Below are 56262 nucleotides of genomic sequence, written 5' to 3'. Positions count from 1 at the left end.
GGGCTGTTCTTCGCCTTCTCCACATTCGTGATGCAGGCGCTGGCGCTGCGTCCGCCGGCCGAGGGGATGGCGGCGATGGTGTCGATCAACCGCGTCATCCTGCGATCGCTGTTCATGCCGGTATTCTTCGGCACGGCGATCCTGGGCATCGCGTTGGCGATCTACGCGCTGATCGTGCCGATGCCGGCATCGCCCTGGCTGATCGCCGCGGCGCTCGTCTACCTGCTCGCCAATATCGTGGTGACGATGGTGTGGAACGTGCCGCTCAACACCGCGATCGACCGCGCCGATCCGGCGGCGGACAATAGCGCGCTATGGGCGCATTATGTCGATCGCTGGACAAGGTGGAACCATGTCCGCACCATTGCCTGCCTCGCCGCCGCGGGCTTGTTCATCGTCGCGCTGATAGACTAGAGGCCGGCCTTCCCTGACTGGAAGTGCCCGTGACGCTCTACACCCGCTTTGCCGCCCATCTGAACGCCGCGCTCGATGCGCTGACCGCGAACGGCACGCTGCCCGAGGGGCTCGATCGCCGCAACGTGACGGTGGAGCCGCCGCGCGACGCCGGCCATGGCGACCTCGCGACCAACGCGGCGATGGTGCTGGCCAAGCCCGCCGGCACCAATCCGCGCGCGCTCGCCGAGGCGATCAAGGCCGAGCTGGAGAAGGTGGGCGAGATCACGGCCATTGCCGTCGCGGGGCCGGGCTTCATCAACCTGACGCTCAGCGACGACGCCTGGCGCGGCGAGATCGCGACGATCGCGGAAGCCGGCGGCGATTACGGCCGCTCGGCGAGCGGCAGGGGCGTGCGGGTCAATGTCGAATATGTCTCGGCCAACCCGACGGGGCCGATGCACATGGGCCATTGCCGCGGCGCCGTGGTGGGCGATGCGCTGGCCAACCTGCTCGAATTCGCCGGGCACGAGGTGACGCGCGAATATTATGTCAACGATGCGGGCGGGCAGGTCGATGTGCTCGCGCGGTCGGCGCACCTGCGCTACCGCGAGGCGCTGGGCGAGGATATCGGCGATATCCCGGAAGGGCTGTACCCGGGGGATTATCTCAAGCCGGTCGGACGCGCGATCGCCGAAGAGTTCGGCGATCGCTATGCCGCCAAGCCCGAAGCCGACTGGCTGGCGCTGTTCCGCGAGATCGCGGTCGCGTCCATGCTGGAGCTGATCAAGGAAGACCTCGCGCTGCTCGGCATCCATCACGATCTTTTCGCCTCGGAAGCCGCGGTGCAGGCGGCGAACAAGCCCGAGGCGGCCGAGGAATGGCTGCGCGCGCGCGATCTGGTCTATGACGGCGTGCTCGAAGCCCCCAAGGGCGAGACGCCCGAGGATTGGGAACCGGTGGTGCTGCCGCTGTTCCGCTCGACCAAATTCGGCGACGATTCCGACCGGCCGATCCGCAAGTCCACCGGCGAATGGACCTATTTCGGCGCGGACATGGCCTATCACTACCAGAAGGCCGAAAGCGCCGACCAGCTGATCGACATCTGGGGCGCGGACCATGCCGGCACGGTCAAGCGCATCCAGGCGGCGGTGGCGGCGCTGACCGAGGGGCGGACGCGCTTCGACGTCAAGCTGATCCAGATGGTGCGGCTGCTGCGCGGCGGCGAGCCGGTCAAGATGTCCAAGCGCGCGGGCAATTTCGTCACGCTGGCGGACGTCGTGCGCGAAGTGGGCAAGGACGTGGTCCGTTTCACCATGCTGACGCGCAAGGCCGATGCGCAGATGGATTTCGACTTCGCCAAGGTGGTGGAGGCGTCGAAGGACAATCCGGTCTTTTACGTCCAGTACGCCCATGCGCGCATCCGCTCGCTCAACCGGCGCGCGGCGGAGGCGGGAATCGTGGTTGACGCGCCGGCCGATCTGTCCCTGCTCGGGACAGCCGATCTGGCGCTGGCCAAGCTCGCCGCCCAGTTTCCGCGCACCGTGGAGGGCGCGGTGCAGGCGCGCGAGCCGCACAGGATCGCCTTTTATCTCTATGACTTGGCTGCCGCTTTCCATGCGCTGTGGAACATGGGCAATGATGATCCTGCGCGGCGTTTCCTGCTGACCGACGACCATGACGTGACGCGCGCACGCCTGTTCTTGGCCAACGCCGTCGCGCAGGTTATCCGTAACGGCCTGGCCGTCATGGGGGTGACGGCGGTCGAGGAGATGCAGTGATGACCGATATGGGCCGCGACGAGATGGAGTTGCGCGACGAGGATCGGCTGCCATGGCTCGAACCCGCAGAGGAGATCGAGGAGGAGGAGGGCATCTCCCCGGCCAAGCTGGTGGCGTTCGTCATCGCCGGGCTGGTCGCGATCGGCGTCGTCATCGGCGGCATCTACTGGTGGCAGGGGCGTCAGGCCGGGCTCGCCGGCGGCCAGGGCGAGCTGATCGCCGCGCAGGAGGGCGACTATAAGGTCAAGCCGGACCAGCCGGGCGGCATGACCGTCGACGGCAAGGGCGACACGCAGTTCGCCACCTCGGCGGGCGAGGCGCCCAAGGGCGCGATCGATCTCGACGCGCTGCCCGAGGCGCCGGTGGAGCGCGGCGCGGCGGCGCCGGCCGCGCAGCCCAAGGCGCCGCCCGCTCAGGCCAAGGCGGAGGCGGTGGCCAAGGTGCCGGAATCGGGCGGCCGGCTCGCCGCCAAGGCGCCGACCGCGCAGCCGGGCGCGCCCGCGCGCACGCCGGCGGGCGGGGTGCTGGTCCAGCTCGGCGCGTTCAGCTCGGAAGCCGCCGCGAACAAGGCGTGGGACCGGCTGTCGAAGCGTTTCGCCTTCCTCACGCCGCTGACCAAGGCGGTGGAATCGACCAAGGTGGCGGGCGCCACCCTCTATCGCCTGCGCGCCGCCGCGGGATCGAGCGAGCAGGCGCGCGAAGTCTGCGGCAAGCTGAAGGTCGGCGGCGAGAACTGCATGGTGGTGGGGTGATCTAAATTCCTCCCTCGCGAAGCGGGGGAGGGGGACCACGCGTAGCGTGGTGGAGGGGGAAAGCCGCGCGCGACACCGTTTACGGCGAGCCCCCTCCACCACCGCTCTCCGAGCGGCGGTCCCCCTCCCCGTGCCGGGGAGGATTGTTTGCGGCACGGCCTGCGCTAAAACCCGGACATGACCCCCGCCATTTTCGGCCTGTCCGGCCCCGCGATCACCCCCGACGAACGCGCTTTCTTCACCGAGGCCGATCCGGCGGGCTATATCCTGTTCGGCCGCAACGTCTCCGACCGGGATCAGATGCGCGCGCTGACCGACGACCTTCGGTCGCTCCACGGGCGTGATGACCTGCCGATCCTGATCGACCAGGAGGGTGGCCGCGTTGCGCGGATGAAGGCGCCGGTCTGGCCCGAATTCCCGCCGGGGCCGCGCTTCGACGCGCTCTACGAGATATCGCCGATGGCGGCGATCGAGGCGGCGCGGACCAATGCGCGCGCGATCGCGCACATCCTGGCCGAGGTCGGCGTGACGGTCGATTGCCTGCCGCTGCTCGACGTGGCGACGCCCTCGACGCACGCGATCATCGGCGATCGCGCGCTGGGCAGGGAGCCCATGCGCGTCGCGGCGATGGGTCGGGCGATCCTGGACGGCTTGCGCAGGGGCGGGGTGGTCGGCGTGGTCAAGCATATGCCGGGGCATGGCCGGGCGCTGGTCGACAGCCATATGGAGATGCCCCATGTCGATGCGAGCGCGGAGGAGCTGGAGAGTGATCTCGCCCCCTTCGTCGCGCTCAACCGGGCGCCCATGGGGATGACCGCGCACCTGCTCTACCGCGCGTGGGACGCGGACAATCCCGGAACGCTCTCGCCGGCCGTGGTGCAGGATATCATCCGCGGGCGGATCGGCTTCGACGGCCTCTTGATGACCGACGATATCGACATGAAGGCGCTGTCGGGCTCGGCCGGCGAGAAGGCGGTGCGCGCCCTCGCCGCCGGGGTGGACGTGGTGCTCGATTGCTGGGGGCGGATGGACGAGATGCAGGACATCGTCCGTCGCTGCCCGCCGATGACCGGTCGGGCGCGCGAACGGCTCGACCGGGCGATGGCGACGATCGCCGACGGCCGCGAGGAGGCGGATTTCGCCGAGCTCGTCGCCAGGCGCGATGCATTGCTGGCGGCGGCGTGAGCGACGCCGACGCCCTGACGATCGATATCGAGGGGTGGGAGGGGCCGCTCGACCTGCTGCTGGCGCTGGCGCGCACGCAGAAGGTCGATCTGCGCGAGATCTCGATCCTCGCGCTGGTCGAGCAGTATCTCGGCTATATCCAGGAGGCGCGGTCGCTCAAGCTGGAGATCGCCGCCGATTATCTCGTCATGGCGGCGTGGCTCGCCTATCTCAAGTCCGGCCTGCTGCTGCCGCGCGATCCCGAGGTCGAGCCCAGCCCTGAGGAACTGGCGCTGCGCCTGCAGCTCCGCCTCGAACGCCTCAACGCGATGCGCGAGGCGGGGGCGCGGCTGATGGCGCGCGACCGGATCGGCCGCGACGTCTTCCTGCGCGGCGCGCCGGAGGGCCTCCGCACCCTGCGCAAAGCACATTGGCAAGCCGAAATCTACGACCTAATAGCCGCCTATGGCCGCGTCTCGGCGCGCACGCGGCCGGTGATGCATGTCGTGGCGAGCCGCGAGGTGATGACGCTGGAGGCGGCGATCGAGCGCGTGTCGCGGCTGGTCGGCAGCGCGATCGAGTGGACCGCGATTCAAGCGTTCCTGCCCGAAGGCGCGACACCGCAGCTGCGCAAATCGGCGCTTGCGTCGAGCTTCCTCGCCGTGCTGGAGTTGGCGCGGCAGGGGCGGGTGGAGCTCAAGCAGAAATCGCCCTTCGCGCCGCTCTACCTGAAGGTCGCGTCGTGAACCCGGCCGACGAACTGGCGCGCGCGGTGGAGGCGGTGCTGTTCGCCGCCTCAGAGCCGCTGACGGTACACGATATCGCCGCACATGTCGGCGAGGGCTTCGACGTTCGCGCGGTGCTCGAACGGCTGGAGGCCGAATATGCGGGGCGGGGCGTGGTGCTGGTGCGGCGCGGCGAGCGCTGGCATTTCGAGACAGCGGCCGACCTGGCGCACGTCCTGCGCCGCGAGCGCGAGGAAGCGAGGAAGCTGAGCCGCGCGGGAATCGAGACCCTTGCGATCATCGCCTATCACGAGCCGGTCAGCCGCGCCGAGATCGAGGCGATCCGCGGGGTGCAGATCTCCAAGGGGACGCTCGACGTGCTGATGGAGGCGGGGTGGGTGCGGCCCGCCGGGCGCCGCGAATCGCCGGGGCGCCCGCTGACCTATGCGACCACGCCGGAATTCCTCGCGCATTTCGGCCTCGCCAGCCGCCGCGACCTGCCCGGCATCGACGATCTGCGCGCCGCCGGGCTGCTCGATCCGGTCGATCTCGCTTTTGAGGAACTGGCGGTGGAATCTGCCGGCGAGAACGCCTAGATAGGGCGCGCGTACAGGAGATTCTTCGAAATGGGCGGTTTGAGCATCTGGCATTGGCTGATCGTCGGGATCATCGTGCTGCTCTTGTTCGGCAAGGGCCGCTTTTCCGACATGATGGGCGATGTCGCCAAGGGCATCAAAAGCTTCAAGAAGGGCATGACCGAGGAGGACGAGGCGGCGCAGAAGCCGGCCCCTCGCATCGAGGCGCAGGAGGCCGCCCGCCCGGCCAGCGAGACCGTGATCACCCCCGTGGCGGAAGAGCAGAAGACCCCCCGCTAAGCTCCGCGCCGGAGCGCATCGATGCTCGATTTCAACATTTCAGAGATGGCCATCGTCGCGCTGGTCGCGCTGCTGGTCATCGGCCCCAAGGACCTGCCCAAGGCGATGCGCGTGGTCGGCCACTGGGTCGGCCGCGCGCGCGGTGTCGCGCGTCAGTTCCGCCAAGGCTTCGACAATATGGTTCGCGAGGCCGAGCTCGAGGAAATGGAAAAGAAATGGGCGGCGGAAAATGAGCGGATCATGCGCGAGCACCCGATGCCCGCGCCCGAGCATCCGATGGTGGCGACCGCCGATGATGGCGAAGCCGCCGACGTTGCCGCCGAGCGCGCTTCCGACGAGGCGGATCAGGGCGGTCCGCCGCCGCAGATGACGCCGCGGCCGTGACCGAAGACGCCGAGATCGACCAGAGCAAGGCGCCGCTGCTCGATCATCTGATCGAGCTTCGCCGGCGGCTGCTCTATAGCATATTAGCGCTGGCGGCATGCTTCGGCGTCTGCTTCTATTTCGCCCAGCCGATCTTCGGTTTCCTGGCGCAGCCGCTGCTGGCGGCGGGGCAAGGCAAGCTGATCTACACGCAGATTTTCGAGGCCTTCTTCGTGCAGGTGAAGGTCGCCTTCTTCGCGGCGCTGATGCTCGCTTTCCCGATCATCGCCAACCAATTGTGGCAGTTCGTCGCCCCCGGTCTCTACCGGCGCGAACGGCGGGCGCTGCTGCCCTTCCTGCTGGCGACGCCGCTGCTGTTCACTCTGGGCGCGGCGCTCGCCTATTATATCGCGATCCCCACCGCGCTTAAATTCCTGCTGAGTTTTCAGGGGGATATCGGCGGGGTGCAGCAGGAGGCGATGCCGGCGATCGGCAATTATCTGTCGTTCGTCATGCAATTCCTGTTCGGTTTCGGGGTCAGCTTCCTGCTGCCGGTGCTGCTGATGCTGCTCGAACGCGCCGGCATCGTCACCAGGCGGCAGCTCATTTCCGGACGGCGCTACGCTATCGTCGGGGCGTTCGCGATCGCGGCGGTGCTGACCCCGCCCGATATCGGATCGCAGTTCCTCCTCGCGATCCCGCTGGTGCTGCTCTACGAATTGTCGATCATCGGCATCTGGTTCACCGAGCGTAAGCGTAAGCGGGAGGTCGCGAAGGAGGCATGAGCGGCATCGTCGTGACCGCGGCGAACGCGATGCGCGCGCGCGACCAGGCCGACGACCCGTTTCCGCCGCGCGCCGGTTGCGCGGTCGAGCCGCTGATCGAAGCGGCGGAGATGTTTCCCGAGCTCGAACGGCTGGCGCTGGAGGCGACCGAGCATGTCTGGCTGGCCTTTCGCATCTTCGATCCCGCCACAAGGCTCCATTCGGGCGAGGCGAAGGCGCTGGGGCTCGCCGACTGGGGCGAACTGATCGGGCATATCGCCGGCAAGGGCGTCGCCGTCAGGATCATGCTCGCCGATTTCGAGCCGGTGATGGCCGATTATCTCCACGCCGGATCGTGGCGCGCCTTCCGCCGGCTGAAAGCGCTGCAGGAGGCCGAGGACGGCCGCGTGCAGGTGATGGTCATCGAGCATGCCGGCGAGATCGGCTGGGCCTGGCGGCAACTGCTGCGTCTGCCGCTGAGGAGCAAGACCAGGAGGGTGATCGCCGCAGTGCTGGCGGAGGAGGGCGCGATCGATGCGCGGCCGGGGCTGTGGCGCAACGTCAGATGGGAAGGGGCGAAGGCGCTGGGCTGGAAGGCGTCGGCGCCGCCGCGGCTTTGGCCCGCGACGTTCCATCACAAGTTCGCGCTGTTCGACGGGCGGACCGCGATCGTCGGTGGGATCGACGTCAACAACCGGCGATACGACGATGCCGATCACGATCAGCGTGCCGATCAGACCTGGCACGACATCTCCTGCCGGCTGACCGGACCCGTCGTGGCCGATGCGGCGCGGCACTATGCCCGGCTGTGGAACAGCGAGGCGCCGCGCGCCAAGGAGATCGCCGAATATTGGAGCGAGGGCGCGCCTGAGGCCATCGCCCTGGGTGAGATCGGACCGCTCGCCGAACCCGACACGGATCTGGCCGAAACCGGATCGGCGACCGCGCAACTGCTGCGGACGCGATCCTGCCGCAATGATTCCGCGTTCGCATTCGGTCCGCACGCCAATGTTCGCGAACTGAAGGCGGCGCATGCGCTGCTGTTCGGCTCGGCGCGAAAGCGGCTGTATGTCGAAGCGCAGTTCTTTCGTTCGAATGACGCCGCGCGCTGGCTGGCAGCCGCGCTCAAGGCCAGTCCGGCGCTGGAGGTGATCATCCTGATCGCCAACACGCCTGAGGAAATCGCTTTCGAGGGTCAGGGCAGCAACCCGGCGCACCGGCACGGCGAATATCTGCAGGCGCGCGCGCTGAAGCGTGTCGTAAAGGCCGGTGGCGCGGAGCGGGTGGGGCTGTTCACGCTCGCGCGCGATGCGAGGGCCAAGGGCAAGGAGCGCGAATTCGCCGAGGATCGCGGAACCGCATTCGGATCCGGCCTGATCCATATCCATTCAAAGCTGGTGATCGCCGACGACGATGCCGTGCTGCTGTCGTCCGCCAACATCAACGGGCGCAGCTTCGAATGGGACACCGAGCTGGGCGTGCTGTGGCAGCAGCCGGGCGAGGCGATCGCGCGATTCCGCGGCGAGCTGTGGCAGGCGCTGAGCCAAGGCGAACTCGATGAAAAGGCGAGCCTCGCCGATTGGCAAAAGCTCGCCTTTTCGAATGCCCGGCGCGATCCCGAAGACCGCGCCGGCTTTGTCATTCCCTACCAGATCGGCCGGGCGCGCCGCTTTGGCCGTCCGGCCTGGTTTGTGCCCGACGATCTGGTCTAAAGATCAATCGGCGGCGTCGGAGACGGTTTCGCCGACCGACTGCACGTCTTCGCCCGCGCCTTCGACGGTGTTGCAGGCGGATACGAGGATGGCGGCCGAAATCATGGCGACGCCCAGAAACTTGCGAAGCATATCAATTTCTCCCGAGTACTCGCGCAAATGCGCAAAGGGTGCGACGCGCGAACGGAAGATTCGTTCCGTCTGCGCACCGTCTTTTGGCAGGGGCTACCAGCGAAACAAATTGGGCCCGGAGAGCCGCCTGGGGGGATGGCGGTTCGTCCGGGCCCGTGTTCTGGACAGCGAGAGCGGGGGGGCAAAAGGTCGCTGTCCGAAAGTCAAAACGGCGATCTCGATCAGCGGTTCCACCGGCGCGATAAAAAAATCATGTTTGATTCATTTTTTGTCAGTCGCGCGCGACATAGCCGATTTCCACCGCGAAACGTCCCCGCTCCGGATCCTGCGAGAGCGGTGACCGTAGTTGGCGGCCCAGACCCTCGATCACGCGGGCGACGCTGCCGGCCATGTGTTTCGTCAGGCGGCTATTCGCTTGAAGCGCGGGGGATCGAACGGCCAGTTCGGCGCGCCCGGGCAGATCGACCGATCGGAGCGTGATCGCCAGCGTAGCCGATGGATCGACCTGCATCGCCAGCTCGATCAGCTCGGTGACGAGGAACGACACCGCGACCGCCGTATCCTGCGTGACGTAAAGCGATTCGAGCTCAAGCATGATCTGCATCCGCGCCGATCCCTCAGGCGCGGTCGCGCGGATGTTCGAGGCAAGCTCGCCCAGCACCGACCGCAGGTTCAGCCCGCGATTGACCTCCTGTTCGGCGAAATAGTTGCGGTGGACCACCGAAAGCGCATCGACCCGACGCTGGATCGAGGCGTAGGCGCGCACCGCCTCCGCACCCTTTGCGCCGCGCGCATGCAGATTGATCAGGCTGGAGATGACCTGCAGGTTGTTCTTGACGCGGTGGTGCACCTCGCGCGTCAGCCGCGTCTGGTGTTCGAGGCCGCGCGCCAGATCGGCTTCATGGTCGGCGACGATCGCGGTGATGCGGCGGAAGGTTTCGCCGAGTTCCTGGAGCTCGACCGCGGGCGTGCGCGAATCGGGGGGCGGGGTGAAGCTTTCGCCGGGGCGGTAGGCGACCAGCTCGCGCCGCAGCCGCTTCAGCGGGGCGAGAAGCAACCGGTCGGTCACCAGCCACGCAATCGCCGCGGCGGCGAACCACATCAGCAGCGGCGCGATCAGCGCGACGATCTCGGGGGCGGTCAGCGGCACGCGGCTGAGGCTCATCTCCGCATTCAGATCCCCCACGCCGAGCGGGACCGAAATATGCTCCTCGCGCGAGAAGGGCCCGAACTGCGCGGTGTCGCGCAAGGCCAGGCGGCTTTCGCCGGATACCACGGAAAGCCGATAGCCGGGCATCATGCCCGTGGGGCGCCCGACACTGGCAAGCAGCACGAGCGGAAAATACGCCTTGGCGACGACCGAACGGTCGTCCGACCGCACAGCCAAGAGCAGACCTTCGTTGGGAACGATGCGGCTGACGATGTCGCCCGACGCGCCGGCCTCGCCCGGAAAACTGGGTGCGAAACGTTCGCCGCAGAGCGCGGTCTGGCCGCGATGGCCGATCGAGAAGCGGGCATCGCGGCTGGTCTGCACCGCAAGGATGCTGCGCACCCGATCGCAGCTCTCCGCATTGCCGGGATCGGCCGCGAGCACATTGGCGGCAGTGCGCAGCGCGCCCATGTCGCCGACCAACTCGATCGAGAGGGCGCGCGCGCTTTCGGTAGCGGCGACGCGGAGCAGCGCGCGGCGTTCGACATCGGCGGTGCGGGTGGATTGCAGCGTCGCGATCAGCGCGATCATCCCCAGCGGCAGCAGCGCCAGCACGAGGATGAGGAACATCTTGAGCCCGGTGGCGAGCCGGGCGGGATCACGCAGGGTGCGCGGATCGGTCATAGCGGGGTCGGCGCGCGCCACGGCGCCGCGATCAGCCCAGCTTGGAGAGCAGGTCGAGCATCTCCGGCGGGACCGATTCGTCTACCGTTTTCTGATACACGGAGCGCAGCGCAGCCCCCATGTCCTGATCCTTGGAATGGACTTTCTTGCCGGCGGTCTTGCGGGTCATTTCAGTTTTTTGATTCTTTTCCGAACTCAACGCACTTCCCCCTGGACCCCCGATACAGCCTTACCTTGCGCTCCGAACTCCGGCCAATCCGGCCCTTCTGGGTGGGGCGATAATGGCCGAGGGTGGTGATGGAAACAAAAAACCGCGTCGTTTGTTCCATCCATCATGCGTCCTTCGGGCGCCGGGGGACGTGTGCCGCAGCGCGGGTTGCTTTCACCGACCACCGGACCCAAAAGGCCGCAATGTTTCGGAGGAGTAATTACCCGTCATGTCGTTAGGCCAGCAGCTTGCCCCCCATTTGCCCTTCCTCCGCCGCTATGGCCGCGCGCTGACCGGCAGCCAGACCCATGGCGACGCCTATGTTCGCGCTACGCTGGAGGCGATCGTCGCAGCGCCCGACGAGTTCCCGCGCGACGTCGATCCGCGGCTGGCGCTTTACCGCATGTTCCAGGGCATCTGGAACTCGACGAACCTGGACCAGGGCGGTGACGAGGGTGGAGGAGACGATGCCGAGTCGATCGCGCGCGCGCGTCTCGCCCGGATGACGCCGATGTCGCGTCAGGCGCTGCTGTTGACCGCGATGGAGGGCTTCACGCCCGAGGACACCGCCTATCTGATCGAGACCGACGCGGACGAGGTCGACGAGCTTGTCGCCGAGGCGCTCCGCGAGATCGAGAACCAGACCCGCGCGCGGGTGCTGATCATCGAGGACGAGCCGATCATCGCGATGGATATCGAGACCATCGTCCGCGATCTGGGCCATGAGGTGACCGGCGTCGCGGTGACGCGCGACGAGGCGGTGGCGCTGGCGATGGAGGACCGGCCGGGCCTGGTGCTCGCCGACATCCAGCTGGCCGACGACAGCTCGGGCATCGACGCGGTGAAGGATATTTTGGGTGAGTTCCGAGTGCCCGTGATCTTTATCACGGCGTTCCCCGAGCGGCTGCTGACCGGCGAGCGGCCCGAGCCGACCTTCCTGATCACCAAGCCGTTCCAGCGCTCCACCGTGAAGGCGGCGATCGCCCAGGCGCTGTTCTTCGACGAAACCACGGTCCCCGCCGCGTGAGGACACACCCCAGACGGGAGACGAACGATGCATGACGAAAATGGCGAGACCCATGTCTCCACCGACGAGGCGCGGGCAGGCGCGACGCCGCACATGACCCGCTATATCCTCGGCATATCGCTGGTCGCGATCATCGTGCTCTTCGCGATCGTGCTGATGATCTGACGAGCGGCATCTGCATTTCATTTCAACGTCTGGCCAAATGCGACCGGCGCACCTATCTTCGCGATCGGTGCCGCCGGTACGGGCCCTGTATTCTTGACGGAGCGTATGACCGACAGCCAACCCACCCGGATTGACGACGACGAGGATGACGAGGCGGCGCGCGAGGAGATCCCGCACACCCCGCTTTCCGACGACGAGTTCAAGGCGCAGCTGGCGCTGGTCATCCCGCATCTGCGCGCATTCGGTCGTTCGCTGTCGGGCAGCCGCGACCTGGCCGACGATCTGGTGCAGGAAACGCTGCTCAAGGCCTGGGCGGCGCGGCTGCGCTTCCAGGCCGGGACCAACATGCGCGCCTGGACCTTCATCATCCTGCGCAACCTCTATCTGAGCCAGATGCGCCGATCGCGCTTCAAGGGCGAATGGGACGATCTGGTCGCGGAGCGGCTGCTCGCCGCGCCGGCCAGCCAGGACCGTCACGTCGAGCTGGGCGACATGCAGCGCGCGCTGCTCCACCTGCCGCAATCGCAACGCGAAGCGCTGATCCTGGTGGGCGCGGGCGGCTTCGCCTATGAGGAGGCGGCCGAGATTTGCGGGGTCGCGGTCGGCACGATCAAGAGCCGCGTCGCGCGCGGGCGCACGGCGCTGGAAGCGATCATGGCGGGGAATGAGCTCTCCGCGCGATCCGACCAGGCGGCGCAGGACAAATCCGCGCTCGACACGATCATGGACGAGGTCGAGGAACTCAGCCGTCCGCGCTGAGCGTCAGGCGGTGGCGCGGAGCCTTTCGAGCATGCGCTGCATGTCGCAAGGCAGGTCTTCGAGCGCGCGGAACGTGTCGCGCAACGCGTTGCCGACGCCAGCACTGGGCTGGGGCGAATCGACCATCATGCGCGTGGCGCGCCGGGCATTCGAGTTCGGCTCAGAAGACATCATAGGTTACAACGCCTTGTGAGACCGATGGTTGCTGCAGTTCGTCGCGTCTGGCGGCCATGTGGCATAACCGCGTCATGACTCCGGCCCTTGATGATTCGCGGCGCGCAGCGATGGCGGATGCGCTGCAACGCGCGGAACGGCACGCGCCCTTTCTGGCCAACCTCATCGGGCGAGAGGCGGATCTCGCCGCCGAGCTCGCCGCGCGGGGACCCGACATCGCCGCGTTGCTGGCGCCTTTCGAGGGCGAGGTCGCGCGCACCCTGCGGGTCCGGCGCAGGCGGCTGGCGCTGGCGCTGGCGATCGGCGATCTCGCCGGGCTGCTCGACTTCGAGACGGTGACGCAGGCGCTGTCCGATTTCGCCGATGCGGCGCTCGACACCGCGATCCGCACCGCCATCGCAGAGCGCTATCCCGACGCCGAGCCGAGCGGGTTCGTCGCGATCGCCCTGGGCAAGCATGGCAGCCGCGAACTCAATTATTCGTCGGATATCGATCCGATCTTCCTGTTCGATCCCCAGACGCTGCCGCGCCGCGAACGGGAGGAGCCGGCGGAGGCGGCGGTACGGATCGGCAAGCGGGTGGTCGAGCTGCTGCAGGCGCGCGACGGCGACGGCTATGTGCTGCGGGTCGATCTGCGGCTGCGGCCGTCCCCCGAGGCGACGCCGATCGCGCTGCCGATCGGCGCGGCGATCGCCTATTATGAATCGCAGGCGCTGCCGTGGGAGCGCGCCGCCTTCGTCCGTTCGCGCGCGGCGGCGGGGGATATCGCGCTGGGCGAGCATTTTCTGGCGACGGTGCAGCCCTTCATCTGGCGGCGCGCGCTCGATTTCGGCGCGATCGGCGAAATCCGGGGCATTTCGAGGCGCATCCGCGCGCACCACGCGCAAGGCCAGGCGCTGGGGCCGGGCTACGACCTGAAGCGCGGACGCGGCGGCATCCGCGAGGTCGAGTTCTTCACCCAGATCCACCAGCTGATCCATGGCGGCCGCGAGCAAGGGCTGCGCGTGCCGGCGACGCTCGACGCGCTGGCGGCGCTCAGCGCGGCCGGCCGGATCGACGGCGCGGACGCCGCCGCATTGGCCGACGCGTACCGCGTTCACCGGACGATCGAGCACCGGCTGCAGATGGTCGATGACCGCCAGACGCACAGTCTGCCCGAGCAAGCGGAGCGGATCGACAATGTCGCGCGGCTGCACGGGATCGACGACGGCGCGGCGCTGATCGGGCTGCTCCGCCCGCATGCCGAGCGCGTCGGCGCGATCTACGATTCGCTCGACGAGCAAGCGGAGCCGCGGCTTTCAGGCGACGCCGACGCGCTGGAGACGATGCTGGCGGGCGCTGGGTTCGAAGACCCGTCAGCCGCGCGGGCGCGGATCGAGAGCTGGCGACAGGGCCGTGCGCCGGCGCTCAGGAGCCCTGCCGCGCAGGAGGCGCTGGAGGCGATGCTGCCGCGGCTGCTGGCGGCCCTGGGCGCGGGGCCGGCGCCCAATGCCGCGCTCAACCGGCTCGACGACATGCTCCGGCGGCTGCCCAGCGCGATCAACTTCTTCCGGCTGATCGAGGCGCGCCCGGCGCTCGCCCGGCTGCTCGGCGAGGTGCTGGCGCACGCGCCGACGCTGGCCGATGCGCTCGGGCGGCGGAGCGAGCTGCTCGACGGCCTGATCGACGCCACCGCGCTCGAAGGCGTCGGCGATGTCTCGCAACTGGCGGCGGAGATGCAAGGACCTGGCGATTACCAGGCGCTGCTCGATCACGTTCGCCGGACGGTGAACGAGAAGCGTTTCGCCCTGGGCGTGCAGATCGTCGCGGGGGCGAGCGATCCGCTCGACGTGTCGGCGGGCTATTCGCGCGTCGCCGAAGCGGCGATCGAGGTGCTGGCGAGCGCGACCGTCGCCGAGTTCGTCGGCGCGCACGGCCGCGTCCCGGACAGCGAGCTGGCGATCATCGCGCTGGGGCGGCTGGGCGGCGGCGCGCTGACGCACGCCTCGGATCTCGACCTGGTCTATGTCTTCACCGGCGATCATGGCGCGACGTCCGATGGGGCCAAGCCGCTCGGCGCGGTGCATTACTATAACCGGCTGGCGCAGCGCGTTTCGGGCGCGCTGTCGGTGCCGACCGCGGCGGGGCCGCTCTACGAGATCGATACGCGGCTGAGGCCCTCCGGCGCGCAAGGGCCGCTGGCGGTCAGCCTCGACGCGTTCGCGCTCTATCAGCGCGAAAGCGCCTGGACGTGGGAGCATATGGCGCTGACGCGCGCGCGGCCGGTGTTCGGATCGGCGGCGGCGCGCGGCGCGATCCAGGCGATCATCGACGAGGTGCTGCTGCAGCCGCGCGACAATGTCCGCGCCGATGCCGCCGAAATGCGCGCCGAGATGATGAAGCACAAGCCGCCGCGCGGCGATTTCGACGCCAAGCTGCTGCTCGGCGGGCTGGTCGACCTGGAGTTCGCGGTGCACGTCACGCAACTCGAGCGGCTGACCGGGTTCGATCCCGATCTGGCGCGCGCGATCGATGCGCTGGTCGCCCAGGATGCGCTGCCGGCGGCGATGCGCCCGGCGCACGATTTCCTGACGCGGCTGCTCGTCACGCTGCGGCTGGTCGCGCCCGACGCCGAGGCGCCGCCGCCCGCGACGGCGGCGCTGGTCGCGCGCGCGTGCGGGCTGGCCGACTGGGATGCGCTGGTTGCGCGGCTCGACGCGACGCGGCAAGCGGTGAGCGCCTGCTGGCACGCATTGCAACCGGAGAACGAAGATGCCGCTGAGTGAAGGAGACCGTCTGCCCGCGCTGATGCTGACCGGAGCCGATGGCGAGACGATCGACCTGGCCAAGCTCCGCGGCAAGCCGCTGGTGCTGTATTTCTATCCCAAGGCCGACACGCCGGGCTGCACGCGCGAGGCGCAGGATTTCAGCGAGCTCGCGCCCGCATTCGCCAAGGCGGGCGCGGCGGTGATCGGCGTGTCGCGGGACGAGCCGAAGAAGCTCGCCAAGTTCAGCGGCAAGTACGACTTGACCGCGCGGCTGGCGAGCGACGCCGGCGAGCTGAGCGACGCCTTCGGCTTCTGGGGCGAAAAGAGCATGTATGGCCGCACCTTCATGGGCATGGAGCGGGCGACGGTGCTGGTCGATGCCGATGGCCGGATCGCGCGCATCTGGCGCAAGGTGAAGGTGCCCGGCCACGCCCAATCGGTGCTGGACGCCGTAGCGTCGCAATGATTCGAATCGGGCGGATTTCCTTAAGGTTCCGTTACTTTTCGCCAGGCCTCAACGACTCAACGCATCGTCCCCCCGGTCCAACGCGCGAACGGCCCGCGCGACTTGCCTATTGTGCCAAAGCGTAACATTCCACGCTCGACAGCGCGGAGGGGCATCCAAGCTGCAAATAACCCTAGAAGAATCCACGTCGTCAGGGCGGCGCGGATATCGTCGTGTCGCCGGGGATTTGATGACTATTGCTCTGTTCCGCCGCAGCCTGCCCTTGACCGCACAGCTGCAATCCCTTTTTCGGGCGCGCGACTTCTTTTTTCATGATGGCAAGATGCAGCGCCATGTGCGCTTTTCGGTGAAGGCGCAGATCGCCACCGCGGTCCTGCTGCTCGCGATGCTGCTGCTGGCATCCGCCTCCGCCACCCAGGCAGCCGGGCGCGCGCTGGCGCTGACCGGCCTCACCGACGCCCCGGTTTCCGCAGAGGCGCAGGTCGCGCAGCTCGAAGCGAAGCTCGCCGCGATGGAGGGCAAGGTGGCGACGATCAGCCACGCCGCCAAGGCGCACGCGCTGCGCGTCGAGCGCCGTCAGCAGTTCATCGCTTCGGTGGTGAGCGGCAAGGGCGATCCCGAGAAGCTCGCCGCGCTGATCGAGCCGGTCGAGACCGCCGCGGTCGCGAAGCCGGTCGTCGCGCCGCTGGTCCGCCTCGAAGCGCGCCAGGAGAAGCTGGCGATGGCGGCGGCCGAGAAGCTCGAGGCCCGCTACGCCCGGACCGCCGCGGTGCTCAAGCGCGTCGGGATGAAGCCCGCGCGCTTCGTCGCCGGCACCGCGATGGGCGGCCCGTTCGAGGCGGCGCCCGAGCGCGAGGAGATGGACGACGAGATGACCGAGGCCGACACCGGCTTCCGCGCGCTGTTCAAGAGCTGGAAGAAGCTCGACATGCTGCAGGAAGGCGCCGTGGCCATCCCGTCGCTGAAGCCCGTCGAGAACCTCACCCTGACCAGCAGCTTCGGCGTTCGTTCCGACCCGTTCCGCGGCACCCGCGCGATGCATGCCGGGCTGGACATTCCCGGCCCCGTCGGCACGCCGATCTATGCGACCGCCGACGGCGTGGTCGCCCGTTCGGGCCGCTACGGCGCCTATGGCAATCTGATCGAGATCAACCACGGCAAGGGCATCCAGACCCGCTACGGCCATCTTTCGCGCATCCTGGTCGGCTCCAACGTCAAGGTGAAGCGCGGGCAGCTGATCGGCCATATGGGCTCGACCGGGCGTTCGACCGGCCCGCACCTCCATTACGAGGTCCGCGTCGACGGGCGTGCGATCAACCCGATGCCGTTCCTGCAGACGACCGACTATCTGCTCGCGGTGCAGAACAAGGGCAGCCTGACCAAGGTCGCCCAGGGCGGGCCGGCCAACTAAGCGATTTCGGAGGGGAGATTGCGGGGGCGTCCGGCTTGCCGGTGACCCCCGCAGCAACTATCTCCCCCTCATGGCGAGCGTTTCCGACATCGACCTCACCCCCGCCGCCGCGGCGCGCGTCGCGGCGATCGCCGGCAAGCAGGGCAAGCCGGCGATCCTGAGGCTGTCGGTCGATGGCGGCGGCTGTTCGGGGTTCCAGTACCGGTTCGGCTTTGCCGATGGCGTGGACGAAGGCGATATCGTCGCCGAGCGCGACGGGGTGCGGCTGGTGGTCGATCCGGTGAGCCTGGACCTGGTCCGCGGCGCCGAGGTGGATTTCGTCGAATCGCTGGGCGGCGCGGCGTTCAAGGTGCAGAACCCCAACGCCTCGGCCGGCTGCGGCTGCGGTTCCAGCTTCGCCGTCTGACGCCCGCCCGTGAAGATCGCCAGCTACAACGTCAACGGCATCAAGGCGCGGCTGCCGCGGCTGCTCGAATATCTTGCCGAGGAACAGCCGGACATCGTCTGCCTGCAGGAGCTCAAAAGCTCCGACGAGACCTTTCCCGAGAGCGATATCCGCGCGGCCGGCTACGGCGCGGTGTGGCACGGGCAGAAGGGGTTCAACGGCGTCGCGGTGCTGGCCAGGGGCGCCGATCCGATCGAGCGCCAGCGCGGCCTCCTGGGCGAGCCCGAGGACGAGCATAGCCGCTACCTCGAAGCAGAGGTGGACGGGCTGGTCGTCGCCTCGATCTACCTGCCCAACGGCAATCCGCAGCCGGGGCCCAAGTTCGACTACAAGCTGCGCTGGCTCGACCGGCTGGCGGCGCGCGGGCGCGAACTGCTCGCCGAGGAACGCGCGGTGGTGCTGGCGGGGGACTATAACGTCATTCCCAATGACGACGACGTGTTCTCGATCCGGGCGATGGCGACCGACGCGCTGATGCAGCCAGAAAGCCGCGAGGGATATCGCCGTCTGTTGGCGCAGGGCTGGACCGATTCGCTCAGGACGCGCTTCCCCCAGGGCGGGATGTGGACCTTCTGGGACTATCAGGCGGGCGCCTGGCAGCGCGACGCGGGCTTCCGCATCGACCATCTGCTGCTGAGCCCGATCGCCGCCGACCGGCTGGCCGATGCCGGCGTCGACAAGGCGCACCGGGCGAAGGAGAAGGCGAGCGACCACGCGCCCACCTGGGTGCGCCTGCGCTAACCTGCGACGAACTGGGTCTCGCTGGTCCTGCGATCGGTCCGAAAGATCGGGCTGGCTTCGCCGGACAATGCGCGGGCCATGTCGGCGCGCAGCGTCCGGTCGGCCGGCATCGCCTTGTAGAAGGCCCAGGCGACATCCTCGCGCTCGGTCGAGGTCATCAGCGCATAGCCCAGCGTGCCTGCCGGCTCGCCGCCATCGGCCGATGCGACCAGTTCCTGCATGTCGATGGTCGAAAGCAGATAGGCGACCGGCGCCCCGGCGTCTTCCGCATGCGCGCGGCGCGGCACCATCCCGTCGCCGTCATCGCCCGTCAGCATGTAGCGCGCCGAGCCGACCGCAAAGCCGCCGCGCCGGCAGGCGCTCGGGCGGTCGATCACCGCTTCGCGCGTGATCTTCGCGAGCTTGGGCGACATCGCCATGGCGACGAGCAGGTCCGCCTGCGCGCCGTCGGTGGCGTGGGGCCGCTCGGCGGTCACATCCTCGCGGCCATTGGCGCAAGCGCCGGACGAGGTGTCGGGCCGCGGGCCGGGGGACGCGACCAGCCATGCGGCGAGCACCGTGAAGAGCGTCTGAAGCGTCGTCACTCCGGGCTTCTCCCAATTACGCGGGTACGAGGCCGATTCTTTCAGCCGGCGTGCGATAAATCAACAGCTTATCTGTTCAGTCCTTCAGCGCGTCGATCACCTTCCTCACGTCCTGGCTGCGGCCGCGCGGCAGGATCAGGATGTCGCTGCCGCTGGCGATGACGATGAGGTCGCTCACCCCGACCATCGCCACGCGCACGCCGTCCGCGCGGACCAGGCTGTTCTCGACATCGATCAGCACGGCGTCGCCGCGGGACGAATTGCCCTGCGGATCGCACGCCGAGAGCGCATGCAGCGCATCCCAGCTGCCGATGTCGCTCCAGCCCATGCTGACCGGCACGACCGCGACGCGATCGGCCTTCTCCATCACCGCATAATCGATGGAGTTTGACGGAGACGCGGCGAAGGCCTGCGCGTCGGGACGCACCTGCACGCCGTTACGCTCGGCCTTCGCCATCGCTTCCTGCGCGGCGGCGAGCATGTCCGGCGCGTGGACCGACAATGCGCCGAGGAAGATATCGGCGCGGAACAGGAAGATGCCGCCGTTCCAGGCATGGTCGCCGCTCGCCAGCATCGCCTCGGCGGCCTCACGGGGGGGCTTCTCGACGAAGCGGTCGACGCGGTGCACGCCCTCGCCGAGCGCCTCGCCGACCTTGATATAGCCGTAGCCCGTCTCGGGCGCGTCGGGCGTGATGCCGAAGGTGACCAGCCAACCCTGCTCGACCAGCGGCAGCGCGGCGGCGATGGCGTCGCCGAAAGCGCTCGCATCGGCGATCGCGTGATCCGACGGCATCACCAGCAAGGGCGCATGGGGATCGTCCGCCGCCAAGGCGGCGAGCGCGATGGCGGGCGCGGTATTGCGCGCGACGGGCTCCAGGATGATCGCGGCGGGCTCGATCCCGATCTGAGCGAACTGTTCCTCGACCATCGCGGCATGCGCGGCGCCGGCGACGACGATGGGCGCGGCGAAGCGGGCGTCTCGCGTGCGTTCGGCGGTCAGCTGCAGCATCGTCGCATCGGCGGTCAGGGCGAGGAACTGCTTGGGACGATCGCTGCGCGACATCGGCCAAAGCCGCGTCCCCGATCCGCCCGAGAGGATGACGGGGATGATGGCGGACGTCGTCATGAAGTCTCCGGAAACTATGGTGGCTTGCCCGGCACAATGCCTGAGATGGACACCCGTCTCCTTATCCTAAGCGGCGTTCAGCAAATTTTTGTCAATTTTTGCGACACCTCTCCACCGTGTCGGATTTCCTTACACTTTTCAGGTCTGCCGGGCGATGATCAGGCTGTTCAAACATTATGTGCCGCATGCGGTGCTGCTGCTTGGGCTGTTCGACTTCGTCCTGCTGATCGCCGCGGCGGAGCTGGGCTGGACGATCCGCCAACATCAGCTGGGCTCGATCGTCGAGAGCGTGACGACGCGGCTGCCGCAGCTGCTGGTGTTCGCCTTCGCGCTGCAGACGACGATGGTCGCGGTCGGCGTCTATGGCAGCGAGGCGTTGCAATCCCTGCGTTTCGCCGCGGCGCGGCTGACGGTGGGCGTGGCGATCGGCATCATCGCGCTGTCCGCGATCTTCTTCCTCGTGCCGTCGCTCAGCCTGTGGCGCTCCAACCTGCTCTACGCGATGGCGCTTGCGATCGTGCTGCTGATGGTGCTGCGCATCCTGCTGGGCAAGACGCTGGGCGGGCAGGCGTTCAAGCGCCGCGTGGTCGTGCTGGGCGCAGGCCCGCGCGCGGCGCGGGTCAAGGCGCTTTCGAAGCGCCCCGGCGCCGGGTTCGTCTGCGTCGGCTATGTCTCGATGTCTGAGGCCGCGCGGGTGATCCCCGAGGCGATCGCGCGCGATGCGATCTATAACCTTGCCGAGCATGTCGTGCTTCTGAACGCGAGCGAGGTGGTGCTGGCGCTGGAGGAACGCCGCAATTCGCTGCCGCTCCAGGATCTGCTCAGGATCAAGACGACCGGCGTCCACGTCAACGAGATCTCGACATTCCTCGAACGCGAGACGGGGCGGGTCGACCTGGACAGCGTCAACCCGTCATGGCTGATCTTCTCCGACGGGTTCTCGTCCGGCCGGATGCTGTCGAGCGCCGCCAAGCGGCTGTTCGACGTGCTGGCGAGCCTGGCGCTGCTGACGCTCACCTTGCCGCTGATCCTGCTGACCGCGCTGCTGGTGAAGCTGGAAAGCCGGGGGCCGGCCTTCTACCGCCAGCGCCGCGTCGGGCTGTACGGCCAGGGGTTCGACATCCTGAAGCTCAGATCGATGCGGCAGGATGCGGAGGCGGCGGGCCAGGCGGTGTGGGCGGAGAAGGACGACCCGCGCATCACCCGGATCGGCCGCATCATCAGGAAGCTTCGTATCGACGAACTGCCGCAGGCGTGGAGCGTGCTGAAGGGGGAAATGAGCTTCGTCGGCCCGCGTCCCGAGCGGCCGCAATTCGTCGAGGACCTGGAGCAGGTGCTGCCCTATTATGCCGAGCGGCACATGGTGAAGCCCGGCATCACCGGCTGGGCGCAAATCAACTATCCTTACGGCGCCTCGGTCGATGATTCGCGGCAGAAGCTGGAATACGACCTTTACTACGCCAAGAACTACACGCCCTTTCTCGACGTGCTGATCCTGCTGCAGACGCTGCGCGTGGTGCTGTGGCCGGAAGGGGCGCGGTGAGGCGGTGATGGCGTTCCTCGGCCTGTGGAGCCATGCGGTCGCCGCGCTGCTGTTCGCCGCGCTGGCGCTGTGGCAGGTGCGTTCGCCCAAGGGCGGCGCACGCAAGATCGCGCTGATCGCGGCGCTCGCGGCGAGCGCGCTGTGGGCGCTGGCGATGGCCGGCACCGATTCGGCGAGCGACGCGTCCGCCGTGGCCGAGAGCGTGCGGAATCTGGGTTTCCTCGGGTTCATGTACGCGCTACTGCACCAAGGCGGGCGTGAGCGGCGCAGTGTCGCGTTGGCGACGGTGTACGGCGTGGTGGCGCTGGTCGCGCTTGCCACGATCATGTTCACGATCCTGACGCCGCCGGGCAATGACGCACATCCCGCGGCGATCGGCGGCTATGCGTTGCGCATGATGGTGGCGACGGGCGCGCTGGTGCTGGTCCACAACCTCTACAGCGCGGCGGGCCCCGATACGGGACCGGGCTTTCGCGTCGCGATCCACGCGATCGCCGCGATGTGGCTGTACGACCTCAATCTCTACGCCATCGCCTATCTGGGAAGCGGCTGGCCGGAGGATGTCGCGGCGCTGCGCGGCCTGGTCGCGGTAGGCGTGGCGGCGATGCTCGGGCTGGGATTGCACCAGTCGGGCGCCTGGACGCTGCAGCTGTCGCGCACCATGACCTTCCGCACGCTCAGCCTGGCGGCGATCGGCCTCTACCTGATCGCGATGGTGCTGGTGACCAGCGGCATCGCGCTGATCGGCGGCGATCACGCGCGGCTTGCGCAGGCGGCGTTCGTGTTCGGCACCAGCGCCGCGGCGCTCGCCCTGCCGAGCGCACGGGCGCGGGCGTGGATCAAGGTCAAGCTCGCCAAGCACCTGTTCCAGCACCGCTACGACTACCGCGCCGAGTGGCTGCGCTTCACCGACACGCTGGGCAAGCCGGGCGAGGACACGGCGCCGCTCGCCGAGCGCGTGGTCAAGGCGGTGGCCGACATCACCGATTCGCCGGAGGGGCTGCTGTTCGTGCCGGAGGGCGAGGGGCTGGCGGCGGCGGCACGGTGGAACTGGCCGGCGGAGGACACCCCGCCGGGCGATCTCGGCGCCGGACTGGTCGCCTATCTGGCGAGCGGGCACATCGTCGAGCTCGATGCCGCACGGCGCGAGGGCGAGGACACCGCCACCCACGCGCTGCTGCCGCAATGGCTGATCGACGACGTGCGCGCATGGGTGCTGGTGCCGCTGGTCCATTTCGACCGGGTCGCGGGCGCGGTGGTGCTCGGCCGCCCGCCGCTCGACCGCGCGCTCGACTGGGAGGATTTCGACCTGCTGCGCGTCGCCGGACGACAGGTGGCGAGCTATCTCGCCGAAAGCCAGGGCCAGCAGGCGCTGGACGACGCGCGCCGCTTCGACGAATTCAACCGCCGCTTCGCCTTCATCATGCACGATATCAAGAACCTGGTCAGCCAATTGAGCCTGGTCGCGCGCAATGCCGAACGCCATGCGGACAATCCCGAGTTCCGCGCAGATATGGTGGCGACGCTCAAGGACTCGGCGGACCGGATGAACGCGCTGCTGGCGCGCCTGGCGCAGCATAACAGCGCGCGCAGCGAGGCGCCGCGGCCGGTGCCCGCGGACGAGGTCGTCGCCGGGCTGGTGGCGACCAAGCGCCTGCTGCATCCGGTGTCCGTCGGCCGAACCGCGGGCGCTTTGGTGCTGGCCGATCCGCAGCGGCTGGAGACGCTGCTCGGCCATCTGGTCCAGAACGCGATCGACGCCAGCGCGCCCGAGGCGCCGGTCAGGATCGACGTGAGGGTCGAAGGTCATGAGGTCGCCATCGACGTGATCGACCATGGCTGCGGCATGTCGCCCGCCTTCGTGCGCGAGAAGCTGTTCACCGCCTTCGCCTCGACCAAGCCGGGCGGCTTCGGCGTCGGCGCCTATGAGGCGCGCCAGCTCGTCCGCGCGATGGGCGGACGCATGTCGGTGGCCAGCCGCGAGGGCGAGGGCAGCCGCTTCACCGTGATCCTGCCCCTGGCCCAGGAAACTCGAGAAAAGGCCGCCTGACGATGCACATGGCCCCAGTCACCAAGCCCAAGCTGCTCATCGTCGAGGACGATGTCGGCCTGCAGCGCCAGTTGCGCTGGGCCTATGACGGCTATGAGGTGATCACCGCGACCGACCGGGCGGGCGCGATCGATGCGCTTCGCGCCGAAGAGCCGGCGGTGGTGACGCTCGATCTGGGCCTGCCGCCCGATCCCGACGGCACGGCGGAGGGCTTCGCCACATTGGAGGCGATCCGCGCGTTGAAGCCCGACACCAAGGTGATCGTCGCCTCCGGCCACGGCGCGCATGAGAGCGCGCTGCGCGCCATCGCGGGCGGTGCCTATGACTTCTACCAGAAGCCGGTCGATATCGATGCGCTGGGGCTGATCGTCGCGCGCGCCTTCCATGTCCATGCGCTGGAGGCGGAGAACCGCCGGCTGGCCGAGCGCGCGCCCGAGGGCGCGGTGCTGGGCGGGCTCGTCACCGCCAGTCCCGAGATGCTCAAGGTCACGCGGACGATCGAGCGCGTCGCCTCGGCCAATGTCTCGGTGCTGCTGCTCGGCGCGTCGGGCACGGGCAAGGAGCTGCTGGCGCGGGGGCTGCACGCGGCCAGTCCGCGCGCGAAGGGGGCGTTCGTCGCGATCAACTGCGCGGCGATCCCCGAGAACCTGCTCGAAGCCGAGCTGTTCGGCCATGAGAAGGGCGCGTTCACCGGCGCGATCAAGACCACCCAGGGCAAGATCGAGCAGGCGCATGGCGGGACGCTGTTCCTCGACGAGATCGGCGACGTGCCGCTGCCGCTGCAGGTCAAGCTGCTGCGCTTCCTGCAGGAGCGCGTGATCGAGCGGATCGGCGGGCGCCAGCCGATCGCGGTCGACACGCGGATCGTCTGCGCGACGCACCAGGATCTGGAAGCGATGATCGCGGGCGGGAGCTTCCGTGAGGACCTCTACTACCGCCTGGCGGAGATCGTCGTGCGCATCCCGTCGCTCGCCGAGCGGCCGGGCGACGCCGGGCTGCTCGCGCGGCATTTCCTCCACCGCTTCGCCAAGGAGATGAACCCGGCGGTCAAGGGACTTGGTCCCGACGCGCTGGGGGCGATCGACGCGCATGGCTGGCCCGGCAACGTGCGCGAGTTGGAGAACCGCATGAAGCGCGCTGTGATCATGGCCGAGGGGCGGCTGATCGGTGCCGCGGACCTCGATCTGGCGGGCGGCGCGGATGACGGCCCGCTCAACCTGAAGGCGGCGCGCGAGGCGGCCGACCGCAAGGCGATCCGCCACGCGATGGCGCGGACGGATGGCAATATCTCGGGCGCGGCCAAGCTGCTGGGGATCAGCCGGCCGACGCTCTACGACCTGCTCAAGGCCTATGACCTGCATGGGTGAGAAGCACACGGCGTGGCTGGCGGTGTTGGCGGCGCTGGTGCTGGCGCCGCCTGCTGCGGCTTCGCCACGCGAGGCGCGCGCGGCGCTGGCGCGGAGCGTGGCCGCGTTCCGCGCGGGCGATCTCACGCGCGCGCGGGATGCCGCCGAGGCGGCGGCGCGGAGCGAGCCGCGCGCCGGCCTGGCCCATGCGATGGTGGCGCGGATGGCGCTGGGGCAGGGCGACGGCGTCGCGGCCGAAGCGGCGCTGGACCGGGCGGAGAAGGTCGGTTTTCCCAAGGAGCGCGCGCTGCACCTGCGCGCGCATGCGCGCCTGTTGCAGGGCGATGGCGAGGGCGCGCTCGCGCTCGCGCGCGATGAGCGGGTTCCCGCTCGCTACCGCGCCTATGCCGCGCGGATCGAGGGGCGGGCGATGGTCGGAACCGGCGCCGAAGGCGCGGGTGCGGCGTTCGTCCGCGCGGTCCGGCTCGCGCCCGCCGACAGCCTCGCCTGGTCGGACCTCGCGCGCTTCCGGCTGGTGTCGAACGATTCCATCGGGGCAGCCGCCGCGGTGGATCGCGCGATCACGCTCGATCCGGCCAATCGCGAGGCGCTGATCCTGAAGGGCGAGCTGTTCCGCACGCAATATGGCCTCGCCGCATCGCTGCCCTGGTTCGAGGCCGCGATCGACCTCGATCCCGGCAACGGCCCCGCGCTGATCGAATATGCCGCGACGCTGGGCGATATGGGGCGCTATACCGAGATGCTCGCGGCAAGCCGCCGCGCCGCGGCGATCCGGGGGAGCACTGCGCAGGCATTGTACCTCCAGGCCGTGCTGGCTGCGCGGGCGCGCAACTATGATCTGGCGCGCGCGCTGATCCAGCGCACCGGCGGGGCGATGGACGGCTTTCCGGCGGCGCTGCTGCTGCGCGGAGGGCTCGATTATCACGCGGGCGCCTTCGCCCAGGCGGTCGAGCGCCTTGGTCGGCTGGTCGAGATGCAGCCCGACAATGCCGATGCGCGGCGCTTGCTGGGCGCGGCGCTGCTGGGCGCGAACGACGCCCAGGGGGCGGTCGACGCGCTCCAGCCGCTGATCGCGCGGCGCGATGCCGACAGCTATGCGCTGACCGTTGCGGCGCGCGCATTCGAGCGGCTGGGGGATCGCGATGCCGCCGGCGCCTTGCTCGATCGCGCCGCGCGGCCGGTGCGCGACGTGGCCGATGACGGTTGGGCGGGCGGCGACGCGCTGGTCGCCGAGGGCCGCTACCGCGAAGCCGCCGACGCCTTCGCGCGCGACGCGAATGCGCGCTTCGACGAGGCTGCGGCGCTGCGGCTGGTCGATGCGCTCGACCGGGCGGGGGCACGGATCGAGGCACAACGCGTGCTGTCGCTGTTCCTCCAGCAGAACCCGCGCAACGTCGCGGCGCTGAAGGTCGCGGCGAACTGGCAGATCGCGGCGAAGGACTGGGCAGGCGCGGTGCGGACGCTGGAGGTCTTGCGCCAGCGGCTGGGCAATCGCGACGCGGCGCTGCTCTCGCAGCTCGCTTGGGCGCACGCCGGAGCGGGCAAGCCGGAGCGCGCGCTGATCTATGCGCGTGCCGCCTATGAGCTGGCGCCGGCCAGCCCGATCGCCGCCGATACGCTGGGCGTGCTGCTCGCGCGGACACCCGACCGGCGGGCGGACGGAATCGCGCTCCTGCAGAAGGCGGCGCTGCTCGCGCCCGACAACGCCGCGATCGCTGCGCATCTGGCGGCGGCGAAGCGTCGCGCTTGAGGCGTCGGCGCTGGGCGGCTATCGCCCGCCCCATGACCGACGACGCGCTGATCCGCCGCATTGCCGAAGCGCTTGAACGGCTTTCCCCGCCACCCGCGCCCGCCGCCGATCCGCAAGCGCACGCCGCCTATGTCTGGCAGGCGTCGGGGCTGGTCGCGGTGGCCGATTTCCGGCCGCTGCCGCTCGACGCGCTCAAGGGGATCGAGCGTCAGAAAGCGGCTTTGCTCGACACCGTGCGCCGTCTTGCGGCGGGGCACGCGGCGCACGACGTCCTGCTGTGGGGCGCGCGCGGCACGGGCAAGTCGGCGCTGGTCAAGGCGGCGGTGGGCGCGGTGCAGGCCGAAGGCGGCGACGTCGCGCTGATCGAGCTGGCGCGCGCCGCGCTCGAACGGCTGCCCGCCCTGTTCGACGCGATCCGCGGGCTGCCGCGGGCCTATGCGGTCTTCATCGACGATCTCGGCTTCGACGAGCCGGCCGAGGCGCGGGCGATGCGATCGGTGCTGGAGGGCGGCGCCGAGGCGCGGCCGGCCAACGCCCGGCTGTTCGTCACCAGCAACCGCCGCCACCTGATCCAGCGCGACCATGCCGCCGAGGCGAGCGCGATCAACCCGCGCGACGCCGCCGACGATCAGCTGGCGCTGGCCGACCGGTTCGGGCTGAGCCTGGGTTTCCACGTCGTCGACCAGGCCGGTTACCTCGCCATCGTGCGTGGCTATGCCGAACGCTACGGGCTGGCGTTCGAGGATGCCGACGCGGTCGCCTGGGCGACCCAGCGCGGCGGCCGCTCCGGCCGGGTTGCGTGGCAATATGTCGAAGAAATCGCCGGCCGGGCGGGGCGGTCATTGGAATGATCCGTCGCCCCTGCGAAGGCAGGGGCCTCAGGCGGCATGGGCGAAGGATGCGCCACAAACCCAGCGGCCCCTGCCTTCGCAGGGGCGACGGGTCTTAGAGACGCTTTTCATACACCGTGTAGATGCGGTTGATGCTGCTCTGGATCGTCTCGGCGATCGCGCGCATGCCCTGGTTGTCGTCGAGGATCCAGCCGATCTCGCCCCGCGTCGCGCCGTAGCGGGTGATCGCGGCGCGGCGGATATATTCGATCATCATGAAGGCGAGCTGCGAGGCGAGGCGCGAGGATTGCAGCTCCTTGACCACGCCCATCAGCGGCACACGCATGGTGTTGACCCGCGGGCGGCGGAGCCACCAGAGCAGCCTGGCCCAGCCGAAGGGGAGGAGCGAGCCGTCCAGCGGGGCGATCGCCTCGTTGAGATCGGGCAGGGTGATCATGAAGGCGACGGGCCGCCCGTCATATTCGGCGATGCGGATCAGATCCTCGAAGACGATCGGTTTGAGCTTCTTGCCGACATCGTCGATCTCGGGCTGGGTCAGCGGGACGAAGCCCCAATTGTCGGACCAGGCGTCGTTGAGGATGCCGAGGATGGTCGCGGCTTCCTCCTCGAATCGGCTCTTGACCACCTCGCGGATGCGGATGCGCGGATTCTTCTCGCCCGACTGGATGATGCGCTGGACGATGGGCGGAAATTGCTGCTGGATGTCCAGTTCGTAGGTCATCAGCTGCTTGGCGGGGGCATAGCCGGCGGCCTCGATCCAGCCGCGATATTCGGGCTTGTGGTGGCCCATCATCACCGTCGGCGGGTGATCATAGCCCTTGGTGAGCAGGCCGGGCTCCTCCCAGATCGAGAGGCTGACGGGGCCGAGCGCGCGGGTCATGCCCTTGGCGCGCAGGGCATTTTCGGCATGGGCGATGAGCGCTGCCGCGGCATCCGCATCGGCGGCCTCGAACAGGCCGAAAAAGCCGGTTCCGGGCCCCATTCCCTGTTTCCGGGGCTGTTCGAGCGCCAGACGGTCGACATGCGCGCTGATCCGCCCGACAAGCTCCTTGCCGCGCCGGGCGAGGAACAGCTCGGCCTCGGCATGGCTGAACCAGCCGTTCTTGGCCGGATCGATCATCCCCGCCGCCTCGCTCCTGAGCGGCGGCACCCAGTTGGGATCGCCGCGGTTGAGCGTATAAGCGAGCTCGATGAAGGCCTTGCGGTCCGCCTTGGACAGCACGGTGTGAATCGTTACGGTCATGCCGCCGCCCATGCATGCTTCCCGCGGCTTAATTGTGGCGAAACGGCTCCCCGCCGCCATGGTCCTGTAAAAGCCACCATATCGCCATTATCTGATGGCAATGCCGAAGGCGATGACCACGATCCTGAGCCTTGACCGCGCGAGCGGCGCGCCGCTCGCGCGCGCCGAACGGCTGCCGATCGCCGACGACAAGGCGATGCTGCGCACCGCGGCCGACCTGACGCGCGACCTCAACCAGCCGAACCCGCGCATCTACTGGCTGGACCTGATCGCCTCCGCGCTGGTCGGCTATGGCGCAGGCGCCGCCGCGATCCTGGCCGACAGCGCCGGCTGGGCGATCCTTGCCGGCGTCGTCGCCACGCTCGCGCTCTACCGCGCGATCAGCTTCATCCACGAGGTGTCGCACATCAAGCATGCCGCGCTGCCCGGTTTCCGGCTGGGCTGGAACGCCCTGGTCGGCGTGCCGATGCTGACGCCCTCCTTCATGTATGAAGGCGTCCACAACCAGCATCACGCCAAGACGCGCTACGGCACGGCCGACGATCCCGAATATCTGCCGCTCGCGCTGATGAAGCCGTGGACGCTGCCGACCTTCATCCTCCTGTCCGCGCTGGCGCCGCTGGGCCTCGTCGTCCGCTTCGCCGTGCTGGCGCCGCTTTCGGCGCTGTTCCCGGCGTTTCGCCGCGTGGTGATCGCGCGCTTTTCCTCGCTGTCGATCAATCCGCAGTTCCGCCGCCGCCCGGCCGATGGGGAGTTCGCGCGTCACTGGGTGCGCGTCGAGACCGCGGCGAGCATCTGGGCGATCGCGCTGGTCGCGCTGGTCGCAACCGGCGTGCTGCCGCTGCGGGCCCTTGCGATCATGCTCGCGATCTTCGCCGGGGTGGCGGTGATCAACCAGGTCCGCACGCTGGTCGCGCATCTGTGGGAGAATGAGGGCGAGGCGATGAGCGTCACCGCCCAGTATCTCGACACGGTCAACGTGCCGCCGCCCGCCATGCTGCCGATGCTGTGGGCGCCGGTCGGCCTGCGCTATCACGCGCTGCACCATCTGCTGCCGGGCGTGCCCTATCACAATCTCGGCGAGGCGCACCGCCGGCTGTCGGACGTGCTGGAGGCGGATTCGCCCTATCACAAGGCGAGCTATGCGGGATTGCCTGGCCTGGTGTGGCGGATCACGCGCTCGACCATGGGCGGCGCGCGCTGACCAAGCAATGCGTCGCCCCTGCGCAGGGCCCCCAGCAAAGTATTACTTTGCTGGGAACCGAAGGCAGGGGCCGCCGGGTTTGTGCCACATCCATCGTTGCATATGCCGCCAGCGGCCCCTGCCTCCGCAGGGGCGACGCATGGGCATCGTTGCATGTGCTATTCCTCGGTTCTGACCAGTACCGCCTCGCCGATCAGGAAGAACAGCAGGAACGGCGCCCAGGCGGCGAGGAAGGGCGGGTAGGCGCCGAGATTGCCCATCGCCAGCGCGAAATTGTCCGCGACGAAATAGGCGAAGCCCAGCGCCATGCCGATCACCGCGCGCAGGAACAGCTTGCCGGACCGGGCGATGCCGAACGCCGCCACCGCGCCGAGCAGCGGCATCAGCACCGCCGAGAGCGGGCCGGAAAGCTTGTGCCATTTCGCGCCTTCGAGCGCCTTTGTCGGCCGACCCGCAGCCTCCAGCTCGGCGATGGCGGCATCCAGGGGCGCATAGCTCAGTTCGTCGGCATCCACATTGGCGAGGGTGAAGCGATCGGGCTCCACGCCGCGGGCGATCACCGCCCGGCCGACATCGGTGATGCCGCCATCGGCAACCTGGAAGCGGCGGGCGTCCTCGACCAGCCAGCCGTCGCCCGATCGCACCGCGCGGCTGGCGGTGACGATGCCGGTAAGCGCGCCCTGCGGCCGTTCATAGACGGTGATCCCGCTCAGCACGGCGGCATCGCCGCGCCCGTTTACCTGGCGGACCTGGATCAGATCGCCGCCGGCGCGCACCCACACGTTGGACCGGTCGCCGCGATCGACCGGCATGTCGCCGAAGCCGACATTCTCCCACTGGGCGAGCGTCGCGGTGGCGCGGGTGACGATGCGTTCGTTGAACACGAAGGAGACCGCCGCGACGCCCAGGCTGGCGACGATCAGCGGCGCGAGCACCTGGTGCGCCGAGAGGCCGGCCGCCTTCATCGCGATGATCTCGCTGTTCTGGTTCATCGTCGACAAGGTGACGATGGTCGCGAGCAGCACCGAGAATGGCAGGAAGCGCGCGACGATCTGCGGGCTGCGCAGGCCGACATAGCGCCACAGCTCCGCCTGGCCGTTGCCGGGATGCGACAGGATCTTGCCCGATTCGCCGAGCAGATCGAGCGTCTGGAGGACGAGCACCAGCATCAGCAGGATGGCGAAGGTGCTGACCAGGAACTTGCGCGCCATGTACCAGGTCATCGTGCGCGACGGGAAGAAGCTGACTTGGTTCACGCCATCGCCTCCCTGCGCCGGCGCCGGCTCGGCAGGCGGCGTTTGATCGCGTCGCCGAGCTTGGCGAAGCTGCGTTCGAGCGCGCCGATGGGCTGACCGCCGGGAACGAGCGCGATTGTGCGGTACATCCACAGGATCAGCACGGCGAAGGCGACAAAGGGCAGCCACAGCGCGATCGCCGGATTGACGATGCCGAGCGCGCCGATGCTCTCGGCATATTCGTTGATCTTGTGATAGGTGACGAGCATCACGATCGCGAGGAACACGCCCAGCGACGAGGTGGAGCGTTTGGGCGGCACGCCGAGCGCGAGCGCCAGCAAGGGCAGCAGCGCCATCATCGCGACCTCGACCATGCGGAAATGGAAATTGGCCCAGCTGGTATTGCGGGTCGACTGATCCTCCCCCCGGTTGGCGCCGGTCATGGCGAGTTCGGGCAGGGTGAGCTCCAGCGTGTTCTCGCCGCGCGAGCGGAAGCTCTCGATCTTGGGCAGGTCGATCGGCAGGTCGTGCTGGGTGAAGGTCAGCGTGCGTGGGACCGGGCTCTCGCGCGTCTGATGGATCAGCACGCCGCGGCTAAGGCGGAAGATGATCGTGTCCTTGTCGTCGGTGGCCAGGAAGGTGCCGCGATCGGCGGTGACCGCCAGCGCCTCGCCATCGGTCGTCTCGACGCGCACGAAGATGCCGCGCAGGTCGCGCCCCTCCTCGCGGCTTTCCTCGATCCTGAGCGTCATGCGATCGCCGAGGTTGGTGAACTCGCCGACCTTGATCGAGGCGCCGAGCGCACCCGACCGCAGTTCGAACTGGAGGCCTTCGTAATTGTAGCGCGCCCAGGGCTGGACGAAGCCGACGATGGCGAGATTGAACAGCGCGAGGGCCAGCGCGTACATGTACGGCACGCGCAGCAGGCGGCCGTAGCTCATCCCCACCGCGCGCAGCACGTCGAGCTCGGAGGTGGTGGCGAGGCGGCGAAAGGCGAGAAGGATGCCGAGCGTCAGGCCGATCGGCACGCCGAGGCCGAGATATTCGGGCAGCAGATTGGCGAGCATCCGCCACACCACGCTGACCGGGCCGCCCTCCGACGCGACGAAATCGAACAGGCGCAGCATCCGATCGAGCACCAGCAGCATCGCCGAGATGATCAGCGTCGCGAACAGCGGCACGGCGATCAGGCGGGCCATGTAGCGGTCGATCGATGACATGGGCGGGGAGGGCGGCCTTACGGTGCGGAAGATGGCTGGCGGCTATAGACGGGATGGGCGCCGGCGTCACGGGGGTTGGCACGTCAACCCGACAATCCTGAGGAGCGTTACCCCAAAACCGTGTCGCCCCTGCGTAGGCAGGGGCCTATCCGCTCTCTCAGCCAAGGCGCTGCTCATGCGGTGGGTGTTGGATGGGCCCCTGCCTGCGCAGGGGCGACGGCAAACCAGTGGAAAGGCCAGGATGAGGTTCGCGTATCCTGCCTGTTGCGGTCTACTCCGCCGCGATGCCTTCGGTGCGGTCGCCGTGGTGCCCCGATGCCGCGGCCATCGCCTCGCCGACGGCGCGGTCGAGCGCGGCGATGGTGAAGGGCTTGCGCAGCACCGCATGGCCGCCGAACAAGGCCGCGTCGTCGACCTCGCCGGCATAGCCGGTGACGAACAGCACCGCCAGGTGCGGGTGGAGCGGGCGCAGGCGCGCGATCATCTCCGGCCCGTTGATGCCGGGCATCACCACGTCCGACACGATCAGGTCGAAGGCCGAGCCTTCCGCCTCGATCAGCGCGGGGGCGGCGAGCGGGTCTTCGCAGGCGGTGGCGCTATGGCCGAGCTCGTCGAGGGCGGCCATCGTCGCGGCGAGCACGCGCGCATCGTCCTCGACGACCAGCACCGAGAGGCCGCCGCGCGGCGCAGGCGCGGGATCGGCCGGCGCCGCGTCCGATCGTGCGGGCTCGGCCGCAACGGCGCCCCGGTGGCGCGGCAGGTAGATGGTGACGGTGGTGCCGATGCCGGGGGTCGACTTGATCTCGATCTCGCCGCCCGACTGGCGGACGAAACCGAATATCTGGCTGAGGCCGAGCCCGGTGCCCTTGCCCACCGGCTTGGTGGTGAAGAAGGGCTCGAACACATGTTCGAGGACCTCGGGCGCCATGCCGCACCCGGTGTCGATGACGGCGATGGTGGCGTAGTCGCCGCCCGCCGCCTCGTTGACCTCCTGGTCGCTGAGCGCCGCCCGGCCGGTCTCGATCGTCAGGCGGCCGCTGCCGTCCATCGCGTCGCGCGCGTTGACCGCGAGGTTGAGGATCGCGTTCTCCAGCTGGTGACGGTCGATCCACACCTGCCAGTCGGCGCCGTCGTCGCGCGTGGTGACGGTGATGCGTTCGCCGAGCGTGCGATCGAGCAGGTCGCGCATCCCGCCGATCAGGTCGCCGGGGCGGACCGCCTCCGGGAGCAGCGGTTCGGCGCGGGCGAAGGCGAGCAGGCGGCGCGTGAGCGCGGCGGCGCGGTTGGCGCCTTCCATCGCCGCCTCGATATGGCGCTGGGCATTGTCCGAATCGTCGTGCAGGCGGCGGCGCGCGAGCTCCAGCCCGCCGACGACGACCGCCAGCATATTGTTGAAATCATGAGCGATGCCGCCGGTGAGCTGGCCGACCGCCTCCATCTTCTGGATCTGGCGGAGCTGCGCCTCGGCAGCGGCGCGCTCGCGCGCCTCGTCCTGCAGGCGCGCATTGGCCTCGCGCAGCTCGACAGTCGCGCCGGCGATCGCCGTCTCCAGCTCCTCGGCCCGCTCTGCGGCGGCGGCGGCGTCGCGCCGCGCGCGCTGGCGCTGGGTGAAAGCCTGGACGTTCGACCAGCCCAATGCGACCGCGCCCAGCGCGATGACGACGCCGAAGATCGCCAGCACCTGGGTGACCGTGTTGGTCCATGCGGTGGTGACCTCGGCGGCGCTGGTGCGCTTCTTCAGCAGCGCGCGTTCGTTGGTGATCAGACGTTCGAGCAGGGTGTTGATGCGCGCGACGATGGGGGACATGCCCGCTTCGTAATAGGTGCTGAGCGCCTGCGCGTTCTGGCCGTAATTGGTGCGCAGGGCGGTGGCGGCGAGCTGGCGGCCGCGTTCGGTATAGACGCGGCGCAGCTCCTGGATCACCGGATGCTGCGCGCGGTTGTCCGCGGTGACCGCTGCCAGCCGGTCAAGCTGGCTGCCCGCGCGGCGCCATTCGTCGAGATAGATGCGGCCGACATCCTTGTCGCCGCTGATGACGTAGCGGCCGAGCGTCGCCTCCGCACGCGCGATCGAGCCGGCGAGCGAGCGCGAGAGGATCATCACCTCATAGCTGTGCGACTGCAAGGTCAGCGCGCGATCGCGCTCGCGGCTGGCGCTGCCGAGCATCAGGATCAGGGCGATCAGCGCGGCGGCGCCGACCAGCGCGACACCGACGGCGGCAACACGTCTCCACATGCTGTCGGACGCGATCGGCTCGCCGGTCTCGAGATCCCCCGCCATGACGGCCAAACCTAGCGGTTTGCGCGCGTCGTGGGAACCCTGAGCGTCGCGTTCAGGAGATCGCGCCGGTGGCCTTGCCCGCGGCGCGGAACATCTCGAGGATGGTCTCGACCTGCTCGGCCGAATGCTCGGCGCAGAGCGAGCAGCGCAGCAGGAACATGCCGGCCGGGGTCGCGGGCGGGCGGGCCATGTTGACGTACAGGCCGCCTTCGAGCAGCGCCTGCCACATCGCCACCGCCTGGGTCTGGTCTTCGAGGATCACCGCGATGATCGCCGATTGCGGCGTCTCGGTGCCAAGCTTGAAGCCCATTTCGGTGAGGCCGCCATGCAGGCGGCGGCTGTTTTCCCACAGATGCGCGCGCTTGTTGCCGGCGTGCATCAGCTTCCGGATCGAGGTGGCGGCGGTCGCGACGACCGAGGGCGGCAGCGACGCGGTGAAGACATAGGGCCGGCAGACCAGGCGCAGCACGTCGAACTTCGGATGGTTGGAGACGCAGAAGCCGCCCACCGTGCCGACCGATTTGGAGAAGGTGCCGACGACGAAATCGATATCGTCGGACACGCCCTGTTCCTCGAACACGCCGCGGCCATGCTCGCCGAAAAAGCCCATGCCGTGCGCTTCGTCGCACAGGATCATGCAATTGGGGTGCGCGCGCACCGCCGCGACCATCTCCGGCAGCGGGGCGATGTCGCCGAGCATCGAATAGACGCCTTCGAGCACCACCAGCTTGTGCGCCTCCTTGGGCAGGCGGCCCAGGCGCTTGCCGAGGTCCTCGGGCGAATTGTGGCGGAAGCGGATGATCTCGGCATCGCCCAGGAAACAGCCGTCATAGATCGAGGCGTGGCTGTCGGCGTCAAGGATGACGTAATCGCCCTTGCCCGCGAGCGTCGAGATCATCCCGAGATTGGCCTGGTAGCCGGTCGAGAAGACCATGGCGTGCTTCGTTCCGTAGAAGTCCTTGAGCGCGTCCTCGCACTCCTTGTGGCCTTGATAGGTGCCGTTGAGCACGCGGCTGCCGGTGGTGCCCGAACCGAAATTGTCGAGCGCGTCCTTGCCCGCCTGCACGACGTCCGGATCGAAGGTCATCCCCATATAGTTATAGGTGCCGAGCAGGATGGTCTCCTTGCCCTTGATGACGGCGAGCGTGGGGGACCTCACCTCGTCCATGACGATCGCGAAGGGATCGCGCACGCCGGTGTCCATCAGCGCCTGGCGCTCGGCGATCAGGGGATCGAACTTGCTGAACAGGTCGGTGGCGCCGGCGGCTTCCGCGGGCGTGTGCGCGTCGTTCGCGGTCTGAGCGGCTTCGGTCATCTTTCAATACCCAATAATGCCGCTCATCCTGAGGAGCCGCTGAGCTCATCGTATCGAAGGACCGGGCCCTTCGATACGGGCCTTCGCCTTCGCTCAGTCCCTGCTCAGGATGAGCGGGGTGAAAATGTCAGCCCCTGAGCTTCGCGACCGCGTCGACCAGCTGGCCGACGGTCTCGATCTCGGCCTGCATGTTCATGGTGATGGTGATGTCGAACGCGTCCTCGATCGCGGCGACGAAGTCCATCACCGTCAGGCTGTCCCATTCGAGATCGCCGGCGAAGGTGGTCGCGTCGGTCAGCGCCACGCCCTTCTTGTTGAACGGCTCGATTTCCGCGAAGACGCGGGACTGGATTTCGCTGCGGTCGGTCATGTGCGCCCCTCTGCCCGCCAATTGCGGCGGCTTGTGGGCGGGCTATAGCAGCCCGCGCGCGCGATACCATTGCGCGGTGCGCCTGAGCCCGGCGAGCGTCGGCACCTCCGGCTTCCACAGGTCGGACGGCGGCATGCGGCCTTCGCTGACCACCCAATCGGGATGGCAGAAATAGCCGACGCGATCGAGCGTCAGCTTGGCGCCGCCGCGCCGCACCAGCCGGTCCCCGCGCGCGGCGAGGCGCATGATCCGCGCGGGGATGGGCAGCGTCAGCACGCGCTCGCGCCCGGTGGCCTGCGCGATGGCGCGGGCGAAGCTCTTGTGGCTCCAGCCGCCGGGCTTGCCGTCGTCGGGTTCGTAGGTCGCGCCCGCGCCTTCGTTCGACAGCGCGAGCGCGAGCAGCAGCCGGGCGAGATCGCCGACCTCGATCACCGACAGCCGGCCCTCGGGCGGCAGCAGCGCGAGGCCGCGCGCGGCGAGACGGAACAGATCGCGCATCTCGGTATCGCCGGGACCGTAGACCGCGGGCGGGCGGGCGATCGTCCAGTCGAGGCCGGATGCCGTGACCAGCGCTTCGGCCTCGGCCTTGGAACGGCCATATTCGGACAGGTCCGGCTCGCGCGCGGAGAGCGAGGAGACATGGATGAAGCGGTGGACGCCCGCATCGCGCGCGGCGTCGAGCATGCGCCGCGTGCCGTCGACATTGCCGGCGGTGAAGCCGGCGCGATCGCGCGCGTTGACCACGCCTGCGACATGGACGACCGCGTCGGCGCCCTGGGCGAGCGCGAACAGCGCGTCCTGATCGTCGAGCGCGCCGGCGATCCAGGCGACGCCGTCGCGCGGCGGCTGTTCGCGACGGGTGAGCGCGCGGACCTGATGTCCCTCCCTGACGGCGCGCTCGATCAGCGCCGAGCCGACGAAGCCGGTGCCGCCGGTGACTGCGAGGACGCTCACGCCAGCACCATATGGTTGCGGTGGACCAGCGCGGCGCGGGGGGCGTAGCCGAGAATCGCGCCGTGCTCCTCGCTGCGGCGGCCGAGCAGGCGCTGGGCATCGGCGGCGTCATATTCGGAAAGCCCGCGGGCGATGATCCCGTCCGGCCCCTCGATCGTCACCAGATCGCCGCGCGCGAAGCGGCCGGTGATCGCGGTCGCGCCCGCGGCGAGCAGGCTGCGGCCCTGGCCGAGCGCGTGGGCCGCGCCCGCGTCCACGACGATCGCGCCCTTGGCCGATAGCCGCCCCGCCAGCCAGGCCTTGCGGGCGCGGCCGCGCCTTTCCGGCGCGAACAGCGTATGCCGCGCGGGCGCCGACAGCGGGCGATCGATCCGGCCCGATGCGATGGCGAGCGCGACGCCGGCCTGGCAGGCGATGCGCGCGGCGGCGATCTTCGAGACCATGCCGCCCGATCCCATGCCCGAGGCCGAGCCGTCGTCGGCCATCGCCTCGATTGCCGCGTCGATGCGGTCGACGCGGGCGATGTGCTCGGCGCCGGGGAGCGCGGGGTTGCGGTCGTAGAGGCCGTCGACGTCGGAGAGCAGGACGACGCCGTGCGCGCCTGCGGCCTGCGCCACGCGCGCGGCCAGCCGGTCGTTGTCGCCGAAGCGGATCTCGGCGGTGGCGACGCTGTCATTCTCGTTGATCACCGGCACCGCGCCGAGCCCGAGCAGCCGGTCGAGCGTCGCGGCGGCGTTGAGGTAGCGGCGGCGGTCCTCCAGATCGTCGAGCGTGACCAGCATCTGCGCGGCGGTCAGCCCCTCATCGGCCAGCAGCTCGGCCCAGGCCTGGCTCAGCGCGATCTGGCCCGTCGCGGCCGCCGCCTGCGCATCCTCGAGGCTGGCGCGCCCGCCCTTGGCCAGGCCCAGCCGCCGCGCGCCGAGCGCGATTGCGCCCGACGACACCACCGCCACCTGCTGACCCTCGCGGACGCGCGCGGCGATGTCCGCGACTACGCCCGCCAGCCACGATCGCCTGACGCCGCCGTCGGGATCGACGAGCAGCGCCGAGCCGATCTTGACGATCAGGCGCGGACAGGAGGCGGCGTCAAAGAGTGACATTGTCGAATGGCCCATTGCCTCGCCCGCGTACCGGCAACCGGCGCCCCTGCCAACCGGCGCCGCGGTTGGTGAAATCCGCGAACATTTGGCGCAGCTCGCGTCGTCTCGCGGCGCTCCGCTCAGGCCAACGGGGGGAATATGCGCTAAACCAGTCGCTTAGCGGATCTGGCACAACTCGTGCTGTGCAGCGGACGAACCGCGCACAGGAGCCGAAATCATGACCGCAATCACCGCCACGCCCACCGCCACCGATGGGGAATGGAAGAACCTGTTCGGCGTTTGCGCCTGTCTGGGCGAGGATTTCGGGTTCAACCCGCTCTATCTGCGCATCGCGCTGGGCGTCGGCATGATCTGGGCGCCGTTCGCGGTGCTGGCCGGTTATTTCGGCATGGGCGTGATCGTGCTCGCCAGCCGCCTGATCGAGCCCAAGCGTCGCCGCGTGCGGGCCAGGAAGGGCGACGCCGCCGCGCATCATGCTGCCGTCCGCACCGTTCAGACGGGCGACCATTCGATCGTGTCTTCGCCCTCGTCGTCGTCGCCGATCGTCGTGGCGTCGGGACCGATCGCTTCGAGCAGCCTGTCGAGCGCCCAGTCGACCCCCGTGCCGGCATAGCCCGAGAGCGGGATGACGGGGGCGCCGCTCGCCTCCTCCAGCTCGGCGGAGAGCGCGGCGATCAGTTCGTCGTCGAGCGTGTCGATCTTGTTGAGCGCGAGAACCTGCGGCTTTTCGGCGAGGCCCGCGCCATAGGCGGCGAGCTCGTCGCGGACGATGCGGTAGCTTTCCGCGACGTCGGCGTCATTGGCGTCGACCAGATGGAGCAGCACGCGGCAGCGTTCGATATGGCCGAGGAAGCGGTCGCCGATGCCCGCGCCCTCGGCCGCGCCCTCGATCAGGCCGGGAATGTCGGCGATGACGAACTCGCGATCGCGGTGCCGGACCACGCCGAGCTGCGGGCGGGTGGTGGTGAAGGCGTAGGCCCCGACCTTGGCCTGCGCGTTGGTGACGGCGTTGATGAAGGTCGACTTGCCGGCGTTGGGCAGGCCCACCAGCCCGGCGTCGGCGAGCAGCTTCAGGCGCAGCCAGACCCAGGCCTCCTCGGCCGGCCAGCCGGTGCCGTGCTGGCGCGGGGCGCGGTTGGTGGAGGATTTGTAGCTGGCGTTGCCGCGCCCGCCATCGCCGCCGCGCAGGAAGACCTCGCGCTGGCCGACCCTGGTGAAATCGAGCAGCACCTCCTCCTTGTCCTCGGAGAGCACCTGCGTGCCGACCGGCACCTTGATCACCAGATCCTCGCCGCCCGCGCCGGTGCGGTTGGAGCCGGCTCCGCCCTTGCCGCGCGGCGCCCGGAAATGCTGGGTGTAGCGAAAGTCGATCAGCGTGTTGAGACCGGCGACCGCTTCGAAGATCACATCGGCGCCCTTGCCGCCGTTGCCGCCGTCGGGCCCGCCATATTCGATGAACTTCTCCCGCCGGAAGCTGACGGCGCCGGGGCCGCCCGCGCCGGAGCGGACGTAGATCTTGGCCTGGTCGAGGAAATGCATGGCTGCGCTTTAGGTAGGTTGTACGAATAAGCAAAGCACGTCGCCCCTGCGCAGGCAGGGGCCGCCGGGTTTGTGGCACATCCAGCCCTGAAGTATGCCGCCTGAGGCCCCTGCCTGCGCAGGGGCGACGGTCACGCCGGCTCGGAATGGCTCCGCGACGCGACCAGCGCCCTTGTCGCCAGCGTCCGCGCCGTGTCGCGCTCCAGCCCGAGCGCCTTCGCCATCGGGCCGCCCAGCAGCGCATCGCCCAGCGCCATCAGCACCAGCTGCAAGGTCTCCTCGTGGATCGTCGTGTCGCTGTGGCCGTCCTCGCCCAGCTCGTCGACCAGGCGGTGCGTCGCCTCGAGAATTGGGTCGAGGGCGTCGAGATTGCCGGACAGGATCATCCAGCTGGCGAGCGCGCCCGCGCCCTCCTTGTCGAAGGCGTCGAAGGTCATGTCGACGACCTCGCGCGGATCGGGATCGTCGGAGGCGCGCTGACGCAGCACCGCGGCGCCGATCTTGGCGGTGATCGTATCGCCGAGCATCTCGGCAAGCGCCTTTTGCAGCCCCGCGGCGGAGCCGAAATGGTGGAGCAGGTTGGCATGGGTGCGGCCGATGCGCGCGGCGACCGCCTTCAGCGTCACCGCCTGCGGGCCGGCCTCGATCAGCAACGCCCGTGCGGCCTCGAGCGCGGCGAGGCGCGATTCTTCAGGGCTGAGACGTTTGCGAATTATTGACATTGTTGTAAGTAACGGTATCTACATCGCTGTAAGCAATCAGTGAGTCTTCCAATTGGAGGAAATTCGTGGCGAACGCAAAGACTCCCGCCGATCTGACGATCACGCCGCGCGACCGCCGCTTCGGGCGCGGCGGCGAATATCGCCGCTGGTGGCTGAACGACGATCCGATCGCCACCGCCTTCTACAACGCGCTTTCGGTGACCTTTCCAAAGGGCGAGGGGTTCTTCATCGAAAGCGTCCGCGCCTTTCGCGAGGGCACGCCGCCGCGGCTGGAGAAGGAGATCGCCGCCTTCATCAAGCAGGAGGTGATCCACACGCGCGAGCATGTCGCGTTCAACCGGCATGTGACCGATCAGGGCTATGATATCGCGCCGCTCGAACGGCATGTCGACGAGGCGCTGGCGCTCACGCGCGGCCGGCCGCAGATCGCCAACCTCGCCGCGACGATGTGCCTTGAGCATTTCACCGCGATCATCGCCAACCAGCTGATCGCCAATCCCAGGCATCTCGCCGGCGGCGACCGGGCCGCCGCGGACATGTGGCGCTGGCATGCGCTCGAGGAGATCGAGCACAAGGGCGTCGCCTACGACACCTGGCTGCACGCGACGCGCGAGTGGAGCCGCTGGCGGCGCTGGAAGGTCAAGGCGCTGGTGATGGTCGCGACGACGATCAAGTTCTTCAGCGGCCGCTACAAGGGCATGATCGAGCTGCTGCGGCAGGACGGGCTGGAGGGCGCTGGCGTCAAGTGGCGGGTAATCCGCTACGCCTTCGGCAATCCCGGCATGGCGCGGAAGGTGGCGGGCGCGTGGCTGGCCTTCTTCCTGCCCGGCTTCCATCCGTGGAACCATGACGATCGCGCCCTGATCGCCAAGGCGGAGAGCGAGTTCGAGGCTGCGGTGATGCCTGCGGCCGCCTAGGATAAAAGCGACCTGCCCTTGATATCGGAAAAGACCGTCCTACATAGAACCAAATAGGTTATGTAGGGCGATGCCTACCATCTTGTCTCGCCCAATCAGACCGCTTTCGAAGAAAGGGGGACGGGCAAAGTAAAAACGCGTTTGAGGGGCAAATTCATCAAAACCGTCAACTTGCCAGACCGAACCCGGCGCGAACGACGCGTCCGACCGTCAAATTTCTCAAAGCCCTCAAAGGTGTCAATCTGTCGGTAGGTCCGGAATCGTCAGGCCGCGACGGAACTCGCGAAATCCTTGGCCGATTGCTTGAGCCCGCCCAGCGTTTCGTCGATCTGGGTGAAGTCGCGGTCGAGAGCGTCGATATCGGAGGCGACGGCTTCGGTGTCTTCGCGAATGGAAGCGATGGTGGTGGACATGGAGTCTGCGGCGAGAGCGGTTTCGTCGACCGCGGCGGTGATGGCGGTGACGGTCTGGGCCTGGGTCTCCATGGCGGAGCGGATGCGCTGGGCGGAGGTCTGGACCTCCTCGACGGTGTGGCGGATCGAGGCGTTGGTCTCGACGGTCGACTTGGTCGCGGCCTGGATCGCGGCGATCTTGGCGGCGATGTCGTCGGTGGCGCGCGCGGTCTGGTTGGCGAGGGACTTCACCTCCTGCGCGACGACGGCGAAGCCGCGGCCGGCGTCGCCGGCGCGGGCGGCCTCGATGGTGGCGTTCAGCGCGAGCAGATTGGTCTGTCCGGCGATGTCGCGGATCAGGCCAAGGATCGATTCGATCGAGCGGGCGTGGTCGCTGAGCGCTTCGGACATGCCGACGGCGTGGCCGGCCTGCTCGGCGGCGCGGGTGGCGATCTCGGCCGAGGCCTCGACCTCGCCGCGGGCATCCTCGATCGCGCGGATCAGCCCGGCGGCGGTGTGCGCCGCCTCGCGCATCGCCACCGCCGACTGCTCGGCCGCCGCCGCCACCTCGCTCGTCTTGCCAAGCATCCCACGCGCCGCCCGGCTCGTGTCGCCAGCCTGCGCGCGGATGCGGTTGCCGAGATCGGCGGCGCCGTCGAGCGACGCCGCGATCGTTCCGTCGAACGCGCTGGCCCGCTCGATTCGCGCCGCGCGGTCGTCGGCGGCGTCGAGCGCGCCGAGATGCGTCGCCATCACCTCCGATTCGACCAGCGCCAGCCGCTGGACGGTGTCGGCCAGGCGGATGACGCGCTCGGGATCGTCGGGCAGGTGCCCCTTGATCAGCGCGATGGTCTTGCTGTGCGCATAGGACAGCGAGGCGAGCAGCGCCTGGAGCGGGATCTTCGCCTCGCGCGAATCCTCGGCATGGCTGATCGCGCCGAGGCCCCAGGCTTCGGCAAACGGATCTACATATTTCGTCCGGGCGTATTCGGCGCTTCTCGCCGCGCGCTTCACTCGCCGTTCGGGCGTGAAATAGCCGCGCACATGCGCCGTCGCGTCCATCGACAGATAGTGGTCCCAGAAGCTTTCGCCGATCGCGGTGAAATCCTGGGCGAGCAGGTCGGTGATCTCGCGGCAGTTCGCCGCGATCGTGCCGTCCCAATCATAATGGCGGACGCGGTCCGCAATGGTGCGGTCGCGGCTCAGCCAGACACGGTCATGCTGCATATGCCCTCTCCATCAGGCGGCGATTTGGGCGACGAACGCGCTGGCGGCGTTCTCCATCGAGCCCAGGGTTTCGTTGATCGCGCCGAAGCGCTGTTCGAGAGCGTCGATATCGGAGGCGACGGCTTCGGTGTCTTCGCGGATGGAAGCGATGGTGGTGGACATGGAGTCGGCGGCAAGCGCGGTTTCGTCGACCGCGGCGGTGATGGCGGTGACGGTCTGTGCCTGGGTCTCCATGGCGGAGCGGATGCGCTGGGCGGAGGTCTGGACCTCCTCGACGGTGTGGCGGATCGAGGCGTTGGTCTCGACGGTCGACTTGGTCGCGGCCTGGATCGCGGCGATCTTGGCGGCGATGTCGTCGGTGGCGCGCGCGGTCTGGTTGGCGAGGGACTTCACCTCCTGCGCGACGACGGCGAAGCCGCGGCCGGCGTCGCCGGCGCGGGCGGCCTCGATGGTGGCGTTCAGGGCGAGCAGGTTGGTCTGTCCGGCGATGTCGCGGATGAGCCCCAGGATCGATTCGATCGAGCGGGCGTGGTCGCTCAAGGCTTCGGACATGCCGACGGCGTGGCCGGCCTGCTCGGCGGCGCGGGTGGCGATCTCGGCCGAGGCCTCAACCTCGCCGCGCGCATCCTCGATCGCGCGGATCAGCCCGGCGGCGGTGTGCGCCGCCTCGCGCATCGCCACCGCCGACTGCTCGGCCGCCGCCGCCACCTCGCTCGTCTTGCCCAGCATCCCACGCGCCGCCCGGCTCGTGTCGCCAGCCTGCGCGCGCAGCTTCTCGCCGTCGTCCGCCGCCAGCTCGATCGTGGTGCCGATACGGTTGCGGAAATCGACCGAGATGCCTTCGCGCAGCAGCGCCTGCGCCTGGCGCTCATAGGCTTCGTACAGCGCGGTGGTGATGCCGCTTTCGAGCGCGGAGAGGCGCATCAGCGTGTCGACATGCTCGGCGAAGCGCGGATCGCCCGCGCCGACGCGCGCCAGCAGGATGTTGAGCGCGGCGCGGTCGCTGGCCGAGATCATCGAGAGGAGCGCCATCGGCTCCACCTTCGCGTTATAGGCGGCGACGACCGAGCGGTTGACCGATTCGACCCAGGCATAGCCGGCGGGATCGAGCGAGCGATCGCGGATGAACGTGCAGCCGATCTCGATCATCCGTTGGGTTTCGTGCGGCGCCCAGATCTTGCCGTCGTCGAAGCAGGACAGCCATTGCTGCCAATAGGCTTCGGAGATCGCGCGCACTTCCGGCTCGATCACCGCCCACAGCTCACGGGCGCGGGCGCTGAGGGTGCGATCCGTGTCGAAGATCGCCAGGCGGTTGGCGATGTCGATTTCGCGCCGCAGCCGCTGATCGTCGAAGATGTCCATATGTGCGCCAGCCCCAAATCCTGTTGTCCGGTTGGCGCGGAGGCTAGTGGGCAGTGGTTAACAGGCTGTTGAGAAATCGTGACCGCCCGCCCGAATGCTTGCAAAGCGGGGCGCATGGTTTCAAGGAAGCGCGCGACGCCAGACCGAGGGATCGATCCTTGCCCACCACACCTATCCGCGCGCGACCGCTATCGCCGCATCTGACCATCTGGAAATGGGGGCCGCACATGCTGGTCTCCATCCTCCACCGCGCGACCGGCAGCGGCATGGCGACCGTCGGCGCGGCGCTGCTGGTCTGGTGGCTCGCGGCCGCCGCCGCGGGCGATGCGGCCTATGCGGCGTTCGTCGATCTGTTCACGGTCGATGCGGGCGGGCTGAACATTGCGGGCTATGTGGTCGGAATCGGCCTGACGCTGGCGTTCTTCCAGCACATGGCGAGCGGCATGCGCCATCTCGTGCTCGATATCGGCGCGGGCTACGAGCTCAAGCGCAACAAGCTGGGCGCCATCCTGACGATGGTCTTCTCCGTGCTGGCGACAGCGGCCTTCTGGGCCTTCATCACGATGGGGCGCTGAGATGGAGAGCAAGACCAGCATCGGCCGCGTGCGCGGCCTGGGATCGGCCAGGCACGGCGCCCATCATTGGTGGCGGCAGCGGCTGACGGCGGGCGGCAACCTGCTGCTGATGGTCTGGTTCGTCGCGTCGATCGCGCGCCTGCCGGGCTACGAGCGGCAGGACGTGGTCAACTGGCTCTCCTCGCCTTGGGCGGCGCTGCCGATGGCCTTGCTGATCCTCAATGTCTTCTATCACTTCCGTCTGGGGCTGCAGGTGGTGATCGAGGATTACCAGCATGAGGAAAGCCGCTTCGTGATGATGGTGCTGCTCAACCTGTTCGTCGTCGCGGCGGGCGCAACCGCCATCTTCTCCATCCTCAAGATCGCCTTCGGAGCCGCCGCGTGACCGCAGCCTACAAGATCATCGATCATGTCTATGACGCCGTGGTCGTCGGCGCGGGCGGATCGGGCCTGCGCGCCACGATGGGGATCGCCGAATCGGGCCTCAAGACGGCGTGCATCACCAAGGTGTTCCCGACGCGCAGCCACACCGTCGCGGCGCAGGGCGGCATCGCCGCCAGCCTCGGCAATATGGGCCCGGACCACTGGACCTGGCACATGTACGACACTGTCAAGGGTTCCGACTGGCTCGGAGACCAGGACGCGATCGAATATCTCTGCCGCGAGGCGCCCGCTGCCGTCTACGAGCTCGAACATGCCGGGGTGCCGTTCAGCCGCACCGAGGAAGGCAAGATCTACCAGCGCCCGTTCGGCGGGATGATGCAGAATATGGGCGAGGGCCCGCCGGCGCAGCGCACCTGCGCCGCCGCGGACCGCACCGGCCATGCGATGCTGCACGCGCTCTATCAGCAGAGCCTGAAGTACGACGCCGATTTCTTCGTCGAATATTTCGCGCTCGACCTGATCATGGAGAATGGCGCGTGCCGGGGCGTGATCGCCTTGTGCATGGAGGACGGGTCGATCCACCGCTTCCGCAGTCATGCGGTGGTGCTGGCGACGGGCGGCTGTGGCCGCGTCTATCAGTCCGCCACCTCGGCGCACACCTGCACCGGCGACGGCGGCGGCATGGTGCTGCGCGCGGGCTTGCCGCTGCAGGACATGGAGTTCGTCCAGTTCCACCCGACCGGCATCTACGGCGCGGGGGTGCTGATCACCGAGGGCGCGCGCGGCGAGGGCGGGTATCTCACCAATTCCGAGGGCGAGCGCTTCATGGAGCGCTACGCCCCGTCAGCGAAGGACCTCGCCAGCCGCGACGTGGTGTCGCGATCGATGGCGATGGAGATCCGCGAAGGGCGCGGCGTGGGCAAGGAGAAGGACCATATCTACCTTCACCTCGACCATATCGATCCCAAGGTGCTGCACGAGCGGCTGCCGGGGATCACCGAGACCGGCAAGGTCTTCGCCGGCGTCGACCTGACCCGCCAGCCGCTGCCGGTGGTGCCGACCGTCCACTACAATATGGGCGGCATTCCCTGTAACTATCATGGCGAGGTGGTGACGCTGAAGGACGGCAATCCCGACAGCGTCGTCCCCGGCCTGTTCGCGGTGGGCGAGGCGGCGTGTGTTTCGGTCCACGGCGCCAACCGGCTCGGCTCCAACAGCCTGATCGATCTGGTGGTGTTCGGCCGCGCGACGGGCCACCGCATAGCCGAGATCGTCAAGCCCGGCACCGCGCACCAGCCGCTGCCCAAGGGCTCGGAAGAGTTCGCGCTGGGCCGGCTCGATCATTTCCGCCAGGCCAAAGGCGGCACGCCCACCGCGCGCATCCGCGACGCGATGCAGAAGACCATGCAGAAACATTGCGCCGTCTTCCGCACCGACGAACTGATGGCCGAGGGCATCGCCAGGATGGACGAGGTCTACAGGTCGATGGGCGACATCGCCGTCACCGACCGGAGCCTGATCTGGAACACCGACCTGATCGAGACGCTTGAGCTCGACAATCTCGTCTCGCAGGCGCTCGTCACGATCAACGGCGCGCGCAATCGCAAGGAAAGCCGCGGCGCGCACATGCACGAGGACTATCCCGAGCGCCATGACGACCAATGGATGAAGCACACCATCGCCTGGTTCGACGGCTGGGGCGGCAGGGGCGGGGCGACCAGCATCGATTACCGCCCGGTCCATGACTACACGCTGACCGACGAGGTCGAGTACATCAAGCCGAAGAAGCGGGTTTACTAGGCGGCCTTCGCTAGCCCGGTCATTGCCTCCGCTGCGATCGTCAGGCTGCGCTTTCGCGCTTCGGGATCGTAGATCGAGCTGGTCAGAATCAGTTCGTCGGCGCCGGTGCGTTCGATGAACGCCGCAATCTCCGCGCGGACCTTGGTGGGATTGCCGGTCGCCGTAGCGGAAAGAACCCCGTTGAGCATGGCGCTGGCCTGCGGTGGCAATGTGTCACGATAGCCGCGAACCGGGGGCTTGAGCTTGCCCGGATTGCCGGTGCGGAGCGCGACGAAGCTCTGCTGCATCGAGGCGGCGAGATACTCGGCCTCGTCATCGGTGGCGGCGGCGAAGACGTTGAAGCCGGCCATGGCGTATGGCTTGGGGCAGGTTTCGCTGGGGCGGAACTGGCGGCGGTAGATGTCGAGCGCTTCGTCCAGCAATTGCGGGGCGAAGTGGCTGGCGAAGGCGTAGGGCAGCCCGAGCGCGGCGGCGAGCTGCGCGCCGAACAGGCTGGAGCCGAGGATGTAGAGCTCGACCTGCGCGCCGGCGCCGGGGGTGGCGCGGATGCCGGTCTGGCCGTCATCGGCGAAATAGCTCTGCAGCTCGAGCACGTCGCGCGGGAAGGCGTTGGGATCGGTGTCGAGGTTGCGGCGCATCGCCGCCGCGACGCGCTGGTCGGAGCCGGGCGCGCGGCCGAGGCCGAGGTCGATCCGGCCGGGGAACAGTGCGTCGAGGGTGCCGAACTGCTCGGCTATGACCAGCGGGGCGTGGTTGGGCAGCATGATGCCGCCGGCGCCGACGCGGATCGTCGAGGTGGCGGCGGCGACATGGCCGATGACGACCGCGGTGGCGGCGCTGGCGATGCCCTCCATGCCGTGATGCTCGGCGACCCAGTAGCGGGTGAAGCCCAGGCCCTCGACATGCCAGGCGAGATCGGCGGCGCGGGCGAGCGACGTCGCGACATCGCCGCCTTCGACGACGGGGACGAGATCGAGCAGCGAATAGGCGGTCATGGCGCTACAGATGGGGAGCCGTACCTGATGTTCAAAGCCCTATGGTGAAGCGCAGCGCCGCGCCCATATCGTCCGGCAGAGCGGCGAAATGGCCCGGATCGCGCCGCCAGAACAGGTTGGCGTCCATCCAGCCATCGCCCAGGGCGAGGCCGTAGCGCGCCTCCAGCGCGATCTCGCGGCCCTCGGGCGTCAGGTTGATCCGCTGCAGGCTGCTGGCGGTGACGCCGCTGGCATAATCGTACTCCGAGGCGAGCAGCACGCCGATCGCGCCGCTTTCGACGCGCAAGGGCTGCGAGAGGCGCAGGCCGAAGCCGCCGTCATGCGCCAGCTCTAGGGCATAGCCGGCGGTGCGGATCAGGCCGCCGCCGCCGACGCCGCCGCGCGTCTCCGCCAGCGTCCAGCCCTGGCGCATCGAGCCGGACACTTGCCAGCCGCCGCCCAGTTCGCCGCCCGCGCGCATGTCGGCGAACCAGCTGGTCGCGTTGGCCGCGCCGACGCCCGGCGAGAAGCGCGCGCCGAGCACGGTTTCGCTTTCGCGCATCCATGATCCGGTGAGCGACAGGCCGAAGGCGCCCCAGCGGCGATCGAGCCCGAGCGACACGCGGTCATAGGGATCGCGCGCCCAGGGATCGCGCAGGCCGGCGAGCGCATCGGCGCGGCGTGACAGCGCATCGCCGCGCTCGACGCTGGCGGTGACGCCGACCGGCCCCACCATGCGCCGCCAGGCGAAGGCGACATCGGGCGCGGCGTCGAAGCCGGCGCTGCGGGTCGGGTCGCCCGCGACGAGGAAGGCGGGCTCGGCGCGGCCTTTGAGCAGCGCGCCGAGGCTGGTCCCGGTCTCTCCGAAGCCCAGCGCGACGGTGTCCGCGCCGCTCAAGCGCTGCGCGACATAGCCCGCCAGCGTGCGCGCGGCGACGGCGTCCGCATTGGCCAGGCGCAGCCGTTCGACATTCGAACGATCGCGGCCCGAGGCGACGGTGAGCGCGATGCTCGCCGGGCCGAGCGCGCCGGCTTGCGTGATGCGGCGTCCCTCGAGCGAGCGGACGAAACGCGGCGAAGGCGCGGCGCGCGCGATCGACTGGCCAAGCTCCAGCGCGAAGGCGCGATCGAAGCCGTCGAGCACCACCGCACCGAGCGATCCCTGCGAGGCATCGCCCATCGGCGCGCCCAGCACGCCGTTCACGCCCGACGAGATGGCTCCGCCGGTCGAGGCGTTGGACGTTCCGCCCTGCGGCTCGAAGGCGCGGGTCAGATCGAGGATGCCGCGGCCGTAGATCGCGTCGGTCCCGCTCGGCCCGGCATCGCGCGCGCTGGTGTAGAGCAGCTGGACGATCTGCGCGCCGGTCAGGTTGGGAAAGGCCTGGGCGAGCAGCGCGACCGCGCCCGAGATCTGCGGCGCGGCGAACGAGGTGCCGGACCAGATGAACGGCTCCGAATTCTCATTGGGCGCGCGCACGCCTTCGCCGACCGCGGCGAGATAGGCCTGACGCCCGGTGCCGGCGCGATTGCTGAAATCGGAGATGAGATCGCCGACGCCGACCGAGCCGGCGATGATCACCTGGCCGCGCGCGGCCGAGGTCGTGGCGATGGCGGCGAACTGATCGGGGTTCGCCTCCGAATCGTTGCCCGCCGAAATGACGAGCACCACGCCCGCGGCAGTCGCGCGCGACACCGCCTGGGTCAGGCCGCTGCTCATCGGCGATCCGCCAAGCGACATGTTGATCACGCGCGCGCCGCTGGCGACGGCATGATCGACCGCGCGGGCGATGGCGTCGTCGGGATGCTGGCAGCCGTCCGCGCCGGCGCAGCTGCCGGGCTCGTCGGTGCGGAGCGCCAGCACCGTCGCCTGCGGCGCCGCGCCGTGGGTGCCGACGCCGTTGCGCCGTCCAGCGGCGGTGAAGGCGACTGCGGTGCCGTGGCCGCCGACATCGTCGGCCGAGCCGTTGCCCGCGAAGTCGCGCGACAGGGGGCTGATGCGGTTGTCGAACTCCACGCTCTGCAGATCGATGCCGCTGTCGACGATGCCGATCATCACGCCCTGACCGCTGAAGCCGCGATCATAGGCGGTGAGCGCGCGCATCGACGTCGGGCCGATCGACGCCCGGTACTCGCCCGTGTCGAAGGTCGTCGGCGGGGTTGGGGTGGGTGTCGGCGCCGGGGGCGGCGTGGGGGTGGGCGCGGCGGGCGGCCGCGGCGTGCGGCCGGGACCGCCCGATCCGCCGCCGCACGCGCCGAGCGCCAGCATCGCCGCGACCGCGACCGATGCCCTGAAGTTCACGCTGATCATACCAAAACCCTCGCCCCAACGGGCGGCATATAACTTCGCTTTGCTTTCCGGTGACTTAACCGCCCCCGGCCAAAAGCAGCGCGCGCCGTGCTTGTCCGCCGCCGGTCGCCTCGATATGCCGCGCGGCGACCATGCTCGCGCAACTGCCCCATGTCCGCAACTGGATATTCGACCTCGACAACACGCTCTATCCGGCGGCTTCGGGGCTGTTCGCGCTGATCGACGAGCGGATGGGCGCGTTCGTGCAGCGGCTGCTGGGCTGCGACGCCGAGGAGGCGTACCGGGTGCAGAAGGCGCTGTTCGTCAGCCATGGCACGACGCTTTCGGGGTTGATGGAGACGCACGATGTCGATCCGCGCGAATTCCTCGAATACGTCCACGACATCGCGCTGGATGCGCTGACCGGCGATCCGGCGCTGGCCGACACGATCGCGCGGCTGCCGGGGCGCAAGCTGATCTTCACCAACGGCAGCGACGGCCATGCCCGCCGCGTGCTCGATCGGCTGGGGCTGGGCGGCTGCTTCGAGGCGGTGCACGACATCCAGGCCTGCGCCTATGTGCCCAAGCCCGACGCGCGCGCCTATCGATCGCTGTGCGACCGCTTCGGCATCGATCCGGCGGAAAGCCTGTTCGCCGACGACATGCCGCGCAACCTGGCCCCGGCCAAGGCGATCGGCATGACCACCTTGTGGATCGACAACGGATCGGAGGACGCCGGCGTGGGCCCCTGCGACAGCTTCATCGATCATCGCACCACCGATCTGGGCCAATGGCTCAACGAACTGATGGGAGAACCCGCTTGACCGACCTCGAAGCCACGATCGACGCCGCGTGGGAGGACCGCGCGAGCGTCTCGACCGCCACCACCGGCGCGGTGCGCGATGCGGTGGCGACCGCGCTCGATCTGCTCGATTCGGGCAAGGCGCGGGTGGCCGAGCCAGACGGCGACGGCTGGCGGGTCAACCAGTGGCTGAAGAAGGCGGTGCTGCTTTCCTTCCGGCTGAACGACAATGCCGTGATGCCGGGGCCGGGCGGCAGTGCCTGGTTCGACAAGGTGCCGTCCAAGTTCGAGGGCTGGGGCGAGAACCGCTTTCGCGAGGCCGGCTTCCGCGCGGTTCCGGGCAGCATCGTCCGCCGCGGCGCGTTCATCGGGCGCGGCGCGGTGCTGATGCCCAGCTTCGTCAATATCGGCGCCTATGTCGGCGAGGGATCGATGATCGACGGCTGGGCGACGGTGGGCAGCTGCGCGCAGATCGGGCGCGACGTCCATATCTCGGGCGGGGCGGGGATCGGCGGGGTGCTGGAGCCGCTGCAGGCCGATCCCGTCATCATCGGCGACGGCGCGTTCATCGGCGCGCGCGCCGAGGTGGCCGAGGGCGTGCGCGTGGGCGAGGGCGCGGTGCTGTCGATGGGCGTCTATCTGGGCGCCTCGACCAGGATCGTCGACCGCGCGACGGGCGAGGTGTTCCGCGGAGAGGTGCCGCCCTATGCGGTGGTCGTGCCCGGCAGCCTGGGCGGGGGCGACGGCAAGCCCGCGCTCTACTGCGCGGTGATCGTCAAGCGGGTGGACGAGCAGACGCGATCGAAGACCAGCATCAACGAGCTGCTGAGGGACTGACATATGCCGTCACCGCGGACTCGCTCCGGGTTCCGTCCGTCCGTCCACGAGCGCTGCCGCCGGGGGCTGCGGCGTTTTGAGCATTATCGCGCGACTCTGAATGTGCGGCCCGATGGATGCCGGAATGAATCCGGCATGACGATTGGGTAAGGCGAAGCCTGCCACCGCAGATTGACGGTTTTGAGACTCCGCTGATGCAGGGGCGACCTGCCGCGCAAGTTGACGGTTTTGAGAAAATCGCAGGTCGACGCCTGAGCACTGCTCGCTTGATCCAGCGTCCGCAAGTTGACGCTTTTGGGAGATTTGCGGCTCCGCGCCGGAAATTCCGGCGCGCGGTGCGATCCCGGCACGCGCAAGTTGACGCTTTTGAGGAATTCGCCCCTCAAACGTATGTTCGTCCGGGGCCGTGCCGCGGGCGCGGAACGCTTCGACGAGCCGGCGGATGCGCGCGGGCCGGCGCGCCAGCGCGCGTTCGGCGCGCAGCCGGCGGCGCGTGGCGAGCGCCGCGTCCCAATCCGCCGCGAAGCGCGCGCCGCAGGGCCGCTTGCGCAGCGCATAGGCGCCGGCGGCGGACAGCCCGCAGGCGCGGGCGGCGGCGCGGACGCCTCCGCCCTCGGCGATGACGGCGCAGAAACGGGCCTGGGCGGCGGCGGTCCAGCCGTAATCGGGACGGCGCTTGGTGGTTGTGGTGATTCTCATTTGCGTATGGTAACCTATATGGTTCTATGTAGGACAGCGAAAAATGCGCTGACGGCGGCTGCTCGCCACGGCTTGCGGCCCCTGCCTTCGCAGGGGCGACGGATGGGGTTATGGCGGGCGAATGACCGACACCGACATGACCTATGGGCGCTATCTCGCGCTCGACGACATCCTTTCCGCGCAGCATCCGATCTCCGACAGGCATGACGAGCTGCTGTTCATCGTCATCCACCAGACCAAGGAGCTGTGGCTGAAGCAGGCGATCGCCGAGATCGCGCTGGCGCAGTCGCTGATCGACCAGGACCGGCCGGTCGAGGCGTATAAGAGCCTGGCGCGGGTCAGCCGCATCCAGGCGGTGATGACGCTTTCGTGGGACGTGCTCGCGACGATGACGCCGAGCGACTATACCGAGTTCCGCCATGTGCTGGGCAGATCTTCGGGCTTCCAGTCCGACCAGTTCCGCACCGTCGAGGTGATGCTGGGCATCCGCGACGGCGCGCGGTTCGGGCCGATGACCGCCGGGGCGGCGGCGCGGCCGAGCCTGTGGGACGCGGCCAACGCGGCGCTGGCGCGCGCCGGCTTCGCGGTGCCGGAAACCGCCCTTTCGCGCGACTGGACGGCCGCCTATCGGCCCGACCCGGGGGTGGAGGCGGCGTGGGCCGAGGTCTATCGCGATCCGGCGCGCTGGTGGGAATTGTACCAGCTCGCCGAGAAGCTGGTCGATATCGACGACGCGCTCGCCACCTGGCGGCACAAGCATGTGCTGACCGTATCGCGCATCATCGGCGGCAAGCGCGGGACGGGCGGCACCGCGGGGGTGCCGTATCTCGAATCGACGCTGACCAAGCGGGCGTTTCCCGAGCTGTGGAGTTTGAGGACGCTGCTTTAGGGCTGAGATCCTCCCTCGGTGCGCAGCTCCGGGGGAGGGGACCACGACGCGCAGCGTCGTGGTGGAGGGGGCTTTCGCGAGCGCTGGATGCCCCCTCCACCATGCTTCGGCCACGGATTGCTTCGCAATCCGGCTCCGCGGCTGCAATGTGCCCCCGGCACATTGCTGGTCGCCGCTACGCCCCCCTCCCCCGCAGCGAAGCTGCGAGGGAGGATTACCGGCACCGCCGCTCGATCCAGTCGACCGCGAAGGGCGTGATCGCCGCCGCGTCGACCACGATGGTCATCGCATCGCCGACCAGGCCGGTCTGGCCCTGCCCGGTCGCCAGAAAATCCTCCACGATCGTCGCGAAATAATCGTCCGCCAGGTCTGCCACCACGGGTTCGGCGGTGTCGAATTCCTCGACCCTGCGCCATTCGACGCCGCCTTCGCGGGCGAAGGGGACCTCCACGCGCTTGATGCGCTTGCCCGGCACGCGGGCGAGATGCTCGGCGTGGTGGAGCAGGGTCATCGTATCGAGCGGGGCGCCGATCATCGCGACCTTGCCGCGCGCCTCGACCAGCTTCGCCAGCGGCGTGTCCGGCCCGTAGCCGAAATCCAGCGGGTGATCGGCGGTGAGCCATTCGGCCCGCGCGCCGATCGCGGCGACCGACGCGCCAGGGCTGCCGCTGCGCAGCGCGCCGGGCGTGGTGCGGAGGAATTCGGGCAGCACGCCATTGTCGCGGATCGCGCGCGAGGCGGCGGGATCGAAGGGCGGGACGTGGCCGCGCCATTCATCGGGCACGCGGCCTGCGGCGTCGAGCAGCGGCTCGTAGCAGGCGTCCCAATCGGTATAGGCCATCACCGTTCCGGCTGGGCCGACGGCGTCGCGCAGGGCGGCGATCAGCGTATCGGGACCGCCGAGGACCGGGCCGACGCGCGACACCGCGGCGTGCGCCATGACGATGTCGCCCGGCCCGATGCCGAGCGGGGCGAGGTCGTCGCGCAGGGCGGCGCGGGTGTGCAGGGTCAGGCGTCCGCTATGGGCGCGATGCCGAGCCGGGCGAGCTCGATCTTGGGGCAGCGGTCCATCACCACCTTGAGGCCCGCCGCCTCGGCGCGGGCGGCCGCCTCCTCGTTGATCACGCCGATCTGCAGCCAGACCGCCTTCGCGCCCGCCGCGATCGCCTCGTCCACCGCCTCGCCCGCGGCGTTCGGCCGGCGGAAGATGTCGACCAGGTCGATCGGATCACCCAGCTGCGAAAGCTCGCGGAAGACGAACTCGCCATGGATATGCTCGCCCGTGATCTGGGGATTGACCGGGATGACGCGGTAGCCGTGATCCTGGAGCGCCTTCATCACGCCGTAGCTCGGCCGGTCGGGCCGGTCGGACGCGCCGATCATCGCGATGGTGCGCGTTTCCTCGAGAAGCCGGCGGATGTCTTCGTCACTGGTCAGCGGCATGGGGCGCTCCTTTGCTCAGCCACGCCGCGACACGGGTGGCGATCCCGGTGAACGCCGCGCCGTGCGGACCTGTTCCGGCCGCCGGCGGCTCGCCCGCGTCGCTGGCGGTGCGGATGGCGATATCGAGCGGGATGCGGCCGAGGAAGGGGAGGCCGAGCTCGCGGGCCGCGGCCTCCGCGCCGCCGCTGCCGAAGGGGTCAGAGATTTCGCCGCAATGGGGGCAGGCATAGCCGGCCATGTTCTCGACGATCCCGATCACCGGCACGCCCGCCTTGGCGAACAGGTCGATGGCGCGGCGGGCGTCGATCAGCGACAGGTCCTGCGGGGTCGAGACGATCACCGCGCCCGTCGGACGGTATTTCTGGATCATCGTCAGCTGGACGTCGCCGGTGCCGGGGGGCAGGTCGATCACCAGCGTGTCGCAAGCGCCCCAATCGGCCTCGGCGAGCTGCGCCAGCGCGCCCGCCGCCATCGGCCCGCGCCAGGCGATCGCCTGATCGGCGGCGACGAGCTGGCCCATCGAGAGCAAAGGCACGCCGTAAGGGGTGGGGACGGGAATCAGCGTCTTCTGCCGAGCTTGCG

Annotated in this window: 56 protein-coding genes (2 of these 56 only partly in view); 31 read left to right on the top strand and 25 right to left on the bottom strand. The window is 69.0% G+C overall.

The features are described 5' to 3' along the window. The 10 genes from D1610_RS05950 to D1610_RS05905 all read left to right on the top strand — a co-directional run. Positions 1-414, top strand: partial view of an anthrone oxygenase family protein gene (locus tag D1610_RS05950; RefSeq protein ID WP_118863230.1) — the 3' portion only. 54 nt of this gene lie to the left of the window's left edge; the window shows 414 of its 468 coding nt (coding positions 55-468); the start codon falls outside the window, past its left edge; it ends in the stop codon at positions 412-414. 29 nt (positions 415-443) lie between these two features. Next, positions 444-2174, top strand: a complete 1731-nt coding sequence (gene argS, locus D1610_RS05945; protein ID WP_118863229.1) for an arginine--tRNA ligase — start codon at positions 444-446, stop codon at positions 2172-2174. Then, positions 2174-2926, top strand: coding sequence for an SPOR domain-containing protein (locus D1610_RS05940; protein ID WP_118863228.1), 753 nt, complete (start codon positions 2174-2176; stop codon positions 2924-2926). The genes argS and D1610_RS05940 overlap by 1 nt, the downstream gene beginning before the upstream one ends. A 177-nt stretch (positions 2927-3103) precedes the next feature. After that, positions 3104-4111 (top strand): glycoside hydrolase family 3 N-terminal domain-containing protein, encoded by a 1008-nt coding sequence (locus D1610_RS05935; protein ID WP_118863227.1) that lies wholly within the window; start codon positions 3104-3106, stop codon positions 4109-4111. Beyond that, complete coding sequence (locus D1610_RS05930) at positions 4108-4836, top strand: segregation and condensation protein A (RefSeq protein WP_118863226.1); 729 nt, start codon at positions 4108-4110, stop codon at positions 4834-4836. The genes D1610_RS05935 and D1610_RS05930 overlap by 4 nt, the downstream gene beginning before the upstream one ends. Continuing rightward, entirely contained in the window at positions 4833-5411 is a 579-nt protein-coding gene (gene scpB / locus D1610_RS05925) for an SMC-Scp complex subunit ScpB (RefSeq protein WP_118863225.1), read from the top strand. Before D1610_RS05930 ends, scpB begins: the two co-directional genes overlap by 4 nt. A gap of 30 nt (positions 5412-5441) precedes the next feature. Next, positions 5442-5690: a twin-arginine translocase TatA/TatE family subunit gene (locus tag D1610_RS05920; protein WP_118863224.1), complete on the top strand. Its 249-nt coding sequence runs from the start codon at positions 5442-5444 to the stop codon at positions 5688-5690. Between the two features lie 21 nt (positions 5691-5711). Continuing rightward, positions 5712-6074: a Sec-independent protein translocase protein TatB gene (gene tatB, locus D1610_RS05915; protein WP_118863223.1), complete on the top strand. Its 363-nt coding sequence runs from the start codon at positions 5712-5714 to the stop codon at positions 6072-6074. Continuing rightward, entirely contained in the window at positions 6071-6838 is a 768-nt protein-coding gene (tatC, locus tag D1610_RS05910; protein ID WP_118863222.1) for a twin-arginine translocase subunit TatC, read from the top strand. The genes tatB and tatC overlap by 4 nt, the downstream gene beginning before the upstream one ends. Continuing rightward, positions 6835-8529, top strand: coding sequence for a phospholipase D-like domain-containing protein (locus tag D1610_RS05905; protein WP_118863221.1), 1695 nt, complete (start codon positions 6835-6837; stop codon positions 8527-8529). The genes tatC and D1610_RS05905 overlap by 4 nt, the downstream gene beginning before the upstream one ends. 3 nt (positions 8530-8532) lie before the next feature. Here the strand turns inward: D1610_RS05905 and D1610_RS05900 are convergent, their stop codons facing one another. The 3 genes from D1610_RS05900 to D1610_RS16810 all read right to left on the bottom strand — a co-directional run bounded on the left by D1610_RS05900 (position 8533) and on the right by D1610_RS16810 (position 10664). Then, positions 8533-8661: an entericidin A/B family lipoprotein gene (locus tag D1610_RS05900; protein WP_118863220.1), complete on the bottom strand. Its 129-nt coding sequence runs from the start codon at positions 8659-8661 to the stop codon at positions 8533-8535. A 271-nt stretch (positions 8662-8932) separates the two neighbouring features. Continuing rightward, positions 8933-10516, bottom strand: a complete 1584-nt coding sequence (locus D1610_RS05895) for a sensor histidine kinase (protein ID WP_245942004.1) — start codon at positions 10514-10516, stop codon at positions 8933-8935. A 10-nt stretch (positions 10517-10526) separates the two neighbouring features. Further along, the gene (locus tag D1610_RS16810; protein WP_147414267.1) at positions 10527-10664 is read right to left on the bottom strand and encodes a NepR family anti-sigma factor; all 138 of its coding nucleotides are present in this window, start codon (positions 10662-10664) and stop codon (positions 10527-10529) included. A gap of 268 nt (positions 10665-10932) precedes the next feature. Between D1610_RS16810 and D1610_RS05890 the strand changes: the two genes are divergently transcribed. The 3 genes from D1610_RS05890 (at position 10933) to D1610_RS05885 (ending at position 12654) form a co-directional block, all read left to right on the top strand. Further along, complete coding sequence (locus tag D1610_RS05890; protein ID WP_118863219.1) at positions 10933-11730, top strand: response regulator; 798 nt, start codon at positions 10933-10935, stop codon at positions 11728-11730. A 27-nt stretch (positions 11731-11757) separates the two neighbouring features. Further along, positions 11758-11895, top strand: coding sequence for a hypothetical protein (locus tag D1610_RS17010; RefSeq protein ID WP_182466719.1), 138 nt, complete (start codon positions 11758-11760; stop codon positions 11893-11895). 105 nt (positions 11896-12000) lie between these two features. Next, positions 12001-12654 (top strand): sigma-70 family RNA polymerase sigma factor, encoded by a 654-nt coding sequence (locus D1610_RS05885; protein ID WP_118863218.1) that lies wholly within the window; start codon positions 12001-12003, stop codon positions 12652-12654. Positions 12655-12657: 3 nt separating this feature from the next. Here D1610_RS05885 and D1610_RS17515 read toward each other — a convergent pair whose 3' ends face one another. Further along, positions 12658-12783, bottom strand: coding sequence for a hypothetical protein (locus D1610_RS17515; RefSeq protein ID WP_281268953.1), 126 nt, complete (start codon positions 12781-12783; stop codon positions 12658-12660). 155 nt (positions 12784-12938) lie between these two features. On the opposite strand from D1610_RS17515, the gene D1610_RS05880 reads away from it, so the two are divergent. Together D1610_RS05880 and D1610_RS05875 are read left to right on the top strand one after the other, a co-directional pair. Next, positions 12939-15593 carry a bifunctional [glutamine synthetase] adenylyltransferase/[glutamine synthetase]-adenylyl-L-tyrosine phosphorylase gene (locus tag D1610_RS05880; protein WP_118863217.1) on the top strand — a complete coding sequence of 885 codons (2655 nt, stop codon included), beginning with the start codon at positions 12939-12941 and terminating at the stop codon, positions 15591-15593. Then, a complete protein-coding gene (locus D1610_RS05875) occupies positions 15580-16041 on the top strand; it encodes a peroxiredoxin (protein WP_118863216.1) in 462 nt (153 codons plus the stop codon). The genes D1610_RS05880 and D1610_RS05875 overlap by 14 nt, the downstream gene beginning before the upstream one ends. Positions 16042-16231: 190 nt before the next feature. Here the strand turns inward: D1610_RS05875 and D1610_RS17340 are convergent, their stop codons facing one another. Beyond that, positions 16232-16375, bottom strand: a complete 144-nt coding sequence (locus D1610_RS17340) for a hypothetical protein (RefSeq protein ID WP_245942003.1) — start codon at positions 16373-16375, stop codon at positions 16232-16234. Between D1610_RS17340 and D1610_RS05870 the strand changes: the two genes are divergently transcribed. The 3 genes from D1610_RS05870 (at position 16364) to xth (ending at position 18638) form a co-directional block, all read left to right on the top strand. Next, the gene (locus D1610_RS05870; RefSeq protein ID WP_245942002.1) at positions 16364-17452 is read left to right on the top strand and encodes a M23 family metallopeptidase; all 1089 of its coding nucleotides are present in this window, start codon (positions 16364-16366) and stop codon (positions 17450-17452) included. The genes D1610_RS17340 and D1610_RS05870 overlap by 12 nt on opposite strands. Before the next feature lie 70 nt (positions 17453-17522). Beyond that, on the top strand, positions 17523-17858 hold the full coding sequence (erpA, locus tag D1610_RS05865; RefSeq protein WP_118863214.1) for an iron-sulfur cluster insertion protein ErpA: 336 nt from the start codon (positions 17523-17525) through the stop codon (positions 17856-17858). Positions 17859-17867: 9 nt separating this feature from the next. After that, positions 17868-18638 (top strand): exodeoxyribonuclease III, encoded by a 771-nt coding sequence (gene xth, locus D1610_RS05860; RefSeq protein WP_118863213.1) that lies wholly within the window; start codon positions 17868-17870, stop codon positions 18636-18638. On the opposite strand, the gene D1610_RS05855 is transcribed toward xth, so the two are convergent. Continuing rightward, on the bottom strand, positions 18635-19222 hold the full coding sequence (locus D1610_RS05855) for a hypothetical protein (RefSeq protein ID WP_118863212.1): 588 nt from the start codon (positions 19220-19222) through the stop codon (positions 18635-18637). The two genes, xth and D1610_RS05855, sit on opposite strands and share 4 nt — an antisense overlap. Before the next feature lie 76 nt (positions 19223-19298). Beyond that, the gene (locus D1610_RS05850; RefSeq protein WP_118863211.1) at positions 19299-20348 is read right to left on the bottom strand and encodes a mannose-1-phosphate guanylyltransferase/mannose-6-phosphate isomerase; all 1050 of its coding nucleotides are present in this window, start codon (positions 20346-20348) and stop codon (positions 19299-19301) included. Between the two features lie 154 nt (positions 20349-20502). On the opposite strand from D1610_RS05850, the gene D1610_RS05845 reads away from it, so the two are divergent. From D1610_RS05845 to D1610_RS05825, 5 genes are read left to right on the top strand one after another with little or no spacing between them, the layout of a single operon-like run. Then, positions 20503-21891 carry a TIGR03013 family XrtA/PEP-CTERM system glycosyltransferase gene (locus tag D1610_RS05845; protein ID WP_118863210.1) on the top strand — a complete coding sequence of 463 codons (1389 nt, stop codon included), beginning with the start codon at positions 20503-20505 and terminating at the stop codon, positions 21889-21891. Between the two features lie 7 nt (positions 21892-21898). Beyond that, positions 21899-23941: an XrtA/PEP-CTERM system histidine kinase PrsK gene (gene prsK, locus D1610_RS05840; RefSeq protein ID WP_118863209.1), complete on the top strand. Its 2043-nt coding sequence runs from the start codon at positions 21899-21901 to the stop codon at positions 23939-23941. An 8-nt stretch (positions 23942-23949) separates the two neighbouring features. Then, on the top strand, positions 23950-25308 hold the full coding sequence (gene prsR, locus D1610_RS05835) for a PEP-CTERM-box response regulator transcription factor (RefSeq protein WP_118863724.1): 1359 nt from the start codon (positions 23950-23952) through the stop codon (positions 25306-25308). Continuing rightward, the gene (locus tag D1610_RS05830) at positions 25301-27058 is read left to right on the top strand and encodes a tetratricopeptide repeat protein (RefSeq protein WP_182466716.1); all 1758 of its coding nucleotides are present in this window, start codon (positions 25301-25303) and stop codon (positions 27056-27058) included. The genes prsR and D1610_RS05830 overlap by 8 nt, the downstream gene beginning before the upstream one ends. A 32-nt stretch (positions 27059-27090) precedes the next feature. Further along, positions 27091-27909 (top strand): ATP-binding protein, encoded by an 819-nt coding sequence (locus D1610_RS05825; RefSeq protein ID WP_118863207.1) that lies wholly within the window; start codon positions 27091-27093, stop codon positions 27907-27909. A gap of 94 nt (positions 27910-28003) precedes the next feature. Here D1610_RS05825 and D1610_RS05820 read toward each other — a convergent pair whose 3' ends face one another. Continuing rightward, the gene (locus D1610_RS05820; protein WP_245942001.1) at positions 28004-29152 is read right to left on the bottom strand and encodes an N-acetyltransferase; all 1149 of its coding nucleotides are present in this window, start codon (positions 29150-29152) and stop codon (positions 28004-28006) included. 112 nt (positions 29153-29264) lie between these two features. Here D1610_RS05820 and D1610_RS05815 point away from each other — a divergent pair, with 112 nt between their 5' ends. Further along, a complete protein-coding gene (locus D1610_RS05815) occupies positions 29265-30356 on the top strand; it encodes a fatty acid desaturase family protein (protein ID WP_118863723.1) in 1092 nt (363 codons plus the stop codon). A 158-nt stretch (positions 30357-30514) separates the two neighbouring features. Here the strand turns inward: D1610_RS05815 and lptG are convergent, their stop codons facing one another. The 9 genes from lptG to D1610_RS05770 all read right to left on the bottom strand — a co-directional run bounded on the left by lptG (position 30515) and on the right by D1610_RS05770 (position 41092). Beyond that, a complete protein-coding gene (gene lptG, locus D1610_RS05810) occupies positions 30515-31612 on the bottom strand; it encodes an LPS export ABC transporter permease LptG (protein ID WP_425453202.1) in 1098 nt (365 codons plus the stop codon). Beyond that, a complete protein-coding gene (lptF, locus tag D1610_RS05805) occupies positions 31609-32811 on the bottom strand; it encodes an LPS export ABC transporter permease LptF (protein WP_118863204.1) in 1203 nt (400 codons plus the stop codon). Before lptF ends, lptG begins: the two co-directional genes overlap by 4 nt. 271 nt (positions 32812-33082) lie before the next feature. Next, positions 33083-35092, bottom strand: a complete 2010-nt coding sequence (locus tag D1610_RS05800; RefSeq protein ID WP_118863203.1) for an ATP-binding protein — start codon at positions 35090-35092, stop codon at positions 33083-33085. 52 nt (positions 35093-35144) lie between these two features. Beyond that, positions 35145-36407, bottom strand: coding sequence for a serine palmitoyltransferase (gene spt / locus D1610_RS05795; RefSeq protein WP_118863202.1), 1263 nt, complete (start codon positions 36405-36407; stop codon positions 35145-35147). 127 nt (positions 36408-36534) lie between these two features. After that, positions 36535-36777 (bottom strand): acyl carrier protein, encoded by a 243-nt coding sequence (locus tag D1610_RS05790; protein ID WP_118863201.1) that lies wholly within the window; start codon positions 36775-36777, stop codon positions 36535-36537. A 42-nt stretch (positions 36778-36819) separates the two neighbouring features. Next, entirely contained in the window at positions 36820-37731 is a 912-nt protein-coding gene (locus D1610_RS05785) for an NAD-dependent epimerase/dehydratase family protein (protein ID WP_118863200.1), read from the bottom strand. Continuing rightward, positions 37728-38831, bottom strand: coding sequence for a glutamate 5-kinase (gene proB / locus D1610_RS05780; RefSeq protein WP_118863722.1), 1104 nt, complete (start codon positions 38829-38831; stop codon positions 37728-37730). The genes D1610_RS05785 and proB overlap by 4 nt, the downstream gene beginning before the upstream one ends. A 492-nt stretch (positions 38832-39323) precedes the next feature. Next, positions 39324-40370 carry a GTPase ObgE gene (obgE, locus tag D1610_RS05775; protein WP_118863199.1) on the bottom strand — a complete coding sequence of 349 codons (1047 nt, stop codon included), beginning with the start codon at positions 40368-40370 and terminating at the stop codon, positions 39324-39326. 131 nt (positions 40371-40501) lie between these two features. After that, positions 40502-41092, bottom strand: coding sequence for a TetR family transcriptional regulator (locus D1610_RS05770; RefSeq protein WP_118863198.1), 591 nt, complete (start codon positions 41090-41092; stop codon positions 40502-40504). Positions 41093-41157: 65 nt separating this feature from the next. Between D1610_RS05770 and D1610_RS05765 the strand changes: the two genes are divergently transcribed. Next, complete coding sequence (locus D1610_RS05765; protein WP_118863197.1) at positions 41158-42009, top strand: metal-dependent hydrolase; 852 nt, start codon at positions 41158-41160, stop codon at positions 42007-42009. 263 nt (positions 42010-42272) lie between these two features. Here D1610_RS05765 and D1610_RS05760 read toward each other — a convergent pair whose 3' ends face one another. Together D1610_RS05760 and D1610_RS05755 are read right to left on the bottom strand one after the other, a co-directional pair. Beyond that, positions 42273-43628, bottom strand: coding sequence for a methyl-accepting chemotaxis protein (locus D1610_RS05760; RefSeq protein ID WP_118863196.1), 1356 nt, complete (start codon positions 43626-43628; stop codon positions 42273-42275). Positions 43629-43640: 12 nt separating this feature from the next. Further along, positions 43641-44990 carry a methyl-accepting chemotaxis protein gene (locus tag D1610_RS05755; protein WP_118863195.1) on the bottom strand — a complete coding sequence of 450 codons (1350 nt, stop codon included), beginning with the start codon at positions 44988-44990 and terminating at the stop codon, positions 43641-43643. 227 nt (positions 44991-45217) lie between these two features. On the opposite strand from D1610_RS05755, the gene sdhC reads away from it, so the two are divergent. From sdhC to sdhA, 3 genes are read left to right on the top strand one after another with little or no spacing between them, the layout of a single operon-like run. After that, positions 45218-45565 carry a succinate dehydrogenase, cytochrome b556 subunit gene (gene sdhC / locus D1610_RS05750; RefSeq protein ID WP_245942000.1) on the top strand — a complete coding sequence of 116 codons (348 nt, stop codon included), beginning with the start codon at positions 45218-45220 and terminating at the stop codon, positions 45563-45565. Between the two features lies 1 nt (position 45566). Then, positions 45567-45950, top strand: coding sequence for a succinate dehydrogenase, hydrophobic membrane anchor protein (gene sdhD, locus D1610_RS05745; RefSeq protein ID WP_118863194.1), 384 nt, complete (start codon positions 45567-45569; stop codon positions 45948-45950). Continuing rightward, the gene (gene sdhA / locus D1610_RS05740) at positions 45947-47749 is read left to right on the top strand and encodes a succinate dehydrogenase flavoprotein subunit (protein ID WP_118863193.1); all 1803 of its coding nucleotides are present in this window, start codon (positions 45947-45949) and stop codon (positions 47747-47749) included. Before sdhD ends, sdhA begins: the two co-directional genes overlap by 4 nt. On the opposite strand, the gene D1610_RS05735 is transcribed toward sdhA, so the two are convergent. Together D1610_RS05735 and D1610_RS05730 are read right to left on the bottom strand one after the other, a co-directional pair. Next, a complete protein-coding gene (locus D1610_RS05735) occupies positions 47746-48744 on the bottom strand; it encodes an LLM class flavin-dependent oxidoreductase (RefSeq protein WP_118863192.1) in 999 nt (332 codons plus the stop codon). The two genes, sdhA and D1610_RS05735, sit on opposite strands and share 4 nt — an antisense overlap. A gap of 31 nt (positions 48745-48775) precedes the next feature. Further along, complete coding sequence (locus tag D1610_RS05730; protein WP_118863191.1) at positions 48776-51031, bottom strand: S8 family peptidase; 2256 nt, start codon at positions 51029-51031, stop codon at positions 48776-48778. 131 nt (positions 51032-51162) lie between these two features. On the opposite strand from D1610_RS05730, the gene D1610_RS05725 reads away from it, so the two are divergent. Next, positions 51163-51834 (top strand): pyrimidine 5'-nucleotidase, encoded by a 672-nt coding sequence (locus D1610_RS05725; protein ID WP_118863190.1) that lies wholly within the window; start codon positions 51163-51165, stop codon positions 51832-51834. Next, positions 51831-52649: a 2,3,4,5-tetrahydropyridine-2,6-dicarboxylate N-succinyltransferase gene (dapD, locus tag D1610_RS05720; protein ID WP_118863189.1), complete on the top strand. Its 819-nt coding sequence runs from the start codon at positions 51831-51833 to the stop codon at positions 52647-52649. Before D1610_RS05725 ends, dapD begins: the two co-directional genes overlap by 4 nt. A gap of 9 nt (positions 52650-52658) precedes the next feature. On the opposite strand, the gene D1610_RS16805 is transcribed toward dapD, so the two are convergent. After that, positions 52659-53348, bottom strand: a complete 690-nt coding sequence (locus tag D1610_RS16805) for a hypothetical protein (RefSeq protein ID WP_147414266.1) — start codon at positions 53346-53348, stop codon at positions 52659-52661. A 121-nt stretch (positions 53349-53469) separates the two neighbouring features. Here D1610_RS16805 and D1610_RS05715 point away from each other — a divergent pair, with 121 nt between their 5' ends. Then, positions 53470-54237 (top strand): tryptophan 2,3-dioxygenase, encoded by a 768-nt coding sequence (locus D1610_RS05715; protein WP_118863188.1) that lies wholly within the window; start codon positions 53470-53472, stop codon positions 54235-54237. 214 nt (positions 54238-54451) lie between these two features. Here the strand turns inward: D1610_RS05715 and aac(3) are convergent, their stop codons facing one another. The 3 genes in view from aac(3) to D1610_RS05700 are tightly spaced (at most 2 nt apart) and all read right to left on the bottom strand, a layout consistent with a single transcriptional unit that may run on beyond the window. Continuing rightward, complete coding sequence (gene aac(3) / locus D1610_RS05710) at positions 54452-55243, bottom strand: aminoglycoside 3-N-acetyltransferase (protein WP_281268960.1); 792 nt, start codon at positions 55241-55243, stop codon at positions 54452-54454. A 2-nt stretch (positions 55244-55245) separates the two neighbouring features. Then, the gene (locus tag D1610_RS05705) at positions 55246-55680 is read right to left on the bottom strand and encodes a CoA-binding protein (protein WP_118863186.1); all 435 of its coding nucleotides are present in this window, start codon (positions 55678-55680) and stop codon (positions 55246-55248) included. Next, positions 55664-56262: the 3' portion of a P-loop NTPase gene (locus tag D1610_RS05700; RefSeq protein ID WP_118863185.1), read on the bottom strand. 382 nt of this gene lie beyond the right edge of the window; the window shows 599 of its 981 coding nt (coding positions 383-981); the start codon falls outside the window, past its right edge; the stop codon is at positions 55664-55666. The genes D1610_RS05705 and D1610_RS05700 overlap by 17 nt, the downstream gene beginning before the upstream one ends.

Source organism: Sphingomonas gilva (assembly GCF_003515075.1).
In the GTDB taxonomy this organism is placed as follows: Bacteria; Pseudomonadota; Alphaproteobacteria; order Sphingomonadales; family Sphingomonadaceae; genus Sphingomonas; species Sphingomonas gilva.
Note: the sequence above shows the minus strand (reverse complement) of the source record. Positions and strands in the feature narration are given on the sequence as shown.

Coding starts and splice junctions, on each gene's coding strand:
- erpA (WP_118863214.1), top strand. CDS start 17,523: ATGGCGAGCGTTTCCGACATCGACCTCACCCCCGCCGCCGCGGCGCGC.
- D1610_RS05890 (WP_118863219.1), top strand. CDS start 10,933: ATGTCGTTAGGCCAGCAGCTTGCCCCCCATTTGCCCTTCCTCCGCCGC.
- D1610_RS05880 (WP_118863217.1), top strand. CDS start 12,939: ATGGCGGATGCGCTGCAACGCGCGGAACGGCACGCGCCCTTTCTGGCC.
- prsK (WP_118863209.1), top strand. CDS start 21,899: ATGGCGTTCCTCGGCCTGTGGAGCCATGCGGTCGCCGCGCTGCTGTTC.
- D1610_RS05900 (WP_118863220.1), bottom strand. CDS start 8,661: ATGCTTCGCAAGTTTCTGGGCGTCGCCATGATTTCGGCCGCCATCCTC.
- D1610_RS05830 (WP_182466716.1), top strand. CDS start 25,301: ATGGGTGAGAAGCACACGGCGTGGCTGGCGGTGTTGGCGGCGCTGGTG.
- D1610_RS05875 (WP_118863216.1), top strand. CDS start 15,580: ATGCCGCTGAGTGAAGGAGACCGTCTGCCCGCGCTGATGCTGACCGGA.
- spt (WP_118863202.1), bottom strand. CDS start 36,407: ATGACCGAAGCCGCTCAGACCGCGAACGACGCGCACACGCCCGCGGAA.
- D1610_RS05935 (WP_118863227.1), top strand. CDS start 3,104: ATGACCCCCGCCATTTTCGGCCTGTCCGGCCCCGCGATCACCCCCGAC.
- D1610_RS05800 (WP_118863203.1), bottom strand. CDS start 35,092: ATGGCGGGGGATCTCGAGACCGGCGAGCCGATCGCGTCCGACAGCATG.
- D1610_RS05845 (WP_118863210.1), top strand. CDS start 20,503: ATGATCAGGCTGTTCAAACATTATGTGCCGCATGCGGTGCTGCTGCTT.
- D1610_RS05755 (WP_118863195.1), bottom strand. CDS start 44,990: ATGGACATCTTCGACGATCAGCGGCTGCGGCGCGAAATCGACATCGCC.
- D1610_RS05715 (WP_118863188.1), top strand. CDS start 53,470: ATGACCGACACCGACATGACCTATGGGCGCTATCTCGCGCTCGACGAC.
- D1610_RS17340 (WP_245942003.1), bottom strand. CDS start 16,375: ATGGCGCTGCATCTTGCCATCATGAAAAAAGAAGTCGCGCGCCCGAAA.
- D1610_RS05760 (WP_118863196.1), bottom strand. CDS start 43,628: ATGCAGCATGACCGTGTCTGGCTGAGCCGCGACCGCACCATTGCGGAC.
- D1610_RS05885 (WP_118863218.1), top strand. CDS start 12,001: ATGACCGACAGCCAACCCACCCGGATTGACGACGACGAGGATGACGAG.
- tatB (WP_118863223.1), top strand. CDS start 5,712: ATGCTCGATTTCAACATTTCAGAGATGGCCATCGTCGCGCTGGTCGCG.
- sdhD (WP_118863194.1), top strand. CDS start 45,567: ATGGAGAGCAAGACCAGCATCGGCCGCGTGCGCGGCCTGGGATCGGCC.
- D1610_RS05920 (WP_118863224.1), top strand. CDS start 5,442: ATGGGCGGTTTGAGCATCTGGCATTGGCTGATCGTCGGGATCATCGTG.
- D1610_RS05905 (WP_118863221.1), top strand. CDS start 6,835: ATGAGCGGCATCGTCGTGACCGCGGCGAACGCGATGCGCGCGCGCGAC.
- D1610_RS05705 (WP_118863186.1), bottom strand. CDS start 55,680: ATGCCGCTGACCAGTGACGAAGACATCCGCCGGCTTCTCGAGGAAACG.
- D1610_RS05790 (WP_118863201.1), bottom strand. CDS start 36,777: ATGACCGACCGCAGCGAAATCCAGTCCCGCGTCTTCGCGGAAATCGAG.
- D1610_RS05940 (WP_118863228.1), top strand. CDS start 2,174: ATGACCGATATGGGCCGCGACGAGATGGAGTTGCGCGACGAGGATCGG.
- D1610_RS17010 (WP_182466719.1), top strand. CDS start 11,758: ATGCATGACGAAAATGGCGAGACCCATGTCTCCACCGACGAGGCGCGG.
- D1610_RS05850 (WP_118863211.1), bottom strand. CDS start 20,348: ATGACGACGTCCGCCATCATCCCCGTCATCCTCTCGGGCGGATCGGGG.
- lptF (WP_118863204.1), bottom strand. CDS start 32,811: ATGTCATCGATCGACCGCTACATGGCCCGCCTGATCGCCGTGCCGCTG.
- D1610_RS05725 (WP_118863190.1), top strand. CDS start 51,163: ATGCTCGCGCAACTGCCCCATGTCCGCAACTGGATATTCGACCTCGAC.
- D1610_RS17515 (WP_281268953.1), bottom strand. CDS start 12,783: ATGATGGTCGATTCGCCCCAGCCCAGTGCTGGCGTCGGCAACGCGTTG.
- obgE (WP_118863199.1), bottom strand. CDS start 40,370: ATGCATTTCCTCGACCAGGCCAAGATCTACGTCCGCTCCGGCGCGGGC.
- prsR (WP_118863724.1), top strand. CDS start 23,950: ATGGCCCCAGTCACCAAGCCCAAGCTGCTCATCGTCGAGGACGATGTC.
- proB (WP_118863722.1), bottom strand. CDS start 38,831: ATGTCACTCTTTGACGCCGCCTCCTGTCCGCGCCTGATCGTCAAGATC.
- D1610_RS05870 (WP_245942002.1), top strand. CDS start 16,364: ATGCAGCGCCATGTGCGCTTTTCGGTGAAGGCGCAGATCGCCACCGCG.
- D1610_RS05730 (WP_118863191.1), bottom strand. CDS start 51,031: ATGATCAGCGTGAACTTCAGGGCATCGGTCGCGGTCGCGGCGATGCTG.
- sdhC (WP_245942000.1), top strand. CDS start 45,218: ATGCTGGTCTCCATCCTCCACCGCGCGACCGGCAGCGGCATGGCGACC.
- D1610_RS16805 (WP_147414266.1), bottom strand. CDS start 53,348: ATGAGAATCACCACAACCACCAAGCGCCGTCCCGATTACGGCTGGACC.
- D1610_RS05770 (WP_118863198.1), bottom strand. CDS start 41,092: ATGTCAATAATTCGCAAACGTCTCAGCCCTGAAGAATCGCGCCTCGCC.
- D1610_RS05815 (WP_118863723.1), top strand. CDS start 29,265: ATGACCACGATCCTGAGCCTTGACCGCGCGAGCGGCGCGCCGCTCGCG.
- D1610_RS16810 (WP_147414267.1), bottom strand. CDS start 10,664: ATGACCCGCAAGACCGCCGGCAAGAAAGTCCATTCCAAGGATCAGGAC.
- D1610_RS05825 (WP_118863207.1), top strand. CDS start 27,091: ATGACCGACGACGCGCTGATCCGCCGCATTGCCGAAGCGCTTGAACGG.
- D1610_RS05735 (WP_118863192.1), bottom strand. CDS start 48,744: ATGACCGCCTATTCGCTGCTCGATCTCGTCCCCGTCGTCGAAGGCGGC.
- D1610_RS05820 (WP_245942001.1), bottom strand. CDS start 29,152: ATGACCGTAACGATTCACACCGTGCTGTCCAAGGCGGACCGCAAGGCC.